Here is a 54,625-nt window from a genome sequence, read left to right on the forward strand (position 1 = left end):
GTTCGGCCAGTACGGAGGCCGAGCGCGACCAGGCACGCCGCGAACTGGCCCGGCTGCCCCGCGACAGCAGCCCGGTCCGGCTGCGCAACCGCGACGCCGTCGACGGCCGGCCGCGGGGCTTCCTGCGGGCCGCCGGCATCAGCCGGATCCGGTTCCGGGCGATGGCCCACCGGGGTGAGCTGCCCGGCATCACCAAGTCGAGTTGGTGACCGGTCGCACCGTCGGGACCCCGCCCGGCGGTGCGGCTAAAGTGTGCTCGAGGGAAGGGCCGGATGGAGGGTTCCGAAGAAGTCGCGGGCACGCCGCCATCACCGGCGCTGGCTGAATTGTGCACCTCGGCGGTGCGGGATCTGTCCGTCGACGGAGTCGCAGTGATCTTGATCAGCAGGGGCGGTCATCGCGTGTTGTGGGGGTCGGCTGGGGTGATGGCGGATCGATTGGAGGAGGTCTCCGCGCTGTGCCATGAGGGCCCGGCCGTTGATGCCCTGGCCTCCGGACTGCCGGTTCTGGTCGGTGATCTCGCCGCTCCCGGCCGCGTCGCGACCTGGCCGCTCTTTGCTCGGGAGGCTTCGGCCCTGGGCATCGCCGCCGTCTTCGCCGTGCCGTTGCGGATCGGGGCGATCAGCCTCGGCGTCCTGGTCTCCCATCGCGGCACCGCCGGGGATCTCGGGACCTGGGAACTCAGCCGGATGATGACGGCGGCCGACGAGGCGACCGGGCAGGCCCTGGACACGACGTTCGACGCAGGCACCGGGACGCCGAACGTCATCGAGCACTTCGGCAGCGCCGAGATCCATCAGGCGTCCGGCATGATCATGGTCCAGCTCGGCATCCCGATCGAGGCGGCGCTGGCGTGGCTGCGCGCCCATGCCTTCGCCGAGAACCGTTCCGTCGTCGAAGTGGCTCGCGACGTGGTTTCCCGGGTGATCAGGTTTGAGCCATGACGCGATGGGATAAGAGGATGGGTGGGTAGATGAGCGCCATGGAATCTCGAGAGGTACGTCTCGGGCACCTCTTCGTCAGACTCGCCGACAGCCTGGTCAACGACTTCGATGTCGTCGAGCTTCTGGACGAACTGGTCGCTCGCTGCACCGACCTGCTCGACGCCGAGAGCGCGGGCCTGATGCTGGCCGACCACCAGGGTGTGCTGCGGGTGATGGCGGCCTCGTCGGAGGAGACCCGGCTGCTCGAGTTGCTCGAACTCCAGAACCATGAAGGTCCGTGCCTCGACTGCTATCGCACCGGCGAGATGGTCGTCGTCACCTCGGCGGCCGACCAGGCGGAGCGCTGGCCGTTGTTCGCGGCCGAGATGCGGCGGTTGCGGCTCGGCCCGATCTACGCGCTCCCGCTCCGGCTGCGGGGCCAGATCATCGGCGCCCTGAATCTGTTCCGCGTGACCGATCGACCGCTCCCGGGCGATCAGGTCGAGATCGCCCAGGCCCTCGCCGACGTCGCGACGATCTCCATCCTGCAGCACCGGGCCACCGAGGCGAACGAGCGCCTGGCCGCGCAGCTGCAGGTCGCGCTGAACAGCCGGATCGCCATCGAGCAGGCCAAGGGAGTCACGGCCCAGGCCCTCGGGGTCTCCATGGACCGGGCCTTCGCCGTGCTTCGTGATCACGCCCGCCGGTCCCGGCAGTCCTTGACGGAGCTGGCGACGCGGGTCGCCGCCGGCCAGCTCAGCCCGGACCTTCTCGGCGACGACAGCGGCCGCTAGCCGTGGTCGCCGTTGCGGCTCCGGTCGTCCCCGTCCTGGGGTGAGGGACCCGTCCGGCCGGGTGTCGGCGCGGTCTCGGGCTGGAGCTGGTCGGCCACGGCTTCGAACGTGGCGCGGCGCAGGTCCTTGATCACCTCGTCCAGCGTCTCCACCGCCGCATCGATGCGTTCCGAGACGCCGTCGGTGGCGAGATTGGATGCCGCCGACAACTCGAAGGCCACCCTGGTCAGCTGCCGGATGACTCTTTGGTGAAGGCCGGGTTGATCATTCACGTGATCGTGATCATGGCTCGTCATCGAACCGTACCTCCTGCGACGTCCGGCCGGCCGTCAGGTTTCACGGGCACACCACACCCCCAGAGTCGTTCGCGAGCCGGGGTCCGGGGCTTGGGATCAGTACTTTAACCCTCAGGAATCCCACCCGTACAGGGATGTCGTACCGCGATGGATCCCGGCGGTCGCTGGACAGGCACTGGACATCAGCTTCTACAACGTAATAGACAACGTTATAGGTCTGGAGCTCACAGGGGAGGTTCCGGTGGTCGTTCACGGGGCGAGGGCGTACCGCGTCGGCATGATCTCGGTGCTGGCCGGGTTGAGTTTGATCTTGGCGATGCTGCAGCCTCGGGCCGCTGCCGAATCGCCGCCGTCCTTCACCAATCCGGTCGGTGGCGAGACGATTCCCAACATCGCCGACCCGACCATGATCAGGGGCCGGGACGGCTACTGGTACGCGTACGCGACGGGAGATCCGCTGTTCCCCGGTGATCACTACCGCAAACTGATGATCGCCCGGTCGGCCGATCTGGTCCGGTGGGAGTACGTGAGCGACGTGTTCACCGAGCAGACCGAGCCTCGCTACGACGGGTTCGGCGACGAGGCCGACCGGCTGTACTGGGCGCCGGACATCGAGTACGTCGACGGGCGCTACCTGCTCTACTACTCGTACGTGGTGAATGCCGGGACGGACCGGCACTGGCGGGCCATCGGGGTCGCCACCGCCGCGGCGCCACAGGGTCCGTGGACCGACTCCGGTGCCTACGTCACCGGCCCGGAGACCTGGCAGCCGGTGCCCGGCACCGAGGCCTGGCGGAACGTGATCGACCCGGAGGTGGTCGCGACGCCCGACGGCACCCGGTATCTCTACTACGGCTCCGTCGACGGCGGGGTCCGGGTGGTGCCGCTGTCCGCGGACGGGCTGACCGCCGTCGGCGATCCGGTCCAGGTCACGCTGGAGAACCGCTACGAGGCCGCGCACCTGGTGCACCGGGACGGCTACTACTACCTGTTCCTGTCCGCGATCGGCGGTTGCTGCGCCGGACCGGCCTCCGGTTACCCGGTGCAGGTCGGACGGGCTCGTACCCCGCTCGGGCCGTTCCTCGATCGCGACGGCCGTTCCGTGCTCGGCCGGCACGCGGGCGGGACGCCGGTCCAGGTGCCGACCGGCAACCGGTGGGTCAGCGTCGGTCACAACACCATGGCCACCGACCTGGCCGGCCAGCCGTGGCTGGTCACGCATGCCATCGACCGCAACAATCCTTATCTGCAAGGGACGCTGAATCGCAGGCAGTTGGTGATCAGCCGGCTTGACTGGGTCGACGGCTGGCCGACGACGAACGGCGGCCGGGGACTGCTGGACGGGCCGCAGCCGGCACCGAGCATGATCGCCGGCACGGCCGACGCGTTCGAGGGCGAGGGCTTGTCGCCACGGGTCTGGCAGCCGCTGCCCGGCTGGACGGTCGAACGGGAGCCGGCCGGCGGCTTCCTCAGCAGCCCACCCGGACGCCGGACGATGGTCGCGTCGAGGCTGGCCCGCGGCGACGTCCGGCTGCGCGGCGCGGTCCGGCACGGCGCCGACGGGCGCGGCGCGGCCGGCCTGAGCTTCACCCGGGGTCAGGTGGCGGTCGAGGCCGTGATCGATCGCGACTCGGCGTCGTTCGTGATCATGGTGCGCCGGCAGGGTGCCGTGGTCGATCGTCGAACGCGGCCGCTGCCGGCCGGCTTCCGGTACGACGACTGGCACGAACTCGACGTCCGGATCCGGGGCAGCCGGCTGGAGGCGACGGTCACCGACCACGGCCTCGACGATCCGCTGGCGACCGCTGGGGTGACGCTGCCACCGTCCTCGGGCGGCGGGCGGTTCGGCCTGATCAGCAACGAGGCAGCGGCCGACTTCGACGACGTCACCGTGGCGCCGCTGTTCACCCCGGTCACCACGAAGGTCCCGGACCCGGTCGTCGGTGCGCCGCTGCCGGGCGCGGGCGACGAATTCGATCATGGTCTGGGCGGCGGCTGGCAGCCGTTGCGTGATCCCGCCGCGCAGGTCGGCGAGGGTCGGCTGACCCTGCCGGTGCAGGAGTCCGTCGAGTTGATCGATCAGCGACCGGTGGCCGACGACGGTGCGGCGCTGCTGCTGCGGCAGCCGCCCGAGGGTGACTGGACCGTGGAGACCAAGGTCACCGTGCCCTACGGGGAGGGCTATCCGGCCGCCTGGCCGCAGGCCGGTTTGATCGCGTACGCCGGCGATGATCATTTCGTGAACCTCACCTATGCAGCGGCGCGACGGACCCGGCACGTGACGTTCGGCAAGGAACTGCCGTGGGCCGGCCGCGTGGTGTACGGGGACGCGCGACTCGGCCCGACCGCCGGCGACACGGTCTGGCTGCGGCTGAAGCACGAGGTCGACCCGGCGACCGGCGAGCACCGCTACCGGGCGGCGGTCAGCGCCGACGGTGATCACTGGGTCTGGCACGGTGTGCGGACGCTGCCCGCCGGAGCGCAGCCGCGGCTCGGCCTGTCCGCGTTCGGCGCCGGTCCGGGGGCGGGACTGACCGCAAGCTTCGAGTACGTACGCTTCCTGGCATCATGAGCGCAACGATCAAGGACGTGGCCCGGCTGGCCGGGGTGTCGATCAAGACCGTCTCCAACGTGCTCAACGACTATCCGCACCTGACCGTCGAGACCCGGGGCAAGGTCGAGCGGGCGCTGGCCGAGCTCGACTACCGGCCCAACCTCGCCGCCCGCAACCTGCGCCGCGGCCGGACCGGTGTCATCGCACTGGCCCTGCCGACCTTCGGCAGCCCGTACTTCGCCGAACTCGCCGACCTGATCGCCCGCGAGGCCGGGCAGCACGAGCTCACCGTGCTGATCGAGGCGACCGACGGCGACCTCGAGCGCGAGCGGAACGTCGCCGAGGGCTTCCACAGCAGGTTCCTGGACGGCGTCATCCTGCAACCGTGGTCGGTCTCCGACGCCTTCCTGCGGCGGCGGTCCGATCAGACGCCGCTGGTGCTGCTCGGCGAGGGCAAGGTCCGGACCGCGGACAGCGTCGCGGTCGACAGCCGGGCCGTCGCAACCGCGGCCGTTGATCATCTTCTCGGCCTGGGCCGGCGCCGGATCGGTGTCGTCGGCTCACCGCAGCAGGGTGTGGGCCGGCAACGGCTGGAGCCGACCCGGCGCTACGCCGGCTACCGGGCCGCGCTGGAGGCCGCCGGGCTCGCGTACGACGAGACCTTGATCAGCACCGTCGACGGTGATCACACCCCGGAGCGGACCGCGGACGCCGTCGCCGCCCTGCTAGCGCGGGAGCCCGACCTCGACGCGATCTTCTGCTTCAACGACCGCCTCGGCGTGGCGACGATCCGGGCGCTGACCACCCGTGGCGTCCGGATCCCCGACGACGTCGCGGTGATCGGGATCGACGACATCGAAGCCGCCCGCACCGTGACCCCCACCCTCTCCACGATCGCCCCCGACAAGGCGGAGATCGCCCGCGCGGCGGTCCGGATGCTGACCGAGCGGATCGGCGGCGCCACCGAACCGGCCCGCCACCTGACCGTGGACTTCACCGTCATCGGACGGGAGAGCACCGGCCGACCGGCCTGATCAGCCGCCGGCCCGGCGCATCCAGTCACCGAGCCGGCGCCGTCCGTGATCGGGATCGGCGAGTGCCTGCTCGGTGACCAGGGTCCGGCGGTGCTCCGGCTGGTCCTGGCTCAGCTTGTACGTGCTCGCGGCGGACTCGACGGTCAGCTGGAAGGCGACGATGCCGCCGACGATCCGGTCGAAGTAGTCCCGGGACGGTTCGCGGTCCCAGCCGGGATCGCGGTCCCGTTCGGTGGCGTCGATGGTCAGGTCGATCACTCGGAGCAGCTCGTCGTGATCATGGAACAGGGTGACCGGCCCGGTCAGGTGCACCGCCGTGTAGTTCCAGGTCGGTGCGGCCGGCTGGTCCGGATACTGGGTCGGCGAGACGTACCCGTGCGGGCCGTTGAAGATCAGCAACAGCCGGTCGCCGTCGGTGATCGTCCGCCACTGGTGGTTCTCCCTGGCCTGGTGGCCGATGATCCGGCAGCCCTCGAGGCCGGATTCGGCGCGATCCCGGTCCTCCGGGTGGATCAGCATCGGCACATGGGTCGCCAGCGGAGTCCCGGCGTCGCTGTTGATCATGATCCCGAACGGGTGCTCCGTGATCAGCCGGGCGTCCCACCCGGGTTCGGGTGCCGCGAAGTGATCAGGAGTCCACACGGTGCCGTCCTTCGTCGATCCGAGGTGCGCAGGATAGCCGAGTTGTTTGTAAATGAACGTTCGGTTATTCTCGTGGCATGAGTGATGCAGAACGACCGTTGAGCGGCCGGGTGGCCCTCGTCACCGGAGCGACCCGCGGCTGCGGCCGCGCCATCGCCATCGAACTCGGTGCTCTCGGCGCCACTGTGTACGGCACCGGCCGTTCGAGCCGGGCCGGGCGGTCGCCGATCGACCGGCCCGAGACGATCGAGGACACGGCCGAGTTGGTCACGGCCGCGGGCGGCGAGGGGGTCGCCGTGCGCTGTGATCATTCCGACCGGGAACAGGTTGCGGCGCTGATCGACCGGATCCGTCGTGATCATGGCCGGCTGGACGTCGTGATCAACGACGTCTGGGGCGGCGATCCCTTCCTGGACTGGGAGAAGCCGCTCTGGGAGCACTCGTTGGACGCCACGATCTCGGTGCTGCGCAACGGCATCGAGACCCATCTGATCACCAACCACTACGCGATCCCGCTGGTGCTCGAGGGCAGCGGGGGACTGGTGATCGAGGTCGGTGACGGCAAGGCCGAGGTCCCGTACCGTGGCAGCGTCCCGTACGACCTGGTCAAGGCCTCCGTCGTCCGGCTCGGCGCGGCGCTGGCCCACGAGTTGCGGCCGCACGGCGTGACCGCGCTGACCGTGACGCCCGGCTGGCTGCGTTCCGAGGCGATGCTCGATCACTACAGCATCACCGAGGAGACCTGGCAGGAGAAGGCGGCGACGCTGCCGTACTTCGATCATTCCGAGACGCCCCACCTGCTGGCCCGCGGGATCGCCGCGCTGGCGGCCGACCAGGACCGGGCCCGCTTCGCCGGTCAGTGCCTCGGCTCCTGGGACCTGATGCACGAGTACGACCTCGTCGACGCCGACGGCACCCGGCCGGACTGGGGCTCGGTCGACACGGCCGCCCGGCAGGTCGTCCTGGACACCGGACTGCCGGCCTGATGCCCCGGCCGCGGACGGTCAGCGACGAGGACCTGCTGGACGCGGTGCTGGCACTGGCCCACCGGATCGGTCCGAACCGGGTCACCTTCGCCGCCGTCGCCGCCGAGGTCGGGCTGTCGGCGGCGACGTTGGTCCAGCGCTTCGGCTCCAAGCGGGGCATGCTGCTCGCCGCGGACCGCCGCGGCGTCGACCTCTGGGTCGGGTCGCTGGACCGGTCCGAGTCGGACTCGCCGCTGGAACGGATCGAGGAGGGACTGGTCGGCGCCGTCGCCGGAATCGAGTCACCGGAGGAGATGGCCAACTCGGTGGCCCTGCTCCAGCTCGACCTGTCCGACGCCGACTTCCACGCCGAGACCCTGCGCGGCGCCCGGGCGGTCCGGGCGGGCATCGAACGCGAACTGGCCGCCGCGATCCACGCCGGCGAGCTGCGCTCCGACACCGACTCCGCGGCACTCGCGATCTTGATCGAGACCGTCTATCACGGCTCCCTGATCGGCTGGGCGATCCACCGCGAAGGAACTCCGGCGGACTGGCTGCGCGGCCAGGTCCGAGCTGTCCTCGACCCGTACCGGAGTTAGGCGGAGTTCCGCCGCGGCCGTGTCAGGCAAGCTCTTCAACTCGGCCGGTGCGACGTCGTACCGGCCGACAGGGGCTCAGTTCAAGAGAAATCACTACGGCTTCACCGCACTCCGTTCAGCCGATCAGGAGACCGAGGACGAGCATGATCACCGCAAGCAGGGGGAGGGCTCCTTGCTTGATCGCGGCGGAGCGGTGCTGGGCGGAGGACAGCAGGAGGACCAGGGCGGCGGCGAGCATCGAGCCGGTCCCGGCCAGGGCGAGGGCGGCGCCGACCGCGGTGGAGCCGAGGGCGGCGATGACGGTGCCGAGGATCGCCAGTACGGCGAGGAACAGGTTGTAGAAGCCCTGGTTGAACGCCAGTGACTTGGTCGTCTCGGCCTCCTCGGGTGTGGTGCCGAACACCGCCCGGGCCCGCGGGCTCAGCCACGCGAGCGACTCGAGATAGAAGATGAACACGTGCAGCGCGGCCGCGAGGACGGCGAGCACGAATCCGATGATGATCATTCCGGCATCATGGCGCACCCGGCGCAGGAACGGTGATCAGAAGCGCCAGCGGGTCATCGTGTCGAGTTTGCCGCCGTTCCAGGCGATCACGGTGACGGGCTCCAGGCACCAGTACGGCGAGCCCTGCGCGACCTGGTACTTGGCCTGGAAACGTGCGTCCAGTTCCGCCCATTCGGCCTCGGTGAGGTCGTCGTCCTCGACGATCCTGGCCCGCCCCTCGACGGTGACCACCCGGGTCGGATGGGGAGGATGGGCGAGGCAGCGCGGATCCCGGACCAGGTTGCGGGCCCAGGCCGCCTCCGGCCGCCCCTCGAAGTGCAGCCGGTTGTCCTGCCAGAGTCCCCAGACCGGCACGCTGTGCGGCCGTCCGTCCGGAAAGGTCGTGGTCAACCAGTAGTGCTCGGCCGTGCTCAGCTCGGTGTCGACGAAGGACCAGTCGAGCAGCGAGGACGTGTCCTCGGGCATCCCGTACCCGGGGACCTTCCGGGCCGGCGTCGCCGGCGGCACCGTGATCATGGTGAACATGTCGGCAGGATAGAAGCGGCGGCTGACACTCGGCCCGAAGATCGCCTTCAGGTGGACCGGGACGGTGGGCGGCGAGATCGTCAGCAGGGCAGCGATCTCGGCGGTGCTGTGTCCCTGCTGGACGAGCTCGGTGACCTCGCGCTCCCCGTTCCGTGAACCCGGGCACGGCGACGTTCGGGATCGTGGTCCTCGCCGTGATCGCGGTGATCATCACCGTCGCCGTTGCTGAGACGGACCGTGGTGGTCCGGCCGCCGCGCGCCTACGATGATCCGGGACGGCTGACCTCGAGAGGATCGAGCCATGACCGACCGCCCCGACTCCCTTCTTCCGTTCACCCGGCGCGCCGTGCTCCGCGGCGGCGTGGCCACCGCGGCCGCGGTTTCCCTTCCAGGCTTGGGATCGCTGACGGCGTGCACCACGCAGAGCCGGACCCCGACCGGGGCCGAGCAGAACGCCGCGAACAGCAGGGTCCGGTTGCCGGCCTTCGTCCCGTACCAGGGCGCCGAGCCCGATCTCGCCGCCACCGCGGACGGCGGTCTGGCCGGCTACCTCACGTATCCCGCGCATCCGAAGCGTGAGCTGGCCGAGCCTCCGGCCGACGGGGGCAGCCTCGAGCAGCTCGTCCCGATCACCTCGGGCCTGCCGCCGGCGCTGGACCGGAACCGTTACTGGCAGGAACTGAACGCTCGGCTCGGGCTGGACCTGAAGCTGCAGATGGTCCCCGACGGTGACGGGTACGTGAGCAAGCTGACCACCATGCTGGCCGGTGGTGATCTTCCGGACGCGCTGTGCATCTCCGCCCCGGCGACCCGACCCAATATGTCCCAGATCGCCAGCCACGTGCTGCAGAACCTCGACGAGTACGTGGCCGGCGATGCGATCAAGGACTACCCGTTCCTGGCCAACCTGCCCACCCCGTCCTGGGCGTCGACGGTGTTCAACGGCTCGATCTACGGAGTGCCGGTGCCGCGCGGCGTGTTCGGCTCGATCACCTTCCAGCGCAAGGATTTCCTGGCCGAGAAGTCGCTCAACCCGGCGCCCGAGACGTTCGAGGAGTTCCGCCAGATCTGCAAGGAAGCGACCGACCCGCGGGGCAACCGGTGGGCGATCGACCGGCCGGCGGCGGCCCTCCAGCTGGTGATCAACATGCTCGGCAAGCCGAACCGCTGGACCGAGCAGGACGGTCGCTTCACCAGCCAGTACGAGACCGAGGAGATCCGCCGCGCGCTGTCGGCCGTGCGGGCCCTGGTCACCGACGGTTCCTGCCATCCGGACGGCGTCGCGGCGAGTGCGATCCAGGGCAAGCAGTGGTTCCGGACCGGCAACGTCGTCTACTTCACCGGCGGTTACAAGGGCTGGCTGCTGGACATCTTCTCCGACTGGCCGGACCAGGCGGAGCGGGTGGACGGATTCGTCGAGCCCGGATTCGAGGGCGGCCAGGGGAGCCATCCGCAGGGCGCGCCGCTGTTCTCGATGACCTCGCTGAAGCGCAGCGACGAAGCCAGGATCCGGCAGCTCCTGCAGGTCTGCAACTGGATGGCCGCGCCGTTCGGCACGGAGGAGTACCTGTTCCGCAAGTTCGGTGTGGTGGACGTCGACTACACCCTCGACGGCACCGATCCGGTGGCGACCGAGCAGGGTGCGCAGGAACTCCTGCTGCCCTCCTACTACGTCGCCGATGCGCCGGATGTCGTCTATGCCGCCGGCCAGCAGGACAACATCCGGGTGATCCACGCCTATCTGGCCAAGGAGGCGCCGTTGATCATCGACGACCCGACCACCGGCCTCTACTCGGCGACGAACTCCACCAAGGGCGTGACCCTGGGCAAGCTGGTCACGGACTTCCAGAGCGAGTTCTTCCAGGGCCGCAAGACGCTGGACGAGTGGGACGACCTGATCAAGAAGTGGAAGGCCGACGGCGGCGACCAGATCGCCCAGGAGTACGCGGAGGCGTACACGGAGATCAACGGCTGACCCCTGCGTGATCGACGAGATCAGCCGCCCGCAGCACGGCCAGTGCGTCGAGGGTGACCCAGGGATTGCTCCGGCGCGCGCTGGTGCCGCCCCAGTCGGCGAAGTCGTGGCCGAGGGCGATCTCGGGTGACGTCCGGTAGTAGCGGCGCTCGGCGGGCCAGCCGCCGTCCGGCAATCGCTTGCGGAGCAGCAGATCGAGGGCGTCGGCGCACCGCGGATCCGCCAGCATCCCGAGCTCGGCCAGCCCGCGCAGGCCGCCGAGCACGTCGTAGTGCCAGTAGAGCGGATAGTGCAGCCGGGTGAACTCGGCGTTGATCAACGAGCCGTCGCTGCGCCGGTAGAGCAGCCGCCGCTCGAGGAACACCTCGGCGGCGCGCCGTGCCGCCCGTCGCGCCTCATGATCATCGCGCTGGTCGGCCCAGACGGCGAGTCCCCGCAACGGAAGCAGCGTCTCGGCGAAGGCGGAGGTGTCCGCAGCGGGGTTCTTGTCGCAGTTCCAGCCGCCGTCCGGCCACTGCCAGTGCAGCAGCCGCTCGACCAGCGCACCGGTCCGGTCGTCGGCCAGGCCGAGCCGGCACAGGCTGCGCAGCGCGTTGCCCTGCTGCGAACCGCACCGGCGGTGTCGGCCCGCCATCACCGGAACGCCGCGCCGGCTGTAGGCGGCAGCCTTCGCCGCCGCCTCGAACTCGACGTAGAAGTCGTCGCTCAGCCAGGCGTCCTGCACCTGGTCGGCCAGCGGGCGCAGGTCATCGTCACCGGGCGGGTAGCCGAGGTCGGCCAGCGCGGCGAGCACCCAGTGCGCGCCCTGCCACTTGGCATAGATGCCCTTGTCGATCAGGGATCTGCCGTCCGGTCCCCGGTGACTCAGGAGGGTTCGGACCCGCTCCGAGCGGCGGATCCGGTCCCGCAACCGGCGCAGGGACGGGTCGTCGGCCGGCTCGCCGAGCACCTCGGTGCGCACCCGCCACTGCACGGAGGGCTCCTCCGACCGCAGCAACTCGTCGACGATGCCGCTCGCCATGATCACACGGTACGACGATCCGACCCGGCCCGGCCACGGCCACTGACAACCGGTGGCAAACGTTTGCGGCAACTCGGCCGGTTCGCGCATAGTGAACTGGCACGCATGATCAGCGAGTCGCCGGCGACGAAGGGATATTCAGCATGGTGGACGGCAAGGTCCGGTTGGGGATCATCGGTCTCGGCACCCAGGGATCGATGTATGCCCAGTTCATCGAGCGACGCGGGCTGGTGCCCAACATGAGGGTCACCGCGATCGCCGACACCGACCCGGACAAGGCGAGCGCCGCCGCCGAGTACGGCGTCCCGTTCTTCCCGGACTACCGTTCGCTGCTGGCCTCCGGCGAGGTCGACGCGGTGGTCACGACGGTGCCGCACTACCTGCACCCGGAGATCGGGATCGCGGCCCTGGAGGCCGGGATCCATGCCCTGGTGGAGAAGCCGGCCGGCGTCTACACCAAGCAGGTGAACGAGCTCAACGCCTTCGCCGCGACCAAGCCGGAACTCACCTTCGGCATCATGTTCAACCAGCGCAACAACCCGCTGTACCAGCGAATCAAGGAGATCGTCGACTCCGGCGAACTCGGCACGATCCGCCGGACGAACTGGATCATCACGACCTGGTGGCGGCCGCAGGGCTATTACGACCAGTCGGAGTGGCGCGCCACCTGGGGCGGCGAGGGCGGCGGTGTCCTGGTCAACCAGGCGCCGCACCAGCTCGACCTGTGGCAGTGGATCTGCGGCGTGCCGAAGTCGGTCTACGCCAAGGTCGCGTACGGCTTCCGCCGGGACATCGCCGTCGAGGACGAGGTGACCGCCGTGGTGGACTACGGCGACGGCGCGACGGGCACCTTCACCACCGCCACTCATGATCTTGTCGGTACCGACCGGTTCGAGATCCTGGCCGACCGGGGCAAGATCGTCGTCGACCGGTCCAAGGTCGCGACGGTGACCCGGCTGGTCAAGGACGAGCAGGACATCTCCAGCGGGCTGAGCAAGGACGAGGTACGGAACCTCTTCAAGGGGCAGCTGAACACCAAGGAGCTGTACACCGAGGAGACCATCGACCTCAGCTCCGCCTGGGGCTCCCAGCACGCCGGCGTCCTGGAGAACTTCGCGGCGAACATCCTCGACGGCACCCCGCTGCTGGCTCCCGGCAGCGACGGCATCAACGGGGTCCGGCTGGCCAACGCGATCCACCTGTCCAGCTGGCTCGGCCGCGAGGTCCCGATCGATTTCGACGAGGATCTCTATCTGGCCGAGCTGAACCGGCGGATCCGCGAGGAAGGCAAGTTCGAGGAGCGGTAGCCCCGCGGCTCAGCGGCGCAGCACCCGGCGGGCCAGGACGTTGCCGAGCAGCTGGGCGCCCTGGACGATCGCGATGATGATCACCACGGTGACCAGAGTGACGGCCCAGTTGAACTGCTGATAGCCGTACGTGATCGCGAAGTCGCCGAGCCCGCCGCCGCCGATGTAGCCGGCCATCGCGGACATGTCGACGATGCCGATGAACATGAAGGTGTAGCCGAGGATCAGCGGGGCCAGGGCCTCCGGGATCACCACGGTGAACAGGATCCGGAGCCGGCCGGCTCCCATCGACCGGGCTGCCTCGACGACGCCGGGGTCGACGGCGACCAGGTTCTGCTCGACGATCCGGCCGATCGCGACCGCGGCCATGATCGACATCGGGAAGACCGCCGCGGAGACGCCGATCGTGGTACCCACCGCGAGCAGGGTGAGCGGGCCGATCGCGGTGATGAAGATGATGAACGGGATCGGCCGGACGATGTTGACGATCACGTTGAGGATCGTGAAGACGATCTTGTTCTGGGCCAGGTTGCCGGGCCGGGTCGCGTACAGGGCGGTGCCGATGGCCAGGCCGCCGACGCCGCCGGCCAGCAGGGTGATCAGCACCATGATCACGGTCTGCCGGAACGCCGTGCCGAGCAGTGGCAGCAGGGTCTCCCAGGTCACCGCAGCGCTCCGCTCGGGTCGGCCGACCACTCGGTGACGCCGGTGATCTCCGACAGGGCGGCGACGGTGGACCGCACCGCGGCCGGGTCGCCGGTCAGCTCGAAGGTGAGTGAGCCGAACGGCCGGTCGCCGATCTCGGAGATCCCGCCGTAGATCACCGCGCTGTGTACCCGGCCGTCGCGCAGCCGGTCGAAGATCGCGGACCGCTGGTCGACCACGTCGACGGTGATGATCGTGCCGCCGTGATCACTGCGCAGCCGCTCGATCACGGCCCGGTCCGGGCGGTCCCGCAGTACGCTGCCGACGAAGCGCCGGGTGGCCGGCGCGCTCGGCCGGCTGAACACGTCGTAGACCGGTCCCTGCTCGACGATCCGGCCCTGCTCCATCACCACCACCCGATCGCAGATCGAGCGGACCACCTCCATCTCGTGGGTGATCACGACGATCGTCGTGCCGAGCTCGTCGTTGACCCGGCGGAGCAGGGCCAGCACGTCGGCGGTGGTCTCCGGATCGAGAGCGCTGGTCGCCTCGTCGGCGAGCAGCAGCTTCGGCCGGGTGGCCAGGGCGCGGGCGATGCCGACGCGTTGCTTCTGCCCGCCGGACAGCTGGCTCGGGTACGCCGACGCCCGGTCGGCCAGGCCGACGAAGTCGAGCAGCTCGGCCACCCGGCGGTCCCGCGCCGCCCGGTCCAGGCCGGCCAGCCGGAGCGGGTACGCCACGTTGCCCTGCACGGTCCGGGACGAGAACAGGTTGAACTGCTGGAAGATCATCCCGACCTCGCGCCGGACCCGGCCGAGCCGGCGCTCGGTCAGCCCGGCCAGGTCCACGCCGTCCAGCAGCACCCGCCCCGCCGTCGGCCGTTCCAGGGCGTTGATCAACCGGACCAGGGTCGACTTGCCGGCGCCGGAGTAGCCGATCACGCCGGTGATCTCGCCGGCGGTGATCTCCAGGTCGACGCCGTCCACGGCCCGGACCGGGGGCGTGCCGCCGAAGATCTTGCTGACGCCGGCGAGCTGCACCAGCGCGGTCATCCGTTCTGCTTCGCCCGGAGCTGGTCCTCGATCGTCTTCAACGTCTGCTGCAGATCCTCCGGCGAGTTCGTCTTGAACGTGCCGCCGGCGCCGAGGTCCTTTTTGACCGCCTCGATCACCTCGGGATCGTGGTAGAGCCCGGCCAGCTTGAGATAGGTCGGGTTGTCCTTGTCCTCGGCCCGGGCGACGAACGCGTTGATGTAGGGCTTGAACTCCGGTGCGTTCACGTCGTCGGCGTAGATGATCTTGTCGGCGCCGAGGTTCGCCGCGGTGGCGTAGTTGTTGTTGACGATCGCGGCGTCGACGCTGCTCAGGTTGTTGGCGGTCTGCGCCGCGTCGACCGGGACCACCTCGATCCGGCCGGACTCGATGTCGGCCGGCGTGGACAGCGAGTTGCCGCCGCCGGCCAAGGTGATCAACTTCGCGGCCTGCAGCACGAGCAGGGCACGGGCCTGGTTGGTCGGGTCGTTCGGGATCGCGACCCTCGCGCCCTCGGGCAGCTGGTCGGTGCCGGCGTGCTTGGTCGAGTAGAGCGGCAACGGGTAGACCGCGGTGGCGCCGATCGGCACGAGGGTCTGGTTGGACTGCACATTGAAGTTGGCCAGGTACTGCAGGTGCTGGAACTCGTTCAGGTCGAGCTGCTTCTGCGCCAGCGCCGGGTTGGGCTGGTTGTAGTCGGAGAAGTTGATCAGTTCGATCTTGATCCCGGCCTGTTCGGCCTTGGCCTTGTAGACCTGCCAGTACGGCTCCGCAGCATCCGCGACGCCGATCTTGACCGGACGGTCGGTGCCGTTGCCCTGGGCCGGGCCGGACGAGCAGCCGGCCGCGACGAGCGCGACGGCGAGGACCAGTGCTCCGACCAGCCAGGGCAGGCGGCGCAGACGATCACGCGTGGACATGCGTACTTCCTTTCCTCGGTTCTCGGAAGCGCGACGGTGGCCGCCGGCTGTGCGCGGGTCGGCGCGGCGCCGGCGGGCGTCCCGAGAGTGCCCGTCGCCGGGCAGGGTTTGCTGGAGCGGACTGGATGCGGCCGGATCAGCCGTGCATCATCGACCGACACGACTCTCCGCAGAGGCCGGTCGCCGACATTCCATACTCAGTCACCCGGGAAAGTGTAGGGGCGAAGGGCAAGGGTCCGGCCAAGGTCCAGATGGTGAAACGCGGATTCCCTAGCTTTCAGGTAGGTTCTGTCTCAGGGTGCGAGAGTGGCAGAGCAGCGTGGCTGTGGGTGCTTAGGGTCGGCGTGGATCAGAGCGGTCCAGGCACGACGAGAGGCTCAGGGGACATGACGGTTTCACGGCGCGATCTGCTGATCGCGGGTTCGGTCGCTTCGGTGACAGGGCTGCTGGCCGGGTGCGGCGGCACGGATCCGCAGTCCGGCGGCGGCAGCGTCAGCGGCGAGCCACGGACGGGCGGCGCGCTGACGTACCTGGAGCCGCAGACCTGGACCACGCTGTACCCGCCGGCCGCGGGCTTCTACCCCAACGGCGGAGTGATCAACAACCTGACCGACCGGCTGCTGTACCAGAACCCGGAGACGCTGGAACTGGAGCCGTGGATCGCCGCCGAGCTGCCGAAGATCAACAACGATGCGACGCAGTACACGTTCACCCTGCGGACCGGCGTCACCTACTCGGACGGCACGCCTCTGGACGCGGCGAACGTGGTGAAGAACTTCGACCTGTACGGCAAGGGCGACAGCGGCAGGGCACTCACCGTCTCCGAGGCGATCAACAACTACGACCACGGCGAGGTCGTCGACGAGCACACGGTCCGGTTCCACTTCAGCGCGCCGGCGCCGGGCTTCGCGCAGGCGACCTCGACGATCAACTCCGGTCTGCTGGCCAACGCGACGCTGGACAGGACGAGCGAGGGCTTCGGGCCGGGCAACGCGAAGTCGATCATCGGCAGTGGCCCGTTCGTGATCGAGGACGAGCAGGTCGGAACCCAGCTGAGCTTCAAGGTCCGCGAGGACTACGACTGGGCGCCGCCGTCGCTGAGCCACCAGGGTCGGGCGCGGCTGGACAAGATCACCTACGTCGTCGCCGGCGAGGACAGCGTGCGGGTCGGCACGGTCGTGTCCGGGCAGGCCCATCTGGCCCGGCAGATCGAGGCGCCGGACGAGGCGCAGTTCGCCGGCCAGGGGCTGGCCCTGCACGCGGCGGCCACCAATGGCGTGAACAACGGGCTCAGCTTCCGCTTCCGTACCGCCGCGCTGTCGGATCTCCGGGTCCGGCAGGCGATCATCGCCGGCATCGACCGGCAGGCGATCGTGGACACCCTGTTCACCAAGAGCTATCCGCTGGCGACCGGTGCCCTGGCCAAGACCGCGCTCGGCTACGTGGACACGTCGAAGCACTACGCGCACGACGCGGCCCGCGCGGCCGCGTTGCTCGACGAGGCCGGCTGGACGGTCGGCGCGGACAAGATCAGGACCAAGGGCGGCGAGCGGCTCAGCCTGACCTTCAACGAGGCGCTGCCGCAGCCGCGGTCCAAGGAGGTCGTCACGCTGATCCAGGCCCAGCTGGCCGAGCTCGGCATCGAGGTCAAGCTGTTCCCCGGTGATCAGGCGGCCCAGGACACGGCCCGGCTGGACCCGAAGCAGATCCAGGTCTACCACTCGATGGTGGGCCGGGCGGACTTCGACGTGATCAAGTCGCAGTACTTCTCCAAGAACCGCAACACGCTGCTCAACCTCGACACGAAGGACGGCAGCGTCGGCGACGCCGAGTTGGAGAACCTGCTCAGCGCGATCGCGTCGGAACCGACCGTGGAGCAGCGCGAGGCGGCCTCCGCGGCCGCCCAGCAGTTGCTCGCCGAACAGGCCTACATCCTGCCGATCTTCGAGGAGCCGCAGGTCTTCGGGCTGCGCACCGAGGTGCAGGGCTTCGGTACGGAATCGGTCGGCCGGCCGAGCTTCTACGGCACCTGGCTGGCCGGCTGACCGGATGAGCAGCCCCTACATCCTGCGCCGGGCCGGGCAGGCGGTGATCGTGCTCGTGCTCGCCTACACGGCGGCCTATCTGCTGCTGGCGGCGTTGCCGGGCGACGCTGTGCTGGCCCGGTACGGCAGCCCGGAGCTCGGCCTGTCCCCGGAGCAGCTGCAGGAGATCCGGGCCGCCTACGGTGCCGACCGACCCTTGATCGTGCGCTACGCGGAGACCAGCTTCTCCTTCCTGCGCGGCGATTTCGGATTCTCGGTGCAGAGCGGTGCGGCGGTTTCGACCTTGATCACGACCGCGCTGCCGCCGACGCTGGTGCTCGCCTCGATCGGCCTTCTGGTGGCGGTCCTGCTCGCGGTGATCATCGCCGTCGCGGCGACCTACGGGCCGGCCGAGTGGCTGCGCCGGTTGCTGACCAACCTGCCGCCCTTGTTCGTGTCGCTGCCGGTGTTCTGGGTCGGCATCATCCTGATCCAGATCTTCTCGTTCCGGCTCGGTCTGGTGCCGTTGATCGGCGCCGATCCGGCCCAGGCGTTGATCTTGCCGGTGGCGACGCTCGCCGTACCGATCGCGGCGCCGCTGGCCCAGGTGCTGATCCGCAGCATCGAGGAGGTGCGCGAGCTCCCGTTCGTCTCGGTGGTCCGGTCCCGCGGCGCCAGCACCCGTTGGCTGCTCTGGCGCACCGTCGCCCGGAACGCGCTGCTGCCGACCCTGACCATGGCCGGCCTGCTGTTCGGCGAGCTGGTCGGCGGGGCGGTCGTCACCGAGGCGGTGTTCGGCCGGGCCGGCCTCGGCCAGCTCACCGCCCAGGCGGTCGCCAACCGGGACACCCCGGTGCTGCTGGCGATCGTCGTGCTGTCCACGGCCGCGTTCGTGGTGATCAATCTCGTGGTCGACCTGCTCTATCCGGTGCTCGACCCGCGGCTGCGGAAGCGAGGCGACCGATGAGACTCACCCCACGACGCGGTTCTCCTCCGCTGCGCTCCCCCGAACTGCGCCGCGGGGACCCCGAGATGAGCACCCTGCAGGCCGCCCTGCCGTCGGCGGTCCGGGCCTGGCTGCGTCCGGGCACCGTGATCCCGCTGCTGGTGATCTTGGTCGCACTGCTCTGGGCGGTGCTGCCGGCGGTGTTCGCGCCGCTCAGCCCGACCCAGACCGTCGCCGCGGCGCTGCAGCCGCCGAGCCCGGCGCACTGGTTCGGCACCGACGCGACCGGCCGGGACCTGTTCGCCCGGGTCGTCCACGGCGCCTCGAACTCGATCAGCGGCGCCCTGATCGCGGTCCTGGTCGGCCTGGTGGTGGGGACCGCGATCGGGGTCACCGCCGGCGCGGTCGGCGGCGTGGTCGACGACGTGCTGATGCGGTTCGTCGACGTCCTGCTCGCCGTACCGGTGCTGCTGTTGTCGCTCAGCGTGGTGATCCTGCTCGGCTTCGGGACGACGAACGCGGCGATCGCGGTCGGCGTCACGTCCGTGGCCGCGTTCGCCCGGCTGGCCCGGTCCCGGGTGGTCAGCGTCCGGGTCAGCGAATACGTCGAGGCGGCGTTCGGCTCCGGCGGGACGTTCTTCGGCGTGCTCTGGCGGCACATCCTGCCCAACTCGCTGACGCCGGTGATCGCGCTGGCCGCGCTCCAGTTCGGCTCGGCGATCCTGCAGATCTCGACGCTCGGCTTCCTCGGCTACGGGGCGCCGCCGCCCACCCCGGAATGGGGGCTGCTGATTGCCGAGGGGCGCAACTACGTAGCCACCGCCTGGTGGCTGACGGCACTGCCCGGCGTGATCGTCGCGGCCGTCGTGCTGGCGACCAACCGGCTCAGCCAGGCCATCCGAGGAGGGGAGGGACGATGACGCTGCTCGCGATCCGTGATCTTGCGGTGCACTACCGGACGGCGCGCGGCCCGGTCACCGCGGTGGACGGTGTCTCGCTCGAGGTCGAGGCCGGCCGGGTGACCGCGCTGGTCGGTGAATCCGGCTCCGGGAAGTCGTCGGTGGCGCAGTCGATCATCGGTCTGCTGCCCTCGAACGGCCGGATCGCCGGGGGCAGCATCGCCTTGCAGGGAACGGAACTCGTCGGCTTGCCGGACCGGCGCTGGCGGTCCATCCGGGGGATGCGGATCGGCCTGATCCCGCAGGATCCGGGCAACTCGCTGAACCCGGTCGCGCGGATCGGCGACAGCGTCGCGGAGGCGCTCCGGATCCATGGCTGGCGGGACCGGACCAAGATCAACGCCAAGGTGTACGAGCTGCTGGAGCGGGTCGATCTCGACGATCCGGAGGCCCGGGCCCGGCAGTATCCGCACGAGCTGTCCGGCGGGATGCGGCAGCGGGTGCTGATCGCCGCTGCGCTGGCCCTGGAGCCGGAGTTGATCATCGCCGACGAGCCGACCAGCGCGCTGGACGTCACGGTGCAGCAGCGGGTGCTCGATCTCCTTGATCGACTCCGGGCCGAGTCCGGCACCGGAGTCCTGTTCATCACCCACGATCTCGCCGTCGCCGCGGACCGGGCCGACTCGGTGGTCGTGATGCGCGACGGCACGGTACGGGAGCGCGGCGACGCGGCCGACGTGCTGACGGCACCGACCGACGACTACACCCGGACGCTGCTGGCCGACGCGCCGTCGCTGACCAAGATCGTCGAGCGCCCGCGGCGCGACCATGGGGTCCCTTCGACAGGCTCAGGGACCGCTGCGGCGCTGCTGGAGGTGACCGGGCTGCGGCAGGAGTTCCGGCGGCCTGGCCGGCCGCCGCTGGTCGCGGTCGACGACGTCTCCTTCACGGTGGCCCGCGGCACGACCCATGCACTGGTCGGCGAGTCCGGGTCCGGGAAGACGACGATCGGGCGAGTGATCACGGGCTTCCAGCGGCCGACCGCCGGTGGCATCCGGATCGGCGACACCGATGTGGTGGCCCGGAGCCGGTCCGGCTCGGCAGCTCGGCGCGCGTTCCACCGGTCGGCCCAGCTGGTGTACCAGAATCCGTACGCCTCACTGGATCCGCGGCAGACGGTGGCCAAGATCATCGCCGAGCCGCTGCGGAACTTCCGGATCGGCGACCGGGCCGAGCAGGCCGCGCGGGTTGACCGCTACCTCGACCTGGTCTCGCTGGCGCCGGAGTACGGCGCCCGGCGGCCGTCCGAACTGTCCGGCGGCCAGCGCCAGCGGGTCGCGATCGCCCGGGCGTTGATCTTGGAACCGGGGCTGGTCGTGCTGGACGAGGCGGTGTCGGCGCTGGACGTCACGGTCCAGGCCCAGATCCTGCGGCTGCTCGCGCGGTTGCAGGACGAGCTGTCGCTGACGTACGTCTTCATCTCCCATGATCTTGCGGTGGTCCGCCAGATCGCCGACACGGTCTCGGTGCTGCAGCGCGGCCGGCAGGTGGAGCACGGCGCCACCGACCGCGTCTTCGAGGCCGCCGAGCACGCCTACACCCGGCAGTTGATCGCTGCGATCCCGGGAACCAGGATCAGGGAGACGACGAGGAGGACCGGATGACCGACGAGGATCGCCGACCGCGGATCGGCTTCTTCACCCGGCTGCTGGAGCGGGCCACGCCGGCCGAGCGGTACCGCTACGCGCTGGAGCAGATCGAGCAGGCGGAGCGGCACGGCTTCGCGTCCGCCTGGGTGGCGCAGCACCATTTCGGCGAGGACGAGGGCGGGCTGCCGTCGCCGTTCGTGCTGCTCGCGGCGGCGGCTCGGCAGACCTCCCGGATCGCCCTCGCGACCGGCGTGATCACGTTGCCGATCGACGACCCGGTCCGGGCGGCCGAGGATGCCAGTGTGCTGGACGCGCTGAGCGGCGGCCGGGTCCAGCTCGGGGTGGCCGCCGGGGGCACGCCGTCCTCGTTCGCCCCGTTCGGTCGGGCGTCCGAGGCCCGCCGGGAGCTGTTCGCCGATCACTTCGCGATCTTCCTGGATTCCCTGTCCGGTCGGGGAATCCGCGGTACCGAAGCGCGTCTCTACCCGCCGGCCGACGGCCTGGACCGCCGGATCTGGCAGGCGACCTTCTCGGCCGACGGCGGGCGCCGGGCCGGCGAGCGCGGCGACGGGCTGATGCTGTCCCGGACCCAGCCGCGCCCGGACGGTGATCACGACCTGCCGCTGTCCGCGCTGCAGCTGCCGATCATCGACGCCTACGCCGCCGCGCTGCCGTCGGGCTCGCCGTACCGCGTGCTGGCGTCGCGGACCGCGCTGGTCGTCGACCCGGAGCGGCGGGACCAGGCGTTGGCGCTGGCCGAGCCCGGTCTGCGGCAATTGGCCGGGACGTTCCTCGGCGCCGATGCCGGCGATCTTGATCTTGCGACCCTGATCCGGCTCACCGACACCCACGTCGGCACCGTGGACGAGGTCGCTGCGTCGCTGGCGGCAGATCCGACGCTGACCCGCTCGACCGACGTAGCGTTCCAGGTGCACTCGATCGATGCGCCGCACGAGCTCACCCTGCGATCGCTGGAACTGCTGGCGACGGAGGTCGCGCCGAGACTGGGCTGGCCGGTCGGGGACGTGATCACGGAGAATCTCCGGGACGCACACAAGATCAACAGGGAAGGGGAGCGATGAGCGGGACCAACGCCGACATCATCGACCTGCTCGCCGGGATCGAGCCGGGCAGTCCGCTGGCGACCTTGCGGGAGGCCCGGGCCCAGGCGCGCGAGCACGCGCAGCGGAGCTTCGAGGCGCTGCTGGAACCGTCCGAGCCGGGATCGTTCCCGGTCGGCGAGCGGTACGCGGTCGCGTACTTCACCGCCGTCCTGCACGAGGACGAGCCGGCCGCCGCGTTCTACCGCGACCTGCTCGACGACGAGGATCCGGACCGGGTCGCGGTGATCACGGCCGCGGCAGACGCTGCCCGCGGCACCGGCCCGTACGGCAGCTATCGCGAGCCAGGCCTGGCCGGCGAGAGCGCGCCCGGCCGGGTCTGGACCCCGGACCCGGCGACGACGGCCGCGCTGGGTGATCGACTGGCCGCGGCACTGGCCCACACCCATCTGCTCGTGCTCCGGCCGCGGGAGTCGAGTCCGGCGGCCCTGCAGGCCCTGGCCGACGCCGGCTGGGACGCCGACGACACCGTGCGGCTCTCCCAGCTGGTCGCCTTCCTCGCGTTCCAGCTGCGCACCGCCGCGGCCCTCCGTGCCCTGCAGGCGACGAACACCGAAGGAGCGACCGCATGAGCGTCACCGAACCCGAGGACCTGGCCGGGCCGGAGCGGTTCACCCAGCAGTCGCTCGGCTGGGTGCCCTGGCTGGCTCCGGTCGAGGAGTCCGAGCTGACCGACCGGCAGCGGGAGGCGCTGATCGATCCGGGCCGGGCCAAGAGTCCGTACTTCCGGCTGCTGGTCCGCGACCCGGACGCGTTGGAGGCGCGGACGCTGACCGATCTGGACATCTTCCGCAACTCGGACGGCGGCATCGGCCGGGCCGAGCGCGAACTCGCCGCGACGGCGACCTCGCGGCACAACGGCTGCGTCTACTGCGCCTCGGTGCACTCGGCTGCGGCGACCCGCGAGTCGGGCCGCCGGGAGGACGTCCAGCGGCTGCTGGACGAGGGGGTCGAGGCTGATCTCGGCGACGAGGCCTGGAACGCGATCGTCGCCGCCGCCGTGGCGCTGACCCGGACCCCGTCCGCCTTCGGAGCGCAGGAGGTCGAGCGGCTGCGCGCCGCCGGCTTCGACGACGCCGCCATCGTCGACGTGATCAACAGCGCGGCCTTCTTCAACTGGGCCAACCGGTTGATGCTGTCGCTGGGCCAGCCGGAGGTCCGGGCCCGTCGGCAGGCCGCGCCATGACCGGCATCGCCCGGCTGCTTGATCATGTGGTGATCGCCGGTCCCGACCTCGCCGCTCTGGTGGCCTGGTTCGCCGAGCGGACCGGCGTGACCGCTGCGCCGGGCGGCGTGCACCCGCGCGGCACCGCGAACGCCCTGATGGCGTTCACGGTCGCCGGCCGGCGCGGGCCGCACTACCTCGAGCTGATCGGGCCGGACCCGGCCACCCCTGCGACGGGCTCAGGACCGGCTCGGCGGCCGGACACCTTCGGCATCGCCGGCCTGGACCGGCCGACGATCGTCACCTACGCCGTGCACCCGGACGGGATCGACGAAGTGATCACCGCCTCGCGGAGTGCCGGCTACGATCCCGGCGAGGTGGCCGACCTGTCCCGCAGGACCCCGGACGGCACCCTGCTCGAGTGGCGGTTGGCCCGGCGCGAGGACCGGTTCGACGTGCCGTTCCTGATCGACTGGGGCGACACCGCGCACCCCGGCCTGGCCGACCTGCCGACCCTGGAACTCCTTGCCTGGCAACGGATCGAGCCCGATCCGGAGCCCACCAGCAGGGCCGTCCGCGCGCTCGGCCTGGAGGCCGCCGATGCTGCGGAGTTGATCACCGGCGCGCCGGCCCGCTACCGGCTCGTCGTGGCCGGGCCGGACGGCGCACCGGTCGAGCTCTGATCACGAGGCGTCGCTGACCGCCTGCCTGATCAAGCCCGCCAGGCGCTCCGCGGCCTCGTCGGTCAGCTCGGTGATCGCGTACGCGGTCGGCCACATGGTGCCGTCGTCGAGGTTCGCGGTGCCCTCGAACCCGAAGGTCGCATAGCGGGCGTCGAACTTCGAGGCGGGCTGGAAGAAGCAGAGGTTCTTGCCGTCCTTGGCGTAGGCCGGCATGCCGTACCAGAGCTTCGCCGCCAGCTCCGGGGCCGTCGCCTTGACCAGCGCGTGTACCTGCTCGGCCAGCTGCCGGTCCCCGTCCGGCAGTTCGGCGATCTTCTCGACCACTGCCGCCTCCGCCGCCGCGGCCTTCTCCGCCGCGGTGCCGGCCTTCTTGGCGGCCTTGAGCTCGGCCGCGCGCTGCTTCATCGCGGCCCGCTCGTCCTCGGAGAAGCCGTCGTAGGACGCTTCCTGGTCGCTCTTCCGCGTTGCCTTGGCCATCTCGGGGATCCTTTCGTCGTTCGGTATGACCTCAGACTAGGGATGCGGTACGGCAGCGCACTTCTTCAATCCTGATCGATCGCCAGGCGATGGCCGCTCGAGGCAAATCCTACTATATGAGTCGGTAACATCGGGATACTCGGGATTGCCTACAGTGATGACCATGGCAGATGGTGCAACGGGTGGAAGGACTGCGGTTCCGCTCGGGTTGGTCGTCGACGGCGTCGGCAGCCATCCCGCGGCTTGGCGGCTGGCGCCGGAGCAGGCCCGCGCCGCGTACGGCGCGCGCTACCACCTTGATCAGGTCCGGCTCGCCGAGCACGGCGGCTTCGACTTCGTGATCTTCGAGGATCGGTACGGCAGCGGTCCCGCCGGCGGTCCGGGTTTCAGGGGACGGCTGGACGCGGCCCTGCTGGCGGCGCGACTCGCCCCGGTGACGGAGCGGATCGGGCTGGTCCCGACGTTCGCGGTGACCCACGCGGAACCGTTCCACGTCTCGAAGGCGGTCGCCACCCTCGATCATGCAAGCCTCGGCCGGGCCGGCTGGCTGGTCGGCATCAGCACCGATCCGGCCGCGGCCGACCTGATCGGGCGGCGCCCGGCGCCGGACTCCGCGGAGGCCTGGCAGGAGGCGGCCGAGGCTGCCGACGTGGTACAGCGGCTGTGGGACTCCTGGGAGGACGACGCCGAGATCCGCGACGTCGCCACCGGCCGGTTCATCGACGCGGACCGGCTGCACTACGTGGACTTCACCGGCGATCATTTCTCGGTCAAGGGTCCGTCGATCACGCCACGGCCGCCGCAGGGGCAGCCGCCGACGTTCGTCCGGACCGCGGACCCGAACGCCGAGGCGGTGATCGGCCCCTGGGCCGACGTGGTGGTGAGCCGGCTGGCCGGTCCCGATGATCAGGACGGCCTCGGTGATCATGAGGCGTTCGTCCGCGACGTCCGGGAACTGGTCGCCGAGGCCGGCCGTCCGGACGACGCCGTGACCGTCCTGGCCGAACTGGACGTCACGGTCGCCGGCTCCGACGCCGAGGCGTCCGAGATCGCCGGCCGTCTGGACGAGGCGAGCGGCGGTCCCCGCCCTGAGGACGCCGGGCGATTCGTCGGCTCGGCGGCCCGGCTGGCCGAGTTCCTGGGCGACACGGCGCCCTCGGTGGGCGGGTACGTGATCAACTTCTCGGTGCTGCCGGCCCAGCTCCCGATCTTCGTCGACCGGGTGCTGACCCGGGTCCCGGGCCTCGGCGGGTCGCCGGGCGAGGGCCGTACCGGATCGTTGCGGTCGGTCTTCGGCCTCGGCCGGCCGGTCAACCGCTACGCCGCCGAACCCCGGCCGGAAGCGGTGCCGAACCGTGCGCCGCACGGCTCTTGCGATCGCTGCGCGGCCACCGCCGCGCTCTGACCGTTGTCCACGAAGGGAGTCCACCATGGCCGAACCCCAGCCACGGGTCCATCTCGCCGCCCACTTTCCCGGCGTGAATCACCACACCGTCTGGTCCGACCCGCGGTCCGGCAGCCACATCGCTTTCGCCTCGTTCCAACAGCTGGCCCAGACGGCCGAACGCGGGCTGTTCGACTTCTTCTTCCTGGCCGAGGGACTGCGGCTCCGCGAACGCAACGGCCGGATCCATGATCTTGACGTGGTCGGCCGGCCGGACACCCTCCCGGTGCTGGCCGCGATCGCCGCCGTCACCGAACATCTCGGTCTGGTCGGCACGATCAACGCCACCTTCAACGAGCCGTACGAGCTCGCCCGCCAGTTCGCCACGCTCGACCTGCTCAGCGACGGGCGGGCCGGCTGGAACGTGGTCACCTCGTCGGACGCGTTCACCGGCCAGAACTTCCGCCGCGGCGGCTATCTGGCCAAGGAGGATCGCTACGTCCGGGCCGCCGACACGGTCGCCGCGGCCCGGCAGCTCTGGGACAGCTGGGACCACGACGCCGTGGTCGCCGACGATGATCGACTGCTGCGGCCCGGCTCGGTCCGGTCGTTCGCCCGGCACAGCGAGCAGTTCACGATCACCGGGACCTTCGACACGCCCCGGCCGAAGCAGGGCCATCCGGTGATCTTCCAGGCCGGCGACTCGGCCGACGGCCGGGACTTCGGTGCCCGGACCGCCGACGCGATCTTCGCGCGCTGGTGGGACACGGCCGAGCAGCGCCGGGAGTCCTATGCGGACTTCAAGCGGCGGGCGGCCGCGTTCGGTCGCGACCCCGACCAACTCAAGATCTTTCCCGGTGTCGGCTTCGCGCTCGGTGACACCGAGGCCGAGGCCCGCGAGGAGGACTACCGGATCCGCCGCGGCCAGGTGACGCCGCAGACCGCGCTGGCCCTGCTCGGCCAGGTCTGGAACGCCGACCTCTCCGATCTCGATCCGGACGGACCGCTGCCGGCGTTCGACCCGGACCGGTCCGGCCCGGCCGTCGTGCAGGGACAGTCCCGCCGGTTGGACGAGGACGACCTTGCGGCCCGGTATCGCACGCTCGCGAAGGAGAAGAACCTCAGCATCCGGGAGTTGATGATCGAGGTCGCCGCCAGCCGTTCCTTCATCGGCACGCCGCGCCAGGTGGCCGTGCAGTTGACGGCCGCGGTCCGCGACCGGGAGGCCGACGGCTTCATCCTGGTGCCGCACCTGACGCCGGGCGGACTGGAGGAGTTCGTCGACCGGGTGGTGCCGGAGCTGCAGGACCTCGGCGTCTATCCGGCCGAGTACCAGCCGGGCACGCTCCGTGATCGCCTCGGACTGCCGGCGGCGGGCGGGCAGCCCGACGCCGATCCCGCCTCGCACCGGGTGGCGTCGTGACGTCCGGGCAGCCGGTGCCGCTGTCGGTGCTCGACCTGATCCCGGTCACCAGTGGGCAGCAGGTGCCGGAGGCGGTCGGCAACGCGCTCGACCTGGCCCGGCAGACCGAGGCGCTGGGCTACCGGCGATTCTGGATCGCCGAGCACCATGTCAATCCTGGCGTCGCCGGCTCAGCGCCGATCGTGGCGATCGCCCTGGTCGCCGCGGCCACGAGCACGATCCGGGTCGGGTCCGGCGCCGTGCTGGCCGGCCACTACACGGCGCTCGGCATGGTCGAGCAGTTCGGTCTGATCGACGCGGTGCACCCGGGACGTCTTGATCTTGGTCTCGGCCGTTCGGCGAGCCGGAAGCCCGGCGCTCCGGTGCCGGGCGACGGCCCGGCTCCGGCAGCGCCGCCGGTGGCAGCACCGAACGGTCTGCCGCTGCCGGCGGCGCCGAACGACCTGTTCCGGAGGCTTGCCGAGTCGCCGCGGTTCCGGGCTCAGGCAGCGTTGTCCGGCCGTCATGATCATCAGGAGTACGGTGACCAGGTGGCCGATCTGCTGGCCCTGCTCGACGGCGACTACCGGTCCGCGGACGGCGTCGAGCTGCACGCGATTCCCGGGGAGCGGGCCGAACTGGAGGTCTGGATCCTCGGCAGCAGCGGCGGCGAGAGCGCCCGACTGGCCGGGGCGCGCGGGCTGCCGTTCGCCGCGAACTACCACGTGGCGCCGCAGCGGGTGCTCGAGGCGGTCGAGAGCTACCGGTCGGCCTTCCGCCCGTCCGCCAGGTTGGAGCGCCCGTACGTCGCGGTGTCCGCGGACGTCGTCGTCGCCGAGACGGCGGAGCGGGCCACGGAACTGGCCGCCGGCTACAAGCACTGGGTTCGCAGCATCCGGTCCGGCGAGGGAGCGATCAGGTTCCCGTCCCCGGCGGAGGCCGCCGCCCTGCCCTGGACCGACCATGATCAGGAACTGGTCGCGGACCGGCTGCAGACGCAGTTCGTCGGCACCCCGGAACAGGTCGTCGCCGGGCTCGACCTGCTGGTCGAGGCGACCGCCGCGGACGAGTTGATCATCACCACGATCACCCATCGGCACACCGATCGGCTCCGGTCCTACCGGTTGCTGGCCGAGGCCTGGACCCACCACTGACAAGGAGCCTCCATGTCGATCACGATCACCGTCGTCTCCGGGAACCCGCGGCCCGGCTCGCGTACCCTGCGGGTCGCGTCGGTTCTCGCCGACCGCCTCGGCCGCGAGCTGAAGGGCGACGTCGCGGAGCCGATCGAGGTGTCCGCCTTCGCCGGCGAGCTGTTCGCCGCCGAGCACCCGGAGGCCGACGCCGCGCTGCGGCGGGTCGCGTCGAGTGCGATCGCGGTGATCGCGACGCCCTCGTACAAGGGTGCCTACACGGGCCTGCTGAAGTCCTTCCTCGATCTCTACCAGGCCGGGGACCTGAGCGGGGTGATCGCGGTGCCGGTGATCGTCGCCGGCGCCCCGGCCCACACCCTCTCCACCGACCTGCAGCTGCAGCTGGTGCTCCGCGAACTCGGCGCCGCCCTGCCCACCAACGCCCTCGCCCTCACCGAGTCGCAACTCGGCGATCTCGACGCCGCCGTCGACCGCTGGGCCACCGCCGGCACCCTCGACCGGCTGGCCCGCCTCGCCGACGCCGGCTGAGTCTGTTGGTGACATACAATGTCCTTGTGTGTCACCAACATTAGGAGCCGGTCGTGGCTGTGACTCAGATTGACATCGACGACGAGGCGCTGGGCGAGGCCATGCGTCTTTCGGGTCTGAGGACGAAGAAGGAGACGGTCAACCTCGCCCTGCGTGAGTATGCGAGTCGGCATCGTCGAGTCGTCGCCATCGAGCGCTACGCGTCGCTGGCGGCTGACTGGGATTACGAGGGCTGGCGCCGGCTGCACCAGGCAGAGAAGGAGCCGGATCGTTGATCCGGTTTCTGATCGACTCTTCCGCTCTTTGGCGAGTCCTGCGCGAGCCATCCATCCGGTCCGCCTGGACCGAGGTCATCTCGGCTCATGCGGTCGGTGCCTGCGCTCCGCAGCGCATGGAGTTTCGCCGATCGGCACGGACCGCTGATGAGCTTGATGACATGTCAGAGATGTTCGAGGCACTGTACCCGGATGTCGCAGTCAACAAGAATCTGTGGCGTTGGATCGACCCCGCCCAGCGTCGCTTGGCCCGGAACGGCGCGCACAAGGCCTTGTCCGCCGTCGATCTGATGATCTGTGGCATTGCGGCTCACCACGGACTAACCGTGCTTCATGATGATCATGACTTCGCGACCGCGGCGCGGCACCTGAGTGACGTGACGGAGCGAAGTGTTCGGGACACCCCACCGGACAGCCCGATCAAAGGTGCCACGGAGCACTAGTGATCTTGGTCGGCTCCGGGGAGGGCCCAGCCGTTGAACGAGCGGACCTCGTCGAGGGGCTTGCGGGCGGCCGGCTTGAAGTCGGTGCCGATGGTGTACGCGACCGGGAGCAAAGCCGCCTGGGTCACGTCGTCCGGGATGCCGAGCACCTCGGCGGCCTCGCGCTCGTAGCCCAGGTGCAGGGTGGTCCAGGCCGAGCCGAGCCCACGCGACCGGAGGGCCAGGCAGAAGCTCCAGGCGGCCGGCAGGATCGAGCCGAAGAAGCCGGCCTGGTTGTCACCGCTGGGCCGGCCCTGCAGGCACGGGATGACCAGGGCCGGCACCCGGTCGATCACGTCGTAGAGGTAGCTGGCCGAGTCGTGCACCCGGCGCTGCCGCGCGGTGCCGCCGCCGGCCCGGCGCTGTTCGAGGTACGGGCCGGCGCCGCGGCGGTAGAGCTCGGCGATCGGCTTGCGTACCGCGGGGTCGGTGAGGACGACGAAGTGCCAGCGCTGGGAATTGCTGCCGGACGGAGCCTGGAGGGCCAACTGCAGGCACTCGTCGATCACGGCCGGCTCGACCGGCCGGTCCAGGTCGAGGCGGCGGCGGACCGCGCGGGTCGTGGTCAGGACCTCGTCGAACGGCAGCTCGGTGGTCATCGGATCTCCTCGTCGTCGGCTGGTTGTCCCATCGAACCCCGATCGTGATCACCGGTCGGAAACCGGTCCACGAGTCGAGACGGGGTTGATCAACCCATTTCATAGCCTATTTTGGCACTAGGGAATTGGGGTAATTCTCGAGAAGCCCTTCGGGCAAGGGGGAGTGCCGGCATGGTGAAGATCATCGGTCTCGATCTGATCAGCAACGGACCGTCGGCGGACGGCGGGACGACCGCTCCGACCGACCGGTTCTCGGAGGTGATCGACAACGCGGTGCTGTTCGAGGAGCTCGGCTTCGACGGCTTCGCGGTCGGCGAGCGGCATCACGAGCCGTTCCTGTCCAGCGCCCCGCCGGTCGTGCTCAGCCACATCGCCGCGGTGACCCGCCGGATCCGGCTGTTCACCGGGGTCACCCTGCTCTCGGTGCTCGACCCGGTGCGGGTCGCCGAGGACTACGCGACCCTTGATCATCTTTCCGGCGGCCGGGTGGAGTTGATCATCGGCAAGGGCAACGGCCCGGAGCAGGCGGAGCTGTTCGGGATCGGCCGCACCGACGCCTGGGACACGATCGCGGAGAACTACCGCCTGCTGCGGGCCCTCTGGTCCGGCGAGCCGGTGACCTGGGCGCCGCCGCCCGGAGTGCCGTCGATCCGGACCGCGCCGCTGGACGGCGCCCGGATCCAGCCGCAGCCGCTGCAGCCGCGGATCAGGATCTGGCATGGCTCGGCCACCGCCGAGCGTTCGGTCGAGCTGGCCGCCGAGTTCGGCGATCCGGTCTTCTCGGCCAACGGGATGAACCCGATCACCCGGTACGCGGAGCTGATCGACCACTACCGCGACACCTGGTCGGGGCTGGGCCGCGACCCGGAATCGGCGCTGGTCGGAGCCGGCCACACCGCGTTCGTGACGAAGAACTCGCAGGAGGCGATCGACGCCTACCGACCGGTCTACGAACGGTTCGCGGCCCGGGTCGCCTCGTCCGGGCAGCTGCCGGGAACCTTCACGCTCTACCAGGACTACGCGGACTACCTGGAGCGCGGCTCGGCGCTGGTCGGCAGCCCCGAGCAGGTGATCGACAAGATCGGCCGCTATCACGCCGCGTTCGGCAACTCGGTGATCTCCGTCTCCGGCCATCGTGGTGATCTCGATCAAGCCGGCTACCGGCGCAGCCTGGAGTTGTTCCAGGCCGAGGTGGCGCCCGAACTGCGGCGGACGATTCCCGATCCGCCGTGGCCGGAGCCGGTGCTGCCGCTGGTCCGCCGCCGCGCCGGCGAGGAGGCCGGCGCATGACGACGGCCGGAGCCTTCGCGGTCGGGATCGCGCTGGACGGCGGTCATCCGGCCGGCTGGCGGTACGCGGAGCAGCCGCCGGCCCGCCAGCTGACCGCGGAGCGGGTCGCGTCTCTGGTCCGGGCCGCGGAACGGGCCGGCTTCGGGTACGTGATCTTCGACGATTCGCCGCTGCCGCCCGGGACCGCACCGAACGTGACCGGTCGTCTGGACGCCGTGCAACGGGCCGCGTACGCCGGGCCGCTGACCGACCGGATCGGCCTGGTCGCCCAGACCGAGGTCGTCTTCAGCGAACCGTTCCATCTCGCCACTCAGCTGGCCAGTCTCGATCATGCGACGCTCGGCCGGGCCGGCTGGTGGGTCGCCGCGTCGGGCGCGGCCGAGCTGGCGGCCGGTTACGGCCGGCCGGCGGTGATCGCGCCGGCATCGCTGCGGCGCGAGGCCTCCGACGTGATCGAGGTGTCCCGGCGGCTGTGGGACTCCTGGGAGGACGACGCCGTGATCAGGGATCGGGCGACCGGTCGCTACCTCGACGGGGATCGCTTGCACCACGTCGATTTCAGTGCCGCGACGTTCTCGATCCGCGGTCCGCTGATCACGCCGCGGCCGCCACAGGGGCAGCCGGTGATCTTCGCGCCGTGGGCGGGAGCCGACCCGCTCGGAGTCGACGTCACGGTGATCAACGCCAGTACCGAGCTGGAGGCGGCGACGACCGCCGACCGGGCCCGGACGCTCGGCACCGCCCGGGTCGTCGTCGAGGTCGAGGTGCTGCTCGACCTGCCGGACCGGCCGGCGGCGGAGCGCCTTGATGATCTCGACCGGCACACTCCCTGGCCGGCGCGGGGACTGCGCCATATCGGCGATGCGGCCGGTCTGGTTGCCCTGCTCCGCCGGCTGTCCGGTGCGGTGGACGGGGTCGTGCTGCGGCCCGCGGTGACCGATCTCGACCTCGGCGTGCTCGACCGTGCCGTGCTGCCGGCGCTCCGCGAGCACGGCAAGGCCGTTCCGCCACCGACCGGCGGCACACTGCGCCAGGTCTTCGGGCTGCCCCGGCCGGCCAACCGCTATGCCGCCGCGGCGGGAAGGCGATGATCACGATGGCGAGTCAGGACTATCCGCGACCGGACGCCCAGGTGCACTTCGGGGTGTTCTACCCGGCCATCGGCTCGGTGGTCTGGGGCCGGCCGGACAGCGGCGACCAGGTCAGCTTCGAGTCGTACCGGATCATGGCGCAGACGGCCGAACGCGGTCTGTTCGACGCCTTCTTCGTCGGCGACGGCCAACGGGTCCGGGAACACCTGGACGGGTTCAACACGCACGACGTCGCCGGCCGGCCGGACGCGATCACCGTCCTCACCGCCCTGGCCGCGGTGACCAGCCGGATCGGCCTGGCGGCGACCCAGAACGCGACGTACAACGACCCGATCGATCTGGCCCGCCGGCTCTCCACGCTGGATCTGCTCAGCGGCGGCCGGGCCGCCTGGAACATCGTCACCACCGACAACGCCTGGACCGGCGAGAACTTCCGGCGCGGTGGCTACCTTCCTCATGATCAGCGGTACCGGCACGCCGAGGCCCACGTCCGGGCGATCAAGGCGATCTGGGACGGCTGGCCGGACGACGCGCTGCGGCAGGATCCGGGGTCGGATGCCTGGAGCGCTCCCATCCCGCCGGTGCGCTACACCGACGAGTTCTACGACCTGACCGTGCATCCCCTCGTGCCGCCGAGCCCGCAGGTCCAGCCAGTGCTGTTCCAGGCCGGCGATTCCGAGGGCGGTCGTGATCTTGCTGCCCGGCAGGCCGAGGTGATCTTCTCCCGGCACTCGGAGTTCGACGACGCGAAGGCGTTCGCCGAGGACATCGGCCGGCGGCTGGTCCGCGAGGGCCGGCCGGCCGACGACATCGTGATCCTGCCCGGAGCCAGCATCATCGTCGGCCGGACCGCCGCGGAGGCCGAGGAGAAGGCGGAGTGGATCCGGCAGGAAACGGTCACGCCGCGGTCGGCGCTCGCCTTCCTCGAGAAGGGCTGGGGCCGTGATCTCTCCGAGTACGACGTCGACGGCCCGTTGCCGGACATCGATCCGGTGATCGACGAGGTGAGCATCAGCGGCGGCACGGTCGGTCACTCGTTGACCCCGCAGCAGTTGGTGGCAGGCTGGCGGGAACTGGCCGAGGCGAACCACTACTCGATCCGCCAGTTGGTGCTGCACTTCACGAAGTCCCGCGGCTTCGTCGGCTCCGTCGGCGAGATCGCCGATCAGCTGGCACACGCCGTGCGGTCCGGGGTGGTCGGCGGCTTCAACCTGCATCCGTACCTGGTGCCGCACGGGCTGGACGACATCGTCGATCTGCTGGTGCCGGCGCTGCAGGACCGCGGCGCCTATCGGACCGAGTACGTCGGCAGCACGCTGCGGGAGCATCTCGGCCTGCGGCCGCCGCTGAGCCGCCGGGCCACCGCCACCTTCGTGGCGGAGGCGGTCTGATGGCCACCCCACCGCGGACGATCGCGACGGTCGCCGGGGCCGGCGGCCAGGGCACCGAGGTGTACGACCAGGCGGTCGATCCTGGCCGATCCACGATCGAGCAGGCCAGGCTGATCGCGCGCCGGGCCGAGGACGCGCGGATCGACGCGCTGTTCACGGCCGACCTGCTGCGCTTCGGCGCGCAGGGCCCGATCGGCAACCAGGAGCCGTTGATCTTCATGGCGGCGCTGGCCGGGATCACGTCCCGGATCGGCTTGATCGCGACGGTGACCAGCACCTTCCACCACCCGTTCAACCTGGCCAGGCTGTTCGGCACCCTTGATCACGTCAGCAACGGGCGGGCCGCCTGGAACCTGGTCACCTCCTCGATCGGCGAGGAGAACTACGGTGTTGCGCTGCCCAGCCCCGAGGAGCGGTACGCGCGAGCGGCCGAGGTGCTCGACGTGGCCAACGCGCTGTGGGACAGCTGGCGGCCCGGAGCGTTGCGCCGAGGCACGGACGGCCGCGCGGTTCTCGAGCCCGGGCTGGTCGAGCCGATCGATCACCGCGGCCGGTTCTTCACGGTGGCCGGGCCGTCGAACATCCCGCCGTCACCGCAGGGCCGGCCGGTGATCTTCCAGGCCGGCCAGTCCGACGCCGGGGTCGAACTCGGTGCCAGGTACGCCGAGGCCGTGTTCACCTCGCTGCCCACGCTCGATCATGCCCGCGCGTACACGACCAAGATCAGGAACCGGGCCGCGCAGCTGGGCCGGCCGGGTGGGCTGCCGTTGATCTTCAGTTCGCTGCATGCGACGTACGGCGCGACCGAGGCCGAGGCGTTGCGCAAGGTCCGGGAACGGGAGGAGGCACTCGATCTCGATCAGGGCCGGGAACGCCTGATCGACATGCTCGGCGGTGCGGTCGATCTGTCCGGGATCGGGCTCGACCAACGGGTGCCGGAGTCGATCATCCCGGAACTGTCCTCGGTCAACGGCCGGCGCGGCCGGGTGGAGATCTTCGCCGACCAGATCCGGCAGGGCCGTACGTTGCGCGAGTTGATCATCGCCGCCCAGGACACCGGCCACTGGGCCGTCGCCGGCACCCCGGAGCAGATCGCCGACGCGATCGAGGAACGGTTCCGGGCCGGGGTGCTGGACGTGATCAGCGTCGGCAACCTGGCTGACGACGCGCAGCACGACTTCGTGGTCAACGGGCTGCTGGCCGAGCTGCGCCGCCGCGGGCTGGTCAAGTCCGGCTATGCCGGGCCCACCCTGCGGGACAACCTCGGCCTGCCGTTCCCGTCCACCGACCCCGAATCCGTACGCACAGAACCGATCTCCGGAAGGACATCAGCTCCCATGAGGACAACGCGATGAGCGCCGAACCGATTCCCACCGTGCCCAGCCCCCGACCGCGGTTGGCCGACGGAACGTTCCGTCACCTGTTCCGCCGGCACGCGGCCGGCGTCGCCGTCGTCACGGTCGGCGGGTCCGTACCGGTCGGCTTCACCGCCACCTCGCTGAGCTCGCTGTCCGCGGAACCGCCGCTGCTCAGTTTCAACATCAACCGTGGATCGTCCAGCTGGCCCGCGCTGCGGGTCGCGTCCGCGGTCGCGGTCCATCTGCTGGCCCATGATCAGTCCGAGCTGGCGACCACGTTCGCCACCAGCGGGATCGACCGGTTCGCCCGGGTCCCGGACTGGCGGCGGAACCGGACCGGGCTGCCGGTCCTGCCCGGTGTCCTGGCCTGGATGGCGGTCGAGGTCCGGCACCTGGTCGATGCCGGTGATCACAGCCTGGTGGTCGGCGAGATCGTCGAGGCCGAGGTACGCGACGGTCGCCCGCTGGTCTACCACGACGGGCAGTTCGCCCGGCTGGCGGAGGACTCATGATCACGAAGAGCGCTCGTACGGTGATCGCCGGCATCGGACTGGCCGCGCTGCTGGCCGGCTGCGGCGGCGGGCCGCAGGCCGGGCAGCCCGCCGCCGACAGCACGTTCACCTTCGCGCTGGCCTCCGATCCGAGCTGCCTCAACCCGCGGGTGGCCGGCAACAACGACGGGGCCTACCCGTCCCGGCAACTGGTCGACTCGCTCACCGACCAGGACCCGGAGACCGGCGAGATCAAGCCGTGGCTAGCCGAGTCGTTCAAGGCCAGCGACGACGCCAGGCAGTTCACCTTCACCCTGCGCGACGGCGTCACGTTCTCCGACGGCGGAAAGGTCACGGCGACGTCGATCAAGGAGAACTTCGACGAGATCATCGAGCACGGAGCCGAGCAGCCCAACGCGCTGCAGTTCCTGTCCAGCTACCACCGCACCGTCGTGGTCGACGAGCTCACCGCGCGGGTCGAGTTCGAGACGCCGAACGCGCAGTTCCTGCAGGCCAGCGCCAGCCACTTCCTCGGCCTGCTGGCCCCGTCCTCGCTGGCCACCGCGCCGGCCGAGCGATGCGCCGGCAACCTGATCGGCTCCGGGCCGTTCGTGCTCGACCACTACACCAAGAACACCGAGGTGGTGGAGACGCGTCGCGAGGACTACGCCTGGGGATCGTCGCTGTGGCAGCGATCCGGGGCCGCGGCCAGCCAGAAGTTGATCTTCAAGGTGATCCCGGAGTCCGGGGTCCGGTCCGGCGCACTCAAGTCCGGCCAGGTGGACGCGATCGGCGGCGTGCCGCCGCAGGACGAGGCGGCGCTGAAGGCCGGCGGCTTCACGCTGCAGGTCCGGCCCAACCCGGGTCAGGTGTTCGCGCTGCGGCCGAACCTGAAGCGGGCACCGCTGACCGACGTCCGGGTGCGGGAGGCGCTGAGCGCGGCGATCGACCGGGACGCGGTCGTCAAGGCCGTGCTCAGCCCCAGCTTCGACACGGCCTCGAGCACGCTGGCCCGGACCACGCCCGGCTGGGTCGACCTGTCGGCAGGTCTGCGGGCCGATCCGGACCGGGCCCGGCAGTTGCTCGACCAGGCCGGCTGGACGCCGGGGCCGGACGGGATCCGAACCAAGGAAGGCAAACGGCTCACCCTGCTGACGTATTGGAGCACGAACTTCAACCCCAACCAGGCCGCGTTGGAACTGATCCAGCAGCAGGCGCGGGAGGTCGGCATCGAGCTCGATCTCAACTCGGCGCCGATCGGTGACCTGCAGTCGAAGCTGGCCACCGGCGAGTTCGACCTGTCCTGGGGCAACAGCACCCGGCCCGACCCGGACATCCTGCGCAACGTCTACTGGCAGAACGGCAACACGCCGTACGGACTGGCCGACCAGAAGTTGATCAAGCTGCTGGACGGCCAGCAGGCGACGAACGACCAGGCGGAGCGGAACCGGCTGGCCGGCGAGGCGCAGCAGATCATCATCGACGAGGCGTACGGCATCCCGGTGTTCGAGCTGACCACGGTGCTCGGACTGGCCAAGGGCGTCGAGGGCGTCCGGTTCGACTCCTACTCGCGGCTGCAGCTGCACGGCGCCGTCGCCGAGTCCGGCTAGGCCGTCGTCATGATCAGGATCCTGGCATGATCAGGTATCTGGCGCTCCGGCTGGCCCAGGCGGTGGCGGTGCTCTGGGCCGCGTACACCCTCGCCTTCGTGATCTTGTACGCACTCCCCGGTGATCCCGCCGCGCTGATCGCCTCCGGCGGAGACCCGGCCAACAGCACCGCGACGCCGGAGCAGATCGCGGCGTTGCGGGCCCAGTACGGCCTCGACCAGCCGGTCGGCGTGCAGTACCTGCAGCGGCTGCTGGCCTTGCTGCAGGGGGATCTGGGCACCTCGCCGCGGACCGGACCGGTGGCGGCCTCGATCGTCGCCGCGGTCCCGGCCACCGCCCAGATCGCCGGTCTCGGAGCGGTCATCGCCGTGGTCGGCGGCGGCGGCCTGGCGCTCGTCGCCACCTATCTGAGGTTCGGGTGGCTGCGGCAGCTGCTGCTGTCGCTACCGCCGGTCGGAGTGTCGGTGCCGAGCTTCTGGCTGGCGTTGATCCTGCTGCAGGTGTTCTCGTTCCGGCTCGGCTGGTTCCCCGCCTTCGGCAACGAGGGCTTCGCGAGCCTGGTGCTGCCGTCGGTCACCCTGGCCGTGCTCGGCGGCGCGATCATCGCGCAGGTGTTCGCCCGCAGCCTTCGGTCCGAGGCGACGTCGGCGTACGTGGAACTGGCCAGTGCCAAGGGCGCCTCCCGTGCCCGGGTGCACCTGCGCCACACCGCCCGCAACGCGACCCTGCCGACGCTCACCCTGGTCGGCATCCTGGTCGGCCAGTTCCTCGGCGGCGCGGTGGTGACGGAGACGGTCTATTCCCGGACCGGTCTGGGCCAGCTCACCGCGACGGCGGTCAGCACCCAGGACATCCCGCTGGCCCTGGGCATCGTCGTGTTCGGTGCCGCGGTCGTCGTGGTCTGCACCTTGATCATCGACCTGGTCTATCCGCTGCTCGATCCGCGGATCGTGCTGGTCCGCCGAAGTCCGCGTCCTGTGACCGGGGAGGGATGATCATGACGGCAACCTTGGATGCGCCGGTACGGGATCGGGTCACCGAGCCCGCTGCCGGGACCGGACTGCGCGGCCGGCCCGGGAGACCGTCGCCGGCCCGTTGGCTCCGGCCGGGCTTGATCATCTCGGCACTCTGGCTGCTGCTGGTCCTGGTCGCGGCGGTCGGCCCCGGGCTGCTGACCGGGCAGGATCCGTACGCGGTCGATCACTCGGCGCTGCTGCAGCCGCCGTCGCCGGCGCACCCGTTCGGCACCGATCAGATCGGCCGGGACCTGTTCAGCCGGGTGATCCACGGCTCGGCCCTGTCCATCCAGGCGACCTTGATCGCGGTCGCGGTCGGCGTGGTGGTCGGCGGTGCGATCGGCTTGCTGTCCGCGTTCGCCGGCGGCTGGCTGGACGCGGTGCTGATGCGCGGGATGGACGTGCTGATGGCGATCCCCGGACTGCTGCTGTCGCTGGCGCTGATCATCGCGCTCGGCTTCGGCACGGTGAACGTCGCGATCGCGGTCGGCTTCGGCAGCGTCGCCAGCTGTGCCCGGGTGATGCGGTCGGAGGCCTTGCGGGTCAAGGTCAGCACCTACGTGGAGGCGGCGACGTCGCTGGGCGTTCGCCCGGTCACGGTGGTGCTGCGGCACGTCCTGCCGAACGCGGTCGGACCGGTGCTGGTGCTCGCGGCGCTCGACTTCGGCACCGCCCTGCTCGCCGTCTCGTCGCTCAGTTTCCTCGGCTACGGCGCGAAGCCGCCGACGCCCGAGTGGGGCTCCCTGGTGTCCGCCGGCCGGGACTTCCTGGACACCGGCTGGTGGCTGACCACGATGCCCGGCCTGGTCGTCGTGGCCAGCGTGCTGGCCGCGAACCGGATCGCCCGGGCGCTGGAACGTACCGAACGGACGGCGTCATGAACGAGCTGCTGGCGAACGACCTGCTGGCGATCGACGGACTGACGATCAGCTACCGGACGACGGGCCAGGGCCGGGTCGTCGCGGCCGACGGCGTCGGGCTGACGGTCCGGCCGGGCGAGGTGCTCGCGGTCGTCGGCGAGTCGGGCTCCGGGAAGTCGACGACGGCCCACGCGATCGTCGGACTGTTGCCGGCCGCGGCCCGGGTCGAGGCGGGAGTGATCGACTTCGAGGGTGCGGACCTGACCCGGCTGCCCGAACGACGCTGGCGTACGGTGCGCGGCAGGCGGGTCGGACTGATCTCGCAGGATCCCTTGACGGCCTTGAATCCGGTGGTCCGGGTCGGTGATCAACTCGCTGAGGTGCTCCGGGTGCATCGGCTCGCCGACCGGTCGGCGGCCCGGCGGGCGGCAGTCGACGCGCTGGACCTGGCCGGCGTCGACCGGCCCGAGGTCCGGGCCCGGCAGTTCCCGCACGAGCTGTCCGGCGGGATGCGGCAGCGGGCGTTGATCGCGATGGCGCTGGTGGCGGACCCGGCCCTGCTGATCGCCGACGAGCCGACCAGCGCCCTGGACGTGACGGTGCAACGCCGGATCCTGGACCGGATCGCGGAGATCACGGCTCGGCTGGGCACCGGGGTCGTGCTGATCACCCATGATCTGGCGGTCGCGGCCGAACGCGCCCAGCGGATCGTCGTGATGAAGTCCGGCCGGGTGGTGGAGACCGGGCCGGCGGAGCGGCTGCTCGGCGCGCCGGCGCATCCGTACACGGAACAGTTGATCCGGGCCGCGCCGAGCCTCAACTCGGCCGCCGTGGCGGAGCGTCCGCGGGAGGCAACGGAGCGGCCGGTGCTGCTGGAGCTCCGGGACGTGATCAAGGACTTCGCGCTGCCCGGCCCGGCGGGCACGGTGCGAGCGGCGGACCGGGTCGATCTGACGGTACGACGCGGCGAGACCTTCGCCCTGGTAGGGGAGTCCGGGTCCGGGAAGTCGACGCTCGCCCGGATCGCGGTCCGGCTGGAGCAGCCGACCGCGGGCTCGGTGATCTTCGACGGCACCGACCTGACCCGGCTGCGCGGCGAGGCGTTGCGGCGGCAGCGGCGGCGGTTCCAGTTGATCTACCAGAACCCGTACGCCTCGCTCGACCCGCGCCTCTCCGTGGCCGAGTTGATCATGGAACCGCTGCGTGCATTCGGCCTCGGCGACCGGGCCGCCCAGCGCCGCCGGGCCGGCGATCTGCTCGACCGGGTCGAACTGCCGGCCGACTTCGGGCGCCGCCGGCCCGCCGAGCTGTCCGGCGGTCAACGGCAGCGCGTCGCGATCGCCAGGGCCCTGGCGCCGAAGCCGGAGCTGGTCGTCTGCGACGAGCCGACGTCGGCGCTCGATGTCTCGGTGCAGGCGACGATCCTGGACCTGCTGGCCGAATTGCAGGGTGAGCTCGGACTGAGCCTGCTGTTCATCTCTCATGATCTTGCGGTGGTCCGCCAGATCGCGCACCGGGTCGGCGTGCTGAGCCGCGGCGTGCTGGTGGAGACCGGGCCGACCACGAGGATCTTCGACCGGCCGCAGCATCCGTACACGACCGAACTGCTCGCCGCCATTCCGGGCGGCGGGTCCCCCTCGAGGCACGTGGTGAGGAACCGATGACCGACATCGATCATGAACTGGTACACCGGGAGCGGGCCTGGCAGGAGTGGCGGGTGGAGCGGGAACGACAGCTCGCCGAACCGCTCGGCGTGCTGAGCCAGGTGGCGCTGCACTGGCTCGGACCGGAGTCCGAACGGTTCGCCGGCCTGCCCGGGGAGTGGCGGGCCGGCGACGGCGGGGCCGAGGTCACCGCGACGGCGGACGACGGGCTCGTCCTGCTCTCGCAGGCTCGGGCCTTGGCCGGCACGGTGGCCGTGGCGGTCGCCGAGGCCGGCGCCGTGCGGTTCGTCCGGTTCGGCGCGGGGATCGAGATCGAGCTGGTCCGTCGCACCGGCCGGTACGGACTCCGGGTGTACGACCCGGCCGCACCGGCGTTGCGTGCCTTCGCCGGTCTCGGCACCTACGCCTTCGACCCGTCCTGGGTGATCGACGCCGAGTTCCGTCCGTACGCCGAGCCGAGGCCGGTGCGGGTCGACGGCGCCCAGCCAGGCCTGGTCCATGATCGGCTCGCGACCGGAGAGGTGAGTTTCGAGCGCGACGGCGCCGAGCACACGCTGCAGGTCTTCGGTGATCATGGCACCACGATCTTGTTCCACGACACCACGAACGGAGCCGCGACGGCGCCGTGGCGGGTGCTGCCGGTCGAGCTAAACGGCGCCGGGCCGGTGCAGCTGGATTTCAATCGGGCGGCCAATCTGCCGTTCGCGTTCACCCCGTTCGGCACCTGCCCGCGACCGCCGGCGGGCAACGACCTGCCGTTCGGTGTCACGGCCGGGGAATGGAATCCGGCGGCCCGCGGCGGTGATCGCGGATGAGGTTCGTCGGCCTGTCCCTCGGCTTCAACGCGGCCACGCCGGAGCAGCCCGCGCTGACCTCCAAGGAGCGGTTGAGCCGGGTGATCGAGGCCGCGGTCTGGTCCGAGGAGGCCGGACTGGACGGCTTCGGCGTCGGCGAGCACCACACGCCCGACACCGAGATCTCCTCCCCGCCGGTGCTGCTCGCGGCGATCGCGGCCCGGACCACCCGGCTGCGGCTGTTCACCACGGTCACCGTGCTGGCGCTGCTCGACCCGGTCCGGGTGGCGGAGGACTACGCGACGCTGGACAACGTCTCCGACGGGCGGGTGGAGCTGATCATCGGGAAGGGCAACACGGAGCTGCAGGCGCGCGTGTTCGGCTACTCGAACGATGATCAGTGGGACCGCAACGAGGAGAAGTACGAGCTGCTGCACCGGCTGATCACGGAGGAGTCGGTGACCTGGTCCGGTCGCTACCGCCCCGAGCTGGTCGACTTCGCTCCGCGGCCACGCTGGCTGCAGACTCCGCCGCGGGTCTGGCACGGCTCGGCCACCAGTACCCGGTCGACCGACCTCGCGGCCCGGTTCGGTGACCCGCTCTTCTCGGCCAACGTGACCGGGAAGCTGGAGCAGTATGCCGGGCTGGTCGACCACTACCGGGAGCGCTGGGTGGCCCACGGCCGCCGTCTCGAGGACGCCCTGGTCGGTGCCGGTGCGGCAGCCGTCCACGTCGCCGAGACCTCGCAACAGGCGCACGCCGAGTTCGAGCCGATCTTCCGGAAACGCTTCCTGGGCCTGCGCCACTCGTTCAAGCAACAGTTGCCGTTCGACACCCTCGAGCAGGCCGTCGCGGCCGGCTCGTACTACGTCGGCAGCGCGGAGCAGGTCCTTGATCAACTCGGCCGCTACCATGCCGCGCTCGGTCACGAGGTCCAGCACGTCGGCGAGCTCGAACTCTTCGACCCGGTTCGCCGAGCCGGCCTGGAGCGCTTCGTCAGCGAGGTCGTACCGGTCGCCCGGACCCAGTTCCCGGACCGCCTCTGGGCGTGATTCCCGCGTCCGGTGCGAGCATGATCAACTCAGCTGGTAGACCTCGAGCGGGCTGGGGTCGGGGTGTGGTGGGTCCCAGGGGCGGTCCTGGTTGGACGGGCGGCTCTCCCAGCGCAGCAGAGAGCGGCCGTCCGCTGTGCTGCCGAGGTCGGCGGGCGCTTGGACGAGCATGCCCGGGAAGTCGGAGCGCACGGTGGTGATCTCCGCCGGCAGTTGCGGCGTGTCGACTTCGGCGATCGGGCGCAACCCGCTGTTCAGCACCCAGGTCCGGCGGTGGCCCTGGCAGGTGAAGTCCACCCGCAGGTTGCCGTCCGGCAGCACCGACGCGGCGCCGACGGTCACCTCGAAGCGCAGCGTGCCGAAGCCGCCGATGGTCCAGCGGCCGGTCCACTCACTGAGTCGGCGCAGGGCCCAGCCGCGGCGCTCCCGGCGGGCCAGGAAGACCTGCGTGCCGCCGTCCCGGTCGTACTTGTGGTAAGTGATCATGACCCGGCCGTCGGCATCGAAGCCGATCTTGGTGTTGCCGTTGATGATGCCGCCGTTCATCGGCACCGGATCGACGATCTCCCCGCTGGCGAAGGTGATCGGCAGCGTCAGTGGTGTTCCGTCGCTGCGTTCCCAGCTGCGCAGGTCCCGGCTCCGCGCGTACGACAGCCGCTGGTTGGTCGCGGCGTCACCGGAGTCCCGCCAGACCCAGGCGACGTGGTAGTAGTCGTCCGGACCGAGCACCGGCCCGTCGACGTAGGCATTGCGCAGCCCTTCGCCGTCGTGCAGCGGCTGGTCCAGCAGTCGGCTCCACCGCTGGGACTCGCTGTCGTACAGGTTGTAGAGGTCGACGCCGTTGCCGCTGCTGCCGTCCCGGTAGCGGAAGATCAACTTCCCGTCGGGACTCGTGAAGAACCTCGGGTACGTGACCCGCCGCTCGGTCTCCGGGGCGACCATCGACGCGACCCTGGTCAACGATGTGACGTCGCCCGGCCGCGTGGTCCGGAAGTAGACCAGCGGCACGACGTGCATGTTGCCCGACACGTGTAGGTGGCCCACCTCGTCGACCGCCATGGTGACGTAGTTGTGACTGTCCCAGCCGATCACCGAGTCCAGCCGCTGGACCGTCCAGGTGTCGCTGTCGACGGTCCGTTGGGCGACGGTCATGGTCTGGTCCGGTGCGTAGTACGCGACGTACTGCTGATCACCGACCGTCAGCAGCGACTGGCCGACCGAGTGGCCCGACCAGCACGGCCCGACCGTGCTGCGCCCGGTGATCGTCTCGTCGCCGCCCGGCAGCTCGTACGGCTCGCCCTCGAAGGGCACGAACTCGAGCGGGCCCGGTTCCGGCGGATCGGCGGCCGGGATCGTCGTCGCCACAGCGATCCGCTCGACCCGGATCCCGCCGTTGTTGGCATACAGTCCGACCCGGCCGGCGCTGAGCAGCCTGGCCAGCGGCACGACGTACGGACCGGACACCAGCACCCGGGCGCCGTCGGCGATCTCCAGCTCGACCACGCCGTAACTCGGCGACCCGACCTTGATCACGTAGTCATGATCACGAACGACCGGGATCGCTCCCTGGGCGATCAGGCCGGCGCTGTCGACGACCGAACGGGTGACCTGGAGCAGCTGCCAGGACGGCGGCCGGGTGTCACCCCGGGTGACGAACCGGACGGCGTAGAAGTCCTGGGTGCCGTCACCGTGATCGACGACGTTGAACGCGATCCCGGTCCAGTGATCGTGCTGCAGGCTGCGCAGCGTCGTCGTGATCGTGAACCGGGCGCCGAGCTCGAAACCGGTCTGGACGACGAGCCGTTCGGCCGGACCGGACGGGTTCTGCAGGGACCGACCGGTGATCTGCCAGTCGCCGCGCACTGCCGCCCAGCCGCTGCCCGGCACGCCGTCGGCGCGGTCGAAGTCGTCCGACCAGGTGAGTTCCTCGCCGTCTGGATCGGCGTGCGCCCGGCCGGGCCGGGAACCGGCGACGGCGGCCGCGGCCAGCGCGGTTCCGGTCAACTGCAGCACTCGTCGTCGAGTCGCCATGATCGAGCTCCCTCGTTGGGCCGTCGGCGATGGACCGTTTCAATGCAGCCTAACCATGATCAAGAGTGACCGGGAATCTGCTTGCCGCGCTTTTGGGACACCGGCTGCCCCGGTCGATCAGCAATGGGTTAGGTTAGCCTAAGAATAGGGGGAGCAATGGCTGACGCCGAGCAGTACTACACCGCCGACGTGATGCGGGTGACCGACCTCAATCCCATCTTCCGCCGGGTGATCCTCGGCGGCCCGGGCCTGGCGGGCTACACCTCGTCCGGTCATGCCGACGAGTGGTTCCGGTTCGTGCTGCCGGCCGAGGGGCGGACCGAGGTGCCGCCGCCCGAGATCGTCGACGGCCACGCGGTGTTCGAGGAGCCGCGGCCGCGGCAGCGCTACTACACGGTCCGCGCCTTCGACCCGGACGGCCCGGTGATCACCGTGGACGTGATGCTGCACGGCCATGGTGCCGCCTCCGAATGGGTGCGGTCCGTCCAGCCGGGTGACCGGGTGATGCTCAGCCAGGCCTGGGGTCGCTACGGCGCCGCACCCGACGCCGAGTGGGAGTTGATCATCGCCGACCCGACCGGGCTGCCGGCCGCCTGCCGGATCCTGGCCGAGCTGCCGGCCGGGCGACAGGCGATCGCGCTGCTCGAGGCGCCCGGACCCGACGGCCGGCTCGAACTCGACTCCGCCGCCGACCTGACCGTGCACTGGCTGGACAGCCCCGACCTCGAGGCCGGCGCCGGCCGGCTCGCCGAGGCGGCCCGCGGCCTGGACCTGCCGGCCGGACCCGGCTATGTCTGGATGGGCGGCGAGCAGGCGGCCTCCCGGGACATCCGGAAGTACTTCCGCAAGGAGCTCGGCTGGGGTTCCGAGCGGTACGACATCGTGGGCTACTGGCGGCCGGACTCGGAGGGGTACCTGAAGCGGTACGCGACGGTCCAGGATCAGGTCGCCGAGATCTACCAGCGTGGCACTGCCGCCGGCCAAGATCAGGAAGACACCCTCGACGAGGCCCTGAAGGTGCTTGAGGCGCACAACCTCTGAGGAGACCGTGGTCAACGGCTGCTGCGGCCCGACCCGGGATCGCACGATCTCCTGCGACAACCGGGTGAACGACCGGCACTGGGCGGACCGGCTGCCGATCTTCGCAGCCCTGGACGAGCAGGCCCGGCTGGACGGCTGGCCGGCCTGCGTCGTGATCTTGGCCGATGCGCTGGATCAGGAGATCCACGGTCGCGACCTGCCGTGCCAATGGCCTTACTGGCAGGCGGTCCGGGGACAAGCTGCTGCCTGCGGGTCGCGGAGCGGGGTACCGGTCACCGACGCTCCGGACCGCAGCATCGTGGCCGGCCAGAGCTACGGCCGACTGGCCGCCGGCTACGCCGTCCGGCATCACCATGATCGGTTCCGGGCCGCGGTCAGCCAGCCGGGCTCGTTCTGGTGGCCCGAGTTCGACCGGATCCGTGGCGAGGGCGGCGACCCGGAGTCGATCACGGGGCCGGTTGATCAAGGACGTCAACTCGGGGTCGGTGTCGCTCCTCGGTGACGTCAGGGGTCGCCCGTTGCCGTACCGCGGAGACGCCTGAACACGGATGTCCGGCGACACCGGTCGCCGGAGGGTTGAGGCATGGACTCCCGCGGACTGACCGTCTCCCGCCGCCGACTGCTGACCGGAACCGCGGGCGCGGGTCTGGTTGCGGGCCTGGCGGGCTGCGGGGTCGGCTCCACGTCGGTGAACCAGGTGGCCGCCCAACCGTTCACCCGGAAACTGCCGATCCCGCCGCTGGCGCCGTCGCGCGTGATCGACGGCGTCCGGGTGTTCTCCCTGACGGCCGGCACCGGCCTGACTCGGATCCTGCCCGACCTCGCCACGCCGACCTGGGGGTACGACGGCGACAGCCTCGGGCCCACGCTGCGGGCCGAACGCGGCGAGCAGGTCGCGGTCGAGGTGACCAACGGGCTCGAGGTCACCACCAGCGTGCACTGGCACGGGATGCACCTGCCGCCGACGATGGACGGCGGCCCGCACCAGGCGATCCCCGCCGGCGGTCGGTGGCGGCCCGGTTGGCGGATCGATCAGCCGGCCGCGACGCTCTGGTATCACCCGCATCCGCACGGCGCGACCGAGGAGCACGTCTACCGCGGCCTCGCCGGGCTGTTCCTGATCGACGACGACGCCTCGGTCCGGGCCACCCTGCCGCACACGTACGGCGTCGACGACATCCCGCTGATCGTGCAGGACAAGCAGCTCGACCGCGACGGGACGCTGCGGCTGCGGCGGGACGGCGGCGAGCCCGGCATCCTCGGCGAGGTCGTGACCACCAACAGCATCGCCGGCGCCTATCTCCCGGTCAGCACCGAGCGGGTCCGGCTCCGGCTGCTCAACGGTTCCACCGCGCGCAGCTACCAGTTCGGCTTCGGGGACCGTGAGGTCCAGCTGATCGCCACCGACGGCGGCTTCCTGGACGCGCCGCTGACGGTCGAGCAGATCAGGCTGGCCCCCGGCGAACGGGCCGAACTGCTGGTGATCATGGAACCCGGCGGCAGCGCGCGGCTGCGCTCCTTCGAGGTCGACCTCGGCGGCGTCGCGGTGCCGTTCGCGATGGGCGGCAACGACGCCTTCGACGTCCTCGAGCTACGGGCGGCGGCCCGGCTGACTTCGTCGCCGGCGCCGGACTGGGCGCGCTCGCGGCATGCCGAGCAGGACGCGCTGCACGAGTCAGCGGTGACCCGGACCCGGACCTTCGCGCTGGACGAACGCAAGATCAACGGGCAGACGATGAACCTTTCCAGGATCGACGAGGTGGTCACGATCGGCAGCACCGAGATCTGGGAGATCAGCAGTACGGTGCCGATGCCGCACAGCTTCCACGTGCACGACGTGCAGTTCCGAGTGCTGACGATCGACGACGCGCCGCCGCCGGAATGGCTGCGCGGCCCGAAGGACACGATCTATCTGGAACCGAGCCGCCGCTACCGGCTGCTGCTGCACTTCGCCGACTACGCCGACCCGGCGATGCCGTACATGTATCACTGCCACATGCTGCTGCACGAGGACGAGGGCATGATGGGCCAGTTCGTCGTGATCGAGCCCGGTGACGAGGTGGTCGAACCCGGCGACGACGGTGCCGGCCAGTCGCCCGATCATGATCACCACCACGGGTGACGGTCGCGATTCGACCTGAGTCCAGCCGTTGCCGCGTGGAAATCGCCGTCGTCGCTCCGACTCAGGTCGTTTGGCGACAGGTGGACCGCGACAGCGCCTTGCGGATCGTGGCCGCCACCCAGTCGGTCCGGTCGACCAGGTGTTCCCAGGTGAAGTGCAGGACCGTCCACCCGTGACTGGTCAGCGTGGTCCACTTGAGCCGGTCGCGGTGGAACTGTTCGCGATTCTCGGCGCGATGGTAGGCGTAGCCGTCGACCTCGATGATCAGCCGAGCGCTCCGAAACACGACATCCACGGGGTAGTCCTGGCCGGCGCAGGACACGACGGCGTTGCCGGACCATCCTCGAATCCCGGCTCGGCGAAGGATCCGGTGCAGGAGCCGTTCGGCCTCGGACCAGGGTGAGCCGCGGGAGTCGAGGAGGGCGGCCCGGCGCAGTCCGTTGCCCGCCCGATGAGCCGTCGCCGCGAGGGCTGACTGCAACTGGTCGAGACTCGCCCAGCCCTTGCGCAGCACGAGATCGATGCCGGCGCCTCCGACCCAGGGCACCAGATCGAGCGCGGTCAGCGCCGGCACGGTGATCCAACATCCTCGATGTTCGGTCAGTGCCGCGGGGAGCCGCTCCTGCACGATGCGAAATCCCGGCCGGGTGATCTTGCAGTTCGGCCGCGCCAGCGAAACCACCGGCACTTCGATCGAGGGCCAGAAGCTGAGGCGGGCGGCTGCGGGGCCGGTCAGCACGGCTTCAGGTGCCCACGTGGCGGCGGCGTTGATCCGGATCTCCGGCCGGTCGGCGTCGTCGCGGTGACAGTAGACGCCGGGCAACAGGGCCACGAGGACGCCTCGCCTCGCCAGCCGCTGCAGGGCCCGGGCGAGGCGAGGATGATCACGGATCCGCACCACTCCACCGCCCGCTCTGATCACCTGATCGACTTCGGTCTCCATCGCCATGAGCCAAGCGTCGAAGCGGCGGCGGCCGGAATGCCTGTTGTCCACAGGTGAGGGTGTTGTCCGTTGCGGGCCGGTGTCGTCCGTGCTTTCTTGACTGATTCCAGAAAAGCGTTAGGCTGCGGTCATGCCCACCACAGCGGAACTGCAGGACATGCTGCGGGGGGTCGAGTTGCGCGTGACCCGTCCCCGGGTCGCGGTGCTGCGGGCGGCCCACAGCCATCCGCACGCCGACACCGATTCGATCATCGGCGCGGTTCGCGAGGAGTTGCCCGAGGTCTCGCACCAGGCGGTCTACGACTGCCTGAACGCGCTGACCGGTGCCGGGTTGCTCCGCCGGATCCAGCCGCTCGGCTCGGTAGCTCGCTACGAGTCGCGGGTCGGGGACAACCATCATCATGTCGTCTGCCGTTCCTGCGGTGCGATCGCCGATGTCGACTGCGCCGTCGGGCACGCACCGTGCCTGACCGCGTCCGATGATCATGGCTTCGTGATCGACGAGGCCGAGGTCATCTTCTGGGGTCGGTGTGCCGCCTGCGCTGCCGTACCAACTTCTTGATCAAGTCTCGGAAGGAAAGCAATGTCTCAAGATCAGCCGGTCCCCGCAGAGGCAACCGCGGAGAGCCGGGGTCAGTGCCCGGTCGCGCACCGGGCCCCGCATCCGACCCAGGGCGGTGGCAACCAGGGCTGGTGGCCGAACCGGCTCAACCTGAAGATCCTGGCCAAGAACCCGGCCGTGGCGAACCCGCTGGGGGAGACCTTCAACTACGCGGAGGCGTTCTCCTCCCTCGATCTGGCCGCGGTCAAGGCCGACATCGCGGAGCTGCTGACCACCTCGCAGGACTGGTGGCCGGCGGACTACGGGCACTACGGCCCGCTCATGATCAGAATGGCCTGGCACAGCGCGGGCACCTACCGGATCAGTGACGGCCGCGGCGGCGCCGGTGCCGGGCAGCAGCGGTTCGCGCCGCTGAACAGCTGGCCGGACAACGCCAGCCTGGACAAGGCCCGCCGCCTGCTCTGGCCGGTGAAGAAGAAGTACGGCAACAAGCTGTCCTGGGCCGACCTGTTGATCTTGACCGGCAATGTCGCGCTGGAGTCGATGGGCTTCAAGACCTTCGGGTACGCGGGCGGCCGGGAAGACGTCTGGGAGCCTGAGGACGACGTCTACTGGGGCCCGGAGCAGGTCTGGCTCGGCGACGAGCGCTACACCGGTGATCGTGAGCTGGAGAAGCCGCTGGGCGCGGTCCAGATGGGGCTGATCTACGTCAACCCCGAGGGCCCGAACGGCAACCCGGACCCGGTGGCGGCGGCCCGGGACATCCGCGAGACCTTCCGCCGGATGGCGATGAACGACGAGGAGACCGTGGCCTTGATCGCCGGCGGTCACTCGTTCGGCAAGACCCACGGTGCCGCCGACGCCGACGAGCACGTCGGGCCGGAGCCGGAGGGTGCGCCGATCGAGCAGCAGGGCCTCGGCTGGAAGAACAGCTTCGGCACCGGCAAGGGCCCGCACACGATCACCAGCGGGCTCGAGGTCGTCTGGACCAAGACGCCGACGCAGTGGAGCAACAACTTCTTCGAGAACCTCTTCGGCTACGAGTGGGAGCTCACCAAGAGCCCGGGCGGGGCACACCAGTGGGTGGCCAAGGACGCGGACGCGATCATCCCGGACGCGTACGACAAGACCAAGCGGTGGCTGCCCACCATGCTGACCACCGACCTCGCGCTGCGGTTCGACCCGGAGTACGAGAAGATCTCGCGCCGGTTCCTGGAGAGCCCGGAGGCGTTCGCGGACGCGTTCGCCCGGGCCTGGTTCAAGCTGACCCACCGCGACATGGGCCCGATCGAGCGCTACCTCGGCCCGGAGGTGCCCAGCGAGGAGTTGATCTGGCAGGACCGGGTGCCGGCCGTCGATCATGAACTGGTCGGCCCGGCGGACGTCGCCGCGCTCAAGACCAAGATCATCGAGTCGGGCCTGACCGTGGCTCAGCTGGTCTCGACGGCCTGGGCCTCGGCCTCCTCGTTCCGCGGCAGCGACAAGCGCGGCGGCGCCAACGGGGCCCGGATCCGGCTGCAGCCGATGAGCGGCTGGGACGTCAACAACCCGGCCGAGCTGGCGACCGTTCTCCGTACCCTGGAAGGGATCCAGTCCGAGTTCAACGCCGGTGGCGGTGGCAGGAAGATCTCGCTGGCCGACCTGATCGTGCTGGCCGGATCGGCCGGTGTGGAGCAGGCCGCGAAGGACGCCGGCTACGCGGTCGAGGTCCCGTTCACCCCGGGCCGTACCGACGCGTCGCAGGAGCAGACCGATGTCGAGTCCTTCGTCGAGCTGGAGCCGCAGGCCGACGGCTTCCGGAACTACCTCGGCAAGGGCAGCCGGCTGCCGGCCGAGTTCCTGCTGATCGACCGGGCCAACCTGCTCACGCTGAGCGCGCCCGAGCTGACCGTCCTGATCGGCGGCCTGCGCGTCCTCGGCGCGAACTACGACCACTCCGCACACGGCGTCTTCACCGACCGGCCGGGCACGCTGACGAACGACTTCTACGTCAACCTGCTCGAGCCCGGTGTCGAGTGGACCGCGACCGGTGAGGGCTCGGACGTCTTCGAGGGCAAGGATTCCGCGACCGGCGAGGTCAAGTGGACCGGCACCCGGGTCGACCTGATCTTCGGTTCGAACTCCGAGCTGCGCGCCCTCGCCGAGGTGTACGCCGGCGACGACGCGAAGCAGAAGTTCGTCGAGGACTTCGTCGCCGCCTGGGTCAAGGTGATGGAGCTGGATCGCTTCGATCTGAAGTGATCAACTTCTGAGCAGCATCCGGGCCGGTCTCGTCAGAGGCCGGCCCGGTTCGCTCGTGCGGGGCGAGCGCGGGCTAGCGGAGTTCCGACGCCTCACGAGTCCAGGTGCGCAGGACGTCGGGGGAGATCTCCACGCCCCAGCCGGGTGCGTCGGACAGGGTCAGCTCACCGCCGGACGCGACCGGGAACGGCTCGTACCAGCGCATCCGTGAGACGTCCTCGATCGACCATTCGTGAAACTGGGTGCAGGCCGGCATCGCGGTGATCAGGTGCGCGGTGAAGATCGCCGTCAGCGAGCGCCCTGAGGAGTGCGGCACGCAGGGGATCCCGGCGAGGTCGGCGGCCTCGGCGATCTGGCGGGCGCGGGTGATGCCGCCGACGTAACAGACATCGGGCTGGACGATGTCGACCAACGGCTCGTTGATCATGCGGCGCAGGTTCTCCAGCGAGTATTCCTGCTCTCCGGCCGCGACGGGGATGTCCAGGGCCGCGGCGACCCGGCCCAGGTTGCCCAGCTCCCAGAACGGCACCGGCTCCTCGAAGTGGAGATAGCCATGGTGCTCCAGCAGCCGTCCGACCCGGACCGCCTGCCCGGGTGAGTACGCGCCGTTGGCGTCCGCACTGAGCTCGATATCCTCGCCCAACTCCTTGCGCAGCAACGGGATCAGGGTCTGTGTGCGCCGGTCGGGCTCGACTCCGTCCCGGCCGTTGCGCACCCCGATCTTGATCTTGACCGCCCCGAAGCCGTGCTCGGCGACGGCAGCGACCATGCGATCGACTTCCTCGGCGGGCGTCGTGTCGCGGCGCATGCCGGAGCCGTACAGGGGCACGGACTCCCGCGCTCGTCCGCCGAGCAGCTGAAAGACCGGCTGGCCCTTGGCCTTGCCGACGAGGTCCCACAGGGCCGTGTCGACCCCGGCCAGGGCACGGAACAGGAAGCTGCCCCAGACCTTGTACTCCGCCCGCGCGCACTGTTCGGCCAGGCCGACCAGTTCGAACGGATCCCGGCCGAGATAGTGGCGGGCCACCAAGCGATGCAGCACGGTGGCGGTGATCTCGGCCTCGGAGTGTGCGGTCTGGCCGTAGCCCTCGAGCCCGTCATCGGTGCGTACGCGGACGATGCAGCCGTCGCCGGCGAAGGTCTCGATCGAGGTGATCATGGGCGCGGGTCACGCCGCCCGGGCGGGCAGGCCGTAGAACGCCCGGGCGTTCTCGGTGTAGATCTTGTCCCGGAACTCCGTCGGCAGCCGTACCTGGAACGCGTGCAGCGGATGATCGAAATCCCAGTGCGGATAGTCGGTGGAGAACATCACCTTGTCCACCCCGCCGAGGTGCTCGAACACCGTGAGCAGATCCTTCGGCCGGTGCGGTTCCTCGATCGGCTGGGTGGTGACCCAGAGATGATCACGGACATAGTCGGACGGCTTCCGGCGCACGTGCGGCACCTCGGACCTGAACCGTCGCCATTGTTGGTCCATCCGCCAGGCGAGCGGCGGCAACCAGGCGAACCCGCCCTCGATCAGGGCGATCCGCAGGTCCGGAAGATGATCGAAGAGACCTTCGAAGATCAGACTCGCGACGTGGGCCTGGAACGCTCCGGACATGCCGGTGTGATCTTCGAGATAGTACGAGGGCCAGCCGGCGGCGCTGATCGGCACGCCGCGGACGCCGCCGCCGTAGTGGATGCCCACCGGTAGGTTGTGCCGGACGGCGGCCTCGTACAGCGGCCAGTACTTCCGGTTGCCCAGCGGCGCCGAACTGCGGGCGATCAGCAGCACCTGAACGAAGCCGGGATGATCACCGAGCCGCTCGATCTCGGCGACGGCATGCTCAGGATGTTCGGCCGGAACGATCAGACCGGCCCGCAGCCGGGGCTCGGGGTCGAGCCACTCGGCGATCTGCCAGTCGTTCGTCGCGGCCGACAGCGCAGCCGAGAAGTCCGGGTTGAGCTGGCTGCCCGCCGAACTCAGACAACCGAGCAGACCGTACTCGACGTTCATCTCGTCCAGGTGCTGCCGGCGCATGAAGTCCAGGTCGGCGCCGGGCGCCAGGCCGGACGGCGGAAAGGAGTCCCAGCGCGCCGGCGAACCCTTGGGATAGACGTTGCCGGCGTGTTGCCGGGACCCGTAGCTGCGCTTGTGCCGCAGCCACTCGTTCGGCAGATAGGGATCGATCGAATCCGGCATCGCGACATTGTGAATGTCGCAGTCGATGATCATCTGCCGAACGGCCCGGCGGGAGTCGGCGTGGGATTTCGTGATCGTCTCGGTCATCGGTGTCTCCTTGGTGCGGCCGCGGAAAGTCACTCAGAGGCGGTAGGTGCTCAGTGCGTTGCCGGCCATGATCTTGCGTTGCAGCTCCCGGGTCAGGCCCGTTGGCAGAGCCTTGATCGGGTCGTCGAAATGGGCTTGGGGATAGCCGGTCGAGAACATCAACAGGTCATCGCACAACAGCTGGTCGATGACCTCGGTGAGCTGGCTCGGATCCGTCGGCGCGTCGAGCGGCTGAAGGGTCATCCTGACGTGATCACGGACGTACTCCGACG

Annotated in this window: 54 protein-coding genes and 1 pseudogene (2 of these 55 cut by a window edge); 39 read left to right on the forward strand and 16 right to left on the reverse strand. The window is 70.3% G+C overall.

Annotated features, from left to right (window positions below; translation table 11 throughout):
- The 3 genes from rpsN to AC6CCG_RS05370 form a co-directional block, all read left to right on the forward strand.
- Nucleotides 1–209, forward strand: the 3' portion of a protein-coding gene (gene rpsN, locus AC6CCG_RS05360; protein ID WP_496653436.1) for a 30S ribosomal protein S14. The gene continues 97 nt to the left of window position 1, outside the view; 209 of the gene's 306 nt are visible here — the last part of the coding sequence; its start codon lies beyond the left edge, outside the window; its stop codon occupies nucleotides 207–209.
- Between the two features lie 63 nt (nucleotides 210–272).
- On the forward strand, nucleotides 273–944 hold the full coding sequence (locus AC6CCG_RS05365; RefSeq protein ID WP_496653437.1) for a GAF and ANTAR domain-containing protein: 672 nt from the start codon (nucleotides 273–275) through the stop codon (nucleotides 942–944).
- Between the two features lie 38 nt (nucleotides 945–982).
- Entirely contained in the window at nucleotides 983–1,717 is a 735-nt protein-coding gene (locus tag AC6CCG_RS05370) for a GAF and ANTAR domain-containing protein (RefSeq protein WP_496653438.1), read from the forward strand.
- Here the strand turns inward: AC6CCG_RS05370 and AC6CCG_RS05375 are convergent.
- Complete coding sequence (locus AC6CCG_RS05375) at nucleotides 1,714–2,013, reverse strand: hypothetical protein (protein ID WP_496653439.1); 300 nt, start codon at nucleotides 2,011–2,013, stop codon at nucleotides 1,714–1,716. The genes AC6CCG_RS05370 and AC6CCG_RS05375 overlap by 4 nt on opposite strands.
- Nucleotides 2,014–2,254: 241 nt before the next feature.
- On the opposite strand from AC6CCG_RS05375, the gene AC6CCG_RS05380 reads away from it, so the two are divergent.
- Nucleotides 2,255–4,585: a glycoside hydrolase family 43 protein gene (locus AC6CCG_RS05380; RefSeq protein ID WP_496653440.1), complete on the forward strand. Its 2,331-nt coding sequence runs from the start codon at nucleotides 2,255–2,257 to the stop codon at nucleotides 4,583–4,585.
- Nucleotides 4,582–5,601, forward strand: a complete 1,020-nt coding sequence (locus AC6CCG_RS05385; RefSeq protein WP_496653441.1) for a LacI family DNA-binding transcriptional regulator — start codon at nucleotides 4,582–4,584, stop codon at nucleotides 5,599–5,601. Before AC6CCG_RS05380 ends, AC6CCG_RS05385 begins: the two co-directional genes overlap by 4 nt.
- Here AC6CCG_RS05385 and AC6CCG_RS05390 read toward each other — a convergent pair whose 3' ends face one another.
- Entirely contained in the window at nucleotides 5,602–6,243 is a 642-nt protein-coding gene (locus tag AC6CCG_RS05390; protein WP_496653442.1) for an FMN-binding negative transcriptional regulator, read from the reverse strand. It lies immediately after the preceding gene.
- Nucleotides 6,244–6,320: 77 nt separating this feature from the next.
- Between AC6CCG_RS05390 and AC6CCG_RS05395 the strand changes: the two genes are divergently transcribed.
- Nucleotides 6,321–7,229: an SDR family oxidoreductase gene (locus tag AC6CCG_RS05395; protein WP_496653443.1), complete on the forward strand. Its 909-nt coding sequence runs from the start codon at nucleotides 6,321–6,323 to the stop codon at nucleotides 7,227–7,229.
- On the forward strand, nucleotides 7,229–7,807 hold the full coding sequence (locus tag AC6CCG_RS05400; RefSeq protein WP_496653444.1) for a TetR/AcrR family transcriptional regulator: 579 nt from the start codon (nucleotides 7,229–7,231) through the stop codon (nucleotides 7,805–7,807). The genes AC6CCG_RS05395 and AC6CCG_RS05400 overlap by 1 nt, the downstream gene beginning before the upstream one ends.
- Before the next feature lie 115 nt (nucleotides 7,808–7,922).
- Here the strand turns inward: AC6CCG_RS05400 and AC6CCG_RS05405 are convergent, their stop codons facing one another.
- The 3 genes and pseudogenes from AC6CCG_RS05405 to AC6CCG_RS05415 all read right to left on the reverse strand — a co-directional run.
- Entirely contained in the window at nucleotides 7,923–8,312 is a 390-nt protein-coding gene (locus tag AC6CCG_RS05405) for a DUF1304 domain-containing protein (protein WP_496653445.1), read from the reverse strand.
- 36 nt (nucleotides 8,313–8,348) lie between these two features.
- Nucleotides 8,349–8,837, reverse strand: coding sequence for a pyridoxamine 5'-phosphate oxidase family protein (locus AC6CCG_RS05410; RefSeq protein WP_496653446.1), 489 nt, complete (start codon nucleotides 8,835–8,837; stop codon nucleotides 8,349–8,351).
- A gap of 48 nt (nucleotides 8,838–8,885) precedes the next feature.
- Nucleotides 8,886–8,969, reverse strand: a pseudogene (locus tag AC6CCG_RS05415) (LuxR C-terminal-related transcriptional regulator); the annotation flags it as partial.
- A gap of 169 nt (nucleotides 8,970–9,138) precedes the next feature.
- Here AC6CCG_RS05415 and AC6CCG_RS05420 point away from each other — a divergent pair.
- Nucleotides 9,139–10,812, forward strand: coding sequence for an extracellular solute-binding protein (locus AC6CCG_RS05420; RefSeq protein WP_496653447.1), 1,674 nt, complete (start codon nucleotides 9,139–9,141; stop codon nucleotides 10,810–10,812).
- Here AC6CCG_RS05420 and AC6CCG_RS05425 read toward each other — a convergent pair.
- Complete coding sequence (locus AC6CCG_RS05425; RefSeq protein WP_496653448.1) at nucleotides 10,802–11,833, reverse strand: hypothetical protein; 1,032 nt, start codon at nucleotides 11,831–11,833, stop codon at nucleotides 10,802–10,804. The genes AC6CCG_RS05420 and AC6CCG_RS05425 overlap by 11 nt on opposite strands.
- A 143-nt stretch (nucleotides 11,834–11,976) precedes the next feature.
- Between AC6CCG_RS05425 and AC6CCG_RS05430 the strand changes: the two genes are divergently transcribed.
- Nucleotides 11,977–13,140, forward strand: coding sequence for a Gfo/Idh/MocA family protein (locus AC6CCG_RS05430; RefSeq protein ID WP_496653449.1), 1,164 nt, complete (start codon nucleotides 11,977–11,979; stop codon nucleotides 13,138–13,140).
- Between the two features lie 9 nt (nucleotides 13,141–13,149).
- Here the strand turns inward: AC6CCG_RS05430 and AC6CCG_RS05435 are convergent, their stop codons facing one another.
- From AC6CCG_RS05435 to AC6CCG_RS05445, 3 genes are read right to left on the reverse strand one after another with little or no spacing between them, the layout of a single operon-like run.
- Nucleotides 13,150–13,749, reverse strand: coding sequence for a methionine ABC transporter permease (locus AC6CCG_RS05435; RefSeq protein ID WP_496654392.1), 600 nt, complete (start codon nucleotides 13,747–13,749; stop codon nucleotides 13,150–13,152).
- Between the two features lie 53 nt (nucleotides 13,750–13,802).
- A complete protein-coding gene (locus AC6CCG_RS05440; RefSeq protein ID WP_496653450.1) occupies nucleotides 13,803–14,837 on the reverse strand; it encodes a methionine ABC transporter ATP-binding protein in 1,035 nt (344 codons plus the stop codon).
- Nucleotides 14,834–15,736, reverse strand: coding sequence for a MetQ/NlpA family ABC transporter substrate-binding protein (locus AC6CCG_RS05445; protein ID WP_496653451.1), 903 nt, complete (start codon nucleotides 15,734–15,736; stop codon nucleotides 14,834–14,836). The genes AC6CCG_RS05440 and AC6CCG_RS05445 overlap by 4 nt, the downstream gene beginning before the upstream one ends.
- Nucleotides 15,737–16,122: 386 nt before the next feature.
- Between AC6CCG_RS05445 and AC6CCG_RS05450 the strand changes: the two genes are divergently transcribed.
- From AC6CCG_RS05450 to AC6CCG_RS05485, 8 genes are all read left to right on the forward strand, one after another.
- On the forward strand, nucleotides 16,123–17,781 hold the full coding sequence (locus tag AC6CCG_RS05450) for a TIGR04028 family ABC transporter substrate-binding protein (RefSeq protein WP_496653452.1): 1,659 nt from the start codon (nucleotides 16,123–16,125) through the stop codon (nucleotides 17,779–17,781).
- Between the two features lie 4 nt (nucleotides 17,782–17,785).
- Nucleotides 17,786–18,727, forward strand: coding sequence for an ABC transporter permease (locus tag AC6CCG_RS05455; RefSeq protein WP_496653453.1), 942 nt, complete (start codon nucleotides 17,786–17,788; stop codon nucleotides 18,725–18,727).
- 65 nt (nucleotides 18,728–18,792) lie between these two features.
- Nucleotides 18,793–19,626, forward strand: coding sequence for an ABC transporter permease (locus AC6CCG_RS05460; RefSeq protein ID WP_496653454.1), 834 nt, complete (start codon nucleotides 18,793–18,795; stop codon nucleotides 19,624–19,626).
- The gene (locus AC6CCG_RS05465) at nucleotides 19,623–21,269 is read left to right on the forward strand and encodes a dipeptide ABC transporter ATP-binding protein (protein WP_496653455.1); all 1,647 of its coding nucleotides are present in this window, start codon (nucleotides 19,623–19,625) and stop codon (nucleotides 21,267–21,269) included. Before AC6CCG_RS05460 ends, AC6CCG_RS05465 begins: the two co-directional genes overlap by 4 nt.
- Entirely contained in the window at nucleotides 21,266–22,336 is a 1,071-nt protein-coding gene (locus AC6CCG_RS05470; RefSeq protein ID WP_496653456.1) for a putative FMN-dependent luciferase-like monooxygenase, read from the forward strand. Before AC6CCG_RS05465 ends, AC6CCG_RS05470 begins: the two co-directional genes overlap by 4 nt.
- Nucleotides 22,333–22,947, forward strand: a complete 615-nt coding sequence (locus AC6CCG_RS05475; RefSeq protein WP_496653457.1) for a CMD domain protein — start codon at nucleotides 22,333–22,335, stop codon at nucleotides 22,945–22,947. The genes AC6CCG_RS05470 and AC6CCG_RS05475 overlap by 4 nt, the downstream gene beginning before the upstream one ends.
- Complete coding sequence (locus AC6CCG_RS05480; RefSeq protein ID WP_496653458.1) at nucleotides 22,944–23,561, forward strand: alkylhydroperoxidase domain protein; 618 nt, start codon at nucleotides 22,944–22,946, stop codon at nucleotides 23,559–23,561. The genes AC6CCG_RS05475 and AC6CCG_RS05480 overlap by 4 nt, the downstream gene beginning before the upstream one ends.
- Entirely contained in the window at nucleotides 23,558–24,223 is a 666-nt protein-coding gene (locus AC6CCG_RS05485; RefSeq protein WP_496653459.1) for a VOC family protein, read from the forward strand. Before AC6CCG_RS05480 ends, AC6CCG_RS05485 begins: the two co-directional genes overlap by 4 nt.
- On the opposite strand, the gene AC6CCG_RS05490 is transcribed toward AC6CCG_RS05485, so the two are convergent.
- Complete coding sequence (locus AC6CCG_RS05490; protein WP_496653460.1) at nucleotides 24,224–24,700, reverse strand: iron chaperone; 477 nt, start codon at nucleotides 24,698–24,700, stop codon at nucleotides 24,224–24,226.
- 163 nt (nucleotides 24,701–24,863) lie between these two features.
- Between AC6CCG_RS05490 and AC6CCG_RS05495 the strand changes: the two genes are divergently transcribed.
- Genes AC6CCG_RS05495 through AC6CCG_RS05520 form a run of 6 tightly spaced genes read left to right on the forward strand, consistent with a single transcriptional unit; the run spans nucleotide 24,864 to nucleotide 29,886 of the window.
- Entirely contained in the window at nucleotides 24,864–26,105 is a 1,242-nt protein-coding gene (locus AC6CCG_RS05495) for an LLM class flavin-dependent oxidoreductase (protein WP_496653461.1), read from the forward strand.
- A gap of 25 nt (nucleotides 26,106–26,130) precedes the next feature.
- The gene (locus tag AC6CCG_RS05500) at nucleotides 26,131–27,507 is read left to right on the forward strand and encodes an NtaA/DmoA family FMN-dependent monooxygenase (protein WP_496653462.1); all 1,377 of its coding nucleotides are present in this window, start codon (nucleotides 26,131–26,133) and stop codon (nucleotides 27,505–27,507) included.
- Entirely contained in the window at nucleotides 27,504–28,640 is a 1,137-nt protein-coding gene (locus AC6CCG_RS05505; protein WP_496653463.1) for an MsnO8 family LLM class oxidoreductase, read from the forward strand. The genes AC6CCG_RS05500 and AC6CCG_RS05505 overlap by 4 nt, the downstream gene beginning before the upstream one ends.
- A gap of 12 nt (nucleotides 28,641–28,652) precedes the next feature.
- The gene (locus AC6CCG_RS05510) at nucleotides 28,653–29,168 is read left to right on the forward strand and encodes an NADPH-dependent FMN reductase (protein ID WP_496653464.1); all 516 of its coding nucleotides are present in this window, start codon (nucleotides 28,653–28,655) and stop codon (nucleotides 29,166–29,168) included.
- 53 nt (nucleotides 29,169–29,221) lie between these two features.
- On the forward strand, nucleotides 29,222–29,443 hold the full coding sequence (locus tag AC6CCG_RS05515) for a type II toxin-antitoxin system VapB family antitoxin (RefSeq protein ID WP_496653465.1): 222 nt from the start codon (nucleotides 29,222–29,224) through the stop codon (nucleotides 29,441–29,443).
- Nucleotides 29,440–29,886: a PIN domain-containing protein gene (locus AC6CCG_RS05520; RefSeq protein WP_496653466.1), complete on the forward strand. Its 447-nt coding sequence runs from the start codon at nucleotides 29,440–29,442 to the stop codon at nucleotides 29,884–29,886. Before AC6CCG_RS05515 ends, AC6CCG_RS05520 begins: the two co-directional genes overlap by 4 nt.
- Here the strand turns inward: AC6CCG_RS05520 and AC6CCG_RS05525 are convergent.
- Complete coding sequence (locus AC6CCG_RS05525) at nucleotides 29,883–30,524, reverse strand: nitroreductase family protein (protein ID WP_496653467.1); 642 nt, start codon at nucleotides 30,522–30,524, stop codon at nucleotides 29,883–29,885. The two genes, AC6CCG_RS05520 and AC6CCG_RS05525, sit on opposite strands and share 4 nt — an antisense overlap.
- A 171-nt stretch (nucleotides 30,525–30,695) precedes the next feature.
- Here AC6CCG_RS05525 and AC6CCG_RS05530 point away from each other — a divergent pair, with 171 nt between their 5' ends.
- From AC6CCG_RS05530 to AC6CCG_RS05580, 11 genes are read left to right on the forward strand one after another with little or no spacing between them, the layout of a single operon-like run.
- Nucleotides 30,696–31,814, forward strand: coding sequence for an LLM class flavin-dependent oxidoreductase (locus AC6CCG_RS05530; protein WP_496653468.1), 1,119 nt, complete (start codon nucleotides 30,696–30,698; stop codon nucleotides 31,812–31,814).
- A complete protein-coding gene (locus AC6CCG_RS05535) occupies nucleotides 31,811–32,905 on the forward strand; it encodes an LLM class flavin-dependent oxidoreductase (RefSeq protein ID WP_496653469.1) in 1,095 nt (364 codons plus the stop codon). Before AC6CCG_RS05530 ends, AC6CCG_RS05535 begins: the two co-directional genes overlap by 4 nt.
- Entirely contained in the window at nucleotides 32,902–34,296 is a 1,395-nt protein-coding gene (locus AC6CCG_RS05540) for an NtaA/DmoA family FMN-dependent monooxygenase (protein ID WP_496653470.1), read from the forward strand. Before AC6CCG_RS05535 ends, AC6CCG_RS05540 begins: the two co-directional genes overlap by 4 nt.
- Nucleotides 34,296–35,651 (forward strand): NtaA/DmoA family FMN-dependent monooxygenase, encoded by a 1,356-nt coding sequence (locus AC6CCG_RS05545; protein ID WP_496653471.1) that lies wholly within the window; start codon nucleotides 34,296–34,298, stop codon nucleotides 35,649–35,651. The genes AC6CCG_RS05540 and AC6CCG_RS05545 overlap by 1 nt, the downstream gene beginning before the upstream one ends.
- Nucleotides 35,648–36,166, forward strand: a complete 519-nt coding sequence (locus tag AC6CCG_RS05550) for a flavin reductase family protein (protein ID WP_496653472.1) — start codon at nucleotides 35,648–35,650, stop codon at nucleotides 36,164–36,166. Before AC6CCG_RS05545 ends, AC6CCG_RS05550 begins: the two co-directional genes overlap by 4 nt.
- Entirely contained in the window at nucleotides 36,163–37,755 is a 1,593-nt protein-coding gene (locus tag AC6CCG_RS05555; RefSeq protein WP_496653473.1) for an ABC transporter substrate-binding protein, read from the forward strand. The genes AC6CCG_RS05550 and AC6CCG_RS05555 overlap by 4 nt, the downstream gene beginning before the upstream one ends.
- A 26-nt stretch (nucleotides 37,756–37,781) precedes the next feature.
- Nucleotides 37,782–38,750, forward strand: a complete 969-nt coding sequence (locus AC6CCG_RS05560; protein WP_496653474.1) for an ABC transporter permease — start codon at nucleotides 37,782–37,784, stop codon at nucleotides 38,748–38,750.
- A 2-nt stretch (nucleotides 38,751–38,752) separates the two neighbouring features.
- Nucleotides 38,753–39,652: an ABC transporter permease gene (locus AC6CCG_RS05565; protein ID WP_496653475.1), complete on the forward strand. Its 900-nt coding sequence runs from the start codon at nucleotides 38,753–38,755 to the stop codon at nucleotides 39,650–39,652.
- Nucleotides 39,649–41,295 (forward strand): dipeptide ABC transporter ATP-binding protein, encoded by a 1,647-nt coding sequence (locus tag AC6CCG_RS05570; protein ID WP_496653476.1) that lies wholly within the window; start codon nucleotides 39,649–39,651, stop codon nucleotides 41,293–41,295. Before AC6CCG_RS05565 ends, AC6CCG_RS05570 begins: the two co-directional genes overlap by 4 nt.
- Nucleotides 41,292–42,110: a DUF1684 domain-containing protein gene (locus tag AC6CCG_RS05575; protein WP_496653477.1), complete on the forward strand. Its 819-nt coding sequence runs from the start codon at nucleotides 41,292–41,294 to the stop codon at nucleotides 42,108–42,110. The genes AC6CCG_RS05570 and AC6CCG_RS05575 overlap by 4 nt, the downstream gene beginning before the upstream one ends.
- A complete protein-coding gene (locus tag AC6CCG_RS05580; protein WP_496653478.1) occupies nucleotides 42,107–43,141 on the forward strand; it encodes an LLM class flavin-dependent oxidoreductase in 1,035 nt (344 codons plus the stop codon). The genes AC6CCG_RS05575 and AC6CCG_RS05580 overlap by 4 nt, the downstream gene beginning before the upstream one ends.
- A 24-nt stretch (nucleotides 43,142–43,165) precedes the next feature.
- On the opposite strand, the gene AC6CCG_RS05585 is transcribed toward AC6CCG_RS05580, so the two are convergent.
- Entirely contained in the window at nucleotides 43,166–45,172 is a 2,007-nt protein-coding gene (locus AC6CCG_RS05585) for a BNR repeat-containing protein (RefSeq protein WP_496653479.1), read from the reverse strand.
- 156 nt (nucleotides 45,173–45,328) lie between these two features.
- Here AC6CCG_RS05585 and AC6CCG_RS05590 point away from each other — a divergent pair, with 156 nt between their 5' ends.
- From AC6CCG_RS05590 to AC6CCG_RS05600, 3 genes are all read left to right on the forward strand, one after another.
- The gene (locus AC6CCG_RS05590) at nucleotides 45,329–46,213 is read left to right on the forward strand and encodes a siderophore-interacting protein (protein ID WP_496653480.1); all 885 of its coding nucleotides are present in this window, start codon (nucleotides 45,329–45,331) and stop codon (nucleotides 46,211–46,213) included.
- Nucleotides 46,194–46,715 (forward strand): hypothetical protein, encoded by a 522-nt coding sequence (locus tag AC6CCG_RS05595; protein ID WP_496653481.1) that lies wholly within the window; start codon nucleotides 46,194–46,196, stop codon nucleotides 46,713–46,715. Before AC6CCG_RS05590 ends, AC6CCG_RS05595 begins: the two co-directional genes overlap by 20 nt.
- Before the next feature lie 81 nt (nucleotides 46,716–46,796).
- Nucleotides 46,797–48,335: a multicopper oxidase family protein gene (locus AC6CCG_RS05600; protein WP_496653482.1), complete on the forward strand. Its 1,539-nt coding sequence runs from the start codon at nucleotides 46,797–46,799 to the stop codon at nucleotides 48,333–48,335.
- A 61-nt stretch (nucleotides 48,336–48,396) separates the two neighbouring features.
- Here the strand turns inward: AC6CCG_RS05600 and AC6CCG_RS05605 are convergent, their stop codons facing one another.
- Nucleotides 48,397–49,284 (reverse strand): DUF559 domain-containing protein, encoded by an 888-nt coding sequence (locus AC6CCG_RS05605; protein WP_496653483.1) that lies wholly within the window; start codon nucleotides 49,282–49,284, stop codon nucleotides 48,397–48,399.
- Between the two features lie 124 nt (nucleotides 49,285–49,408).
- Here AC6CCG_RS05605 and AC6CCG_RS05610 point away from each other — a divergent pair, with 124 nt between their 5' ends.
- Together AC6CCG_RS05610 and katG are read left to right on the forward strand one after the other, a co-directional pair.
- Complete coding sequence (locus tag AC6CCG_RS05610) at nucleotides 49,409–49,840, forward strand: Fur family transcriptional regulator (RefSeq protein WP_496653484.1); 432 nt, start codon at nucleotides 49,409–49,411, stop codon at nucleotides 49,838–49,840.
- A 21-nt stretch (nucleotides 49,841–49,861) separates the two neighbouring features.
- Entirely contained in the window at nucleotides 49,862–52,081 is a 2,220-nt protein-coding gene (katG, locus tag AC6CCG_RS05615) for a catalase/peroxidase HPI (RefSeq protein WP_496653485.1), read from the forward strand.
- Between the two features lie 73 nt (nucleotides 52,082–52,154).
- Here the strand turns inward: katG and AC6CCG_RS05620 are convergent, their stop codons facing one another.
- The 3 genes in view from AC6CCG_RS05620 to AC6CCG_RS05630 are tightly spaced (at most 33 nt apart) and all read right to left on the reverse strand, a layout consistent with a single transcriptional unit that may run on beyond the window.
- Complete coding sequence (locus tag AC6CCG_RS05620; RefSeq protein ID WP_496653486.1) at nucleotides 52,155–53,240, reverse strand: mandelate racemase/muconate lactonizing enzyme family protein; 1,086 nt, start codon at nucleotides 53,238–53,240, stop codon at nucleotides 52,155–52,157.
- Between the two features lie 9 nt (nucleotides 53,241–53,249).
- Nucleotides 53,250–54,353 (reverse strand): amidohydrolase family protein, encoded by a 1,104-nt coding sequence (locus tag AC6CCG_RS05625; RefSeq protein WP_496653487.1) that lies wholly within the window; start codon nucleotides 54,351–54,353, stop codon nucleotides 53,250–53,252.
- Between the two features lie 33 nt (nucleotides 54,354–54,386).
- Nucleotides 54,387–54,625 carry the final stretch of an amidohydrolase family protein gene (locus AC6CCG_RS05630; protein ID WP_496653488.1) on the reverse strand. Its footprint extends 865 nt past the window's final position, so 239 of the gene's 1,104 nt are visible here — the last part of the coding sequence; its start codon lies off the right edge, out of view; the stop codon is at nucleotides 54,387–54,389.

This window comes from Microlunatus sp. YIM B11417 (genome assembly GCF_059617205.1).

What these genes read in the sequence shown, in the direction of transcription:
- AC6CCG_RS05365 (WP_496653437.1), top strand. Translation starts at nt 273, where the DNA reads ATGGAGGGTTCCGAAGAAGTCGCGGGCACGCCGCCATCACCGGCGCTG.
- AC6CCG_RS05370 (WP_496653438.1), top strand. Translation starts at nt 983, where the DNA reads ATGGAATCTCGAGAGGTACGTCTCGGGCACCTCTTCGTCAGACTCGCC.
- AC6CCG_RS05375 (WP_496653439.1), bottom strand. Translation starts at nt 2,013, where the DNA reads ATGACGAGCCATGATCACGATCACGTGAATGATCAACCCGGCCTTCAC.
- AC6CCG_RS05385 (WP_496653441.1), top strand. Translation starts at nt 4,582, where the DNA reads ATGAGCGCAACGATCAAGGACGTGGCCCGGCTGGCCGGGGTGTCGATC.
- AC6CCG_RS05395 (WP_496653443.1), top strand. Translation starts at nt 6,321, where the DNA reads ATGAGTGATGCAGAACGACCGTTGAGCGGCCGGGTGGCCCTCGTCACC.
- AC6CCG_RS05400 (WP_496653444.1), top strand. Translation starts at nt 7,229, where the DNA reads ATGCCCCGGCCGCGGACGGTCAGCGACGAGGACCTGCTGGACGCGGTG.
- AC6CCG_RS05405 (WP_496653445.1), bottom strand. Translation starts at nt 8,312, where the DNA reads ATGATCATCATCGGATTCGTGCTCGCCGTCCTCGCGGCCGCGCTGCAC.
- AC6CCG_RS05410 (WP_496653446.1), bottom strand. Translation starts at nt 8,837, where the DNA reads ATGTTCACCATGATCACGGTGCCGCCGGCGACGCCGGCCCGGAAGGTC.
- AC6CCG_RS05420 (WP_496653447.1), top strand. Translation starts at nt 9,139, where the DNA reads ATGACCGACCGCCCCGACTCCCTTCTTCCGTTCACCCGGCGCGCCGTG.
- AC6CCG_RS05425 (WP_496653448.1), bottom strand. Translation starts at nt 11,833, where the DNA reads ATGGCGAGCGGCATCGTCGACGAGTTGCTGCGGTCGGAGGAGCCCTCC.
- AC6CCG_RS05430 (WP_496653449.1), top strand. Translation starts at nt 11,977, where the DNA reads ATGGTGGACGGCAAGGTCCGGTTGGGGATCATCGGTCTCGGCACCCAG.
- AC6CCG_RS05435 (WP_496654392.1), bottom strand. Translation starts at nt 13,749, where the DNA reads ATGGTGCTGATCACCCTGCTGGCCGGCGGCGTCGGCGGCCTGGCCATC.
- AC6CCG_RS05440 (WP_496653450.1), bottom strand. Translation starts at nt 14,837, where the DNA reads ATGACCGCGCTGGTGCAGCTCGCCGGCGTCAGCAAGATCTTCGGCGGC.
- AC6CCG_RS05445 (WP_496653451.1), bottom strand. Translation starts at nt 15,736, where the DNA reads ATGTCCACGCGTGATCGTCTGCGCCGCCTGCCCTGGCTGGTCGGAGCA.
- AC6CCG_RS05450 (WP_496653452.1), top strand. Translation starts at nt 16,123, where the DNA reads ATGACGGTTTCACGGCGCGATCTGCTGATCGCGGGTTCGGTCGCTTCG.
- AC6CCG_RS05455 (WP_496653453.1), top strand. Translation starts at nt 17,786, where the DNA reads ATGAGCAGCCCCTACATCCTGCGCCGGGCCGGGCAGGCGGTGATCGTG.
- AC6CCG_RS05460 (WP_496653454.1), top strand. Translation starts at nt 18,793, where the DNA reads ATGAGCACCCTGCAGGCCGCCCTGCCGTCGGCGGTCCGGGCCTGGCTG.
- AC6CCG_RS05465 (WP_496653455.1), top strand. Translation starts at nt 19,623, where the DNA reads ATGACGCTGCTCGCGATCCGTGATCTTGCGGTGCACTACCGGACGGCG.
- AC6CCG_RS05470 (WP_496653456.1), top strand. Translation starts at nt 21,266, where the DNA reads ATGACCGACGAGGATCGCCGACCGCGGATCGGCTTCTTCACCCGGCTG.
- AC6CCG_RS05475 (WP_496653457.1), top strand. Translation starts at nt 22,333, where the DNA reads ATGAGCGGGACCAACGCCGACATCATCGACCTGCTCGCCGGGATCGAG.
- AC6CCG_RS05480 (WP_496653458.1), top strand. Translation starts at nt 22,944, where the DNA reads ATGAGCGTCACCGAACCCGAGGACCTGGCCGGGCCGGAGCGGTTCACC.
- AC6CCG_RS05485 (WP_496653459.1), top strand. Translation starts at nt 23,558, where the DNA reads ATGACCGGCATCGCCCGGCTGCTTGATCATGTGGTGATCGCCGGTCCC.
- AC6CCG_RS05490 (WP_496653460.1), bottom strand. Translation starts at nt 24,700, where the DNA reads ATGGCCAAGGCAACGCGGAAGAGCGACCAGGAAGCGTCCTACGACGGC.
- AC6CCG_RS05495 (WP_496653461.1), top strand. Translation starts at nt 24,864, where the DNA reads ATGGCAGATGGTGCAACGGGTGGAAGGACTGCGGTTCCGCTCGGGTTG.
- AC6CCG_RS05500 (WP_496653462.1), top strand. Translation starts at nt 26,131, where the DNA reads ATGGCCGAACCCCAGCCACGGGTCCATCTCGCCGCCCACTTTCCCGGC.
- AC6CCG_RS05510 (WP_496653464.1), top strand. Translation starts at nt 28,653, where the DNA reads ATGTCGATCACGATCACCGTCGTCTCCGGGAACCCGCGGCCCGGCTCG.
- AC6CCG_RS05525 (WP_496653467.1), bottom strand. Translation starts at nt 30,524, where the DNA reads ATGACCACCGAGCTGCCGTTCGACGAGGTCCTGACCACGACCCGCGCG.
- AC6CCG_RS05530 (WP_496653468.1), top strand. Translation starts at nt 30,696, where the DNA reads ATGGTGAAGATCATCGGTCTCGATCTGATCAGCAACGGACCGTCGGCG.
- AC6CCG_RS05535 (WP_496653469.1), top strand. Translation starts at nt 31,811, where the DNA reads ATGACGACGGCCGGAGCCTTCGCGGTCGGGATCGCGCTGGACGGCGGT.
- AC6CCG_RS05540 (WP_496653470.1), top strand. Translation starts at nt 32,902, where the DNA reads ATGATCACGATGGCGAGTCAGGACTATCCGCGACCGGACGCCCAGGTG.
- AC6CCG_RS05545 (WP_496653471.1), top strand. Translation starts at nt 34,296, where the DNA reads ATGGCCACCCCACCGCGGACGATCGCGACGGTCGCCGGGGCCGGCGGC.
- AC6CCG_RS05550 (WP_496653472.1), top strand. Translation starts at nt 35,648, where the DNA reads ATGAGCGCCGAACCGATTCCCACCGTGCCCAGCCCCCGACCGCGGTTG.
- AC6CCG_RS05555 (WP_496653473.1), top strand. Translation starts at nt 36,163, where the DNA reads ATGATCACGAAGAGCGCTCGTACGGTGATCGCCGGCATCGGACTGGCC.
- AC6CCG_RS05560 (WP_496653474.1), top strand. Translation starts at nt 37,782, where the DNA reads ATGATCAGGTATCTGGCGCTCCGGCTGGCCCAGGCGGTGGCGGTGCTC.
- AC6CCG_RS05565 (WP_496653475.1), top strand. Translation starts at nt 38,753, where the DNA reads ATGACGGCAACCTTGGATGCGCCGGTACGGGATCGGGTCACCGAGCCC.
- AC6CCG_RS05570 (WP_496653476.1), top strand. Translation starts at nt 39,649, where the DNA reads ATGAACGAGCTGCTGGCGAACGACCTGCTGGCGATCGACGGACTGACG.
- AC6CCG_RS05575 (WP_496653477.1), top strand. Translation starts at nt 41,292, where the DNA reads ATGACCGACATCGATCATGAACTGGTACACCGGGAGCGGGCCTGGCAG.
- AC6CCG_RS05580 (WP_496653478.1), top strand. Translation starts at nt 42,107, where the DNA reads ATGAGGTTCGTCGGCCTGTCCCTCGGCTTCAACGCGGCCACGCCGGAG.
- AC6CCG_RS05585 (WP_496653479.1), bottom strand. Translation starts at nt 45,172, where the DNA reads ATGGCGACTCGACGACGAGTGCTGCAGTTGACCGGAACCGCGCTGGCC.
- AC6CCG_RS05590 (WP_496653480.1), top strand. Translation starts at nt 45,329, where the DNA reads ATGGCTGACGCCGAGCAGTACTACACCGCCGACGTGATGCGGGTGACC.
- AC6CCG_RS05600 (WP_496653482.1), top strand. Translation starts at nt 46,797, where the DNA reads ATGGACTCCCGCGGACTGACCGTCTCCCGCCGCCGACTGCTGACCGGA.
- AC6CCG_RS05605 (WP_496653483.1), bottom strand. Translation starts at nt 49,284, where the DNA reads ATGGCGATGGAGACCGAAGTCGATCAGGTGATCAGAGCGGGCGGTGGA.
- AC6CCG_RS05610 (WP_496653484.1), top strand. Translation starts at nt 49,409, where the DNA reads ATGCCCACCACAGCGGAACTGCAGGACATGCTGCGGGGGGTCGAGTTG.
- katG (WP_496653485.1), top strand. Translation starts at nt 49,862, where the DNA reads ATGTCTCAAGATCAGCCGGTCCCCGCAGAGGCAACCGCGGAGAGCCGG.
- AC6CCG_RS05620 (WP_496653486.1), bottom strand. Translation starts at nt 53,240, where the DNA reads ATGATCACCTCGATCGAGACCTTCGCCGGCGACGGCTGCATCGTCCGC.
- AC6CCG_RS05625 (WP_496653487.1), bottom strand. Translation starts at nt 54,353, where the DNA reads ATGACCGAGACGATCACGAAATCCCACGCCGACTCCCGCCGGGCCGTT.